The 55,779-nt window shown below is 68.4% G+C and carries 54 protein-coding genes (1 of these 54 only partly in view); 23 read left to right on the top strand and 31 right to left on the bottom strand.

Features of this window, described 5'->3' with window-relative positions:
* Positions 1-205: 205 nt before the first annotated feature.
* Entirely contained in the window at positions 206-1,414 is a 1,209-nt protein-coding gene (locus AC4HOU_RS10285; RefSeq protein ID WP_195020148.1) for an MFS transporter, read from the bottom strand.
* Positions 1,415-1,489: 75 nt separating this feature from the next.
* Between AC4HOU_RS10285 and AC4HOU_RS10280 the strand changes: the two genes are divergently transcribed.
* Positions 1,490-2,452: a TetR/AcrR family transcriptional regulator gene (locus AC4HOU_RS10280; protein ID WP_228815169.1), complete on the top strand. Its 963-nt coding sequence runs from the start codon at positions 1,490-1,492 to the stop codon at positions 2,450-2,452.
* Between the two features lie 104 nt (positions 2,453-2,556).
* Here the strand turns inward: AC4HOU_RS10280 and AC4HOU_RS10275 are convergent, their stop codons facing one another.
* Positions 2,557-4,383, bottom strand: a complete 1,827-nt coding sequence (locus AC4HOU_RS10275; RefSeq protein ID WP_195020150.1) for an acyl-CoA dehydrogenase — start codon at positions 4,381-4,383, stop codon at positions 2,557-2,559.
* Positions 4,384-4,741: 358 nt separating this feature from the next.
* Here AC4HOU_RS10275 and urtA point away from each other — a divergent pair, with 358 nt between their 5' ends.
* The 6 genes from urtA to AC4HOU_RS10245 all read left to right on the top strand — a co-directional run bounded on the left by urtA (position 4,742) and on the right by AC4HOU_RS10245 (position 10,523).
* Positions 4,742-6,034 (top strand): urea ABC transporter substrate-binding protein, encoded by a 1,293-nt coding sequence (gene urtA / locus AC4HOU_RS10270; RefSeq protein WP_195020151.1) that lies wholly within the window; start codon positions 4,742-4,744, stop codon positions 6,032-6,034.
* 278 nt (positions 6,035-6,312) lie between these two features.
* Positions 6,313-7,197, top strand: coding sequence for an urea ABC transporter permease subunit UrtB (gene urtB, locus AC4HOU_RS10265; protein WP_490724422.1), 885 nt, complete (start codon positions 6,313-6,315; stop codon positions 7,195-7,197).
* The gene (gene urtC, locus AC4HOU_RS10260; RefSeq protein WP_194990917.1) at positions 7,194-8,342 is read left to right on the top strand and encodes an urea ABC transporter permease subunit UrtC; all 1,149 of its coding nucleotides are present in this window, start codon (positions 7,194-7,196) and stop codon (positions 8,340-8,342) included. Before urtB ends, urtC begins: the two co-directional genes overlap by 4 nt.
* Positions 8,339-9,151: an urea ABC transporter ATP-binding protein UrtD gene (urtD, locus tag AC4HOU_RS10255; RefSeq protein WP_194990918.1), complete on the top strand. Its 813-nt coding sequence runs from the start codon at positions 8,339-8,341 to the stop codon at positions 9,149-9,151. The genes urtC and urtD overlap by 4 nt, the downstream gene beginning before the upstream one ends.
* Positions 9,135-9,827 (top strand): urea ABC transporter ATP-binding subunit UrtE, encoded by a 693-nt coding sequence (urtE, locus tag AC4HOU_RS10250; protein WP_163810354.1) that lies wholly within the window; start codon positions 9,135-9,137, stop codon positions 9,825-9,827. The genes urtD and urtE overlap by 17 nt, the downstream gene beginning before the upstream one ends.
* 6 nt (positions 9,828-9,833) lie before the next feature.
* Positions 9,834-10,523, top strand: a complete 690-nt coding sequence (locus AC4HOU_RS10245) for a GntR family transcriptional regulator (protein ID WP_195020152.1) — start codon at positions 9,834-9,836, stop codon at positions 10,521-10,523.
* A gap of 158 nt (positions 10,524-10,681) precedes the next feature.
* Here AC4HOU_RS10245 and AC4HOU_RS10240 read toward each other — a convergent pair whose 3' ends face one another.
* Together AC4HOU_RS10240 and AC4HOU_RS10235 are read right to left on the bottom strand one after the other, a co-directional pair.
* The gene (locus AC4HOU_RS10240; RefSeq protein ID WP_195020153.1) at positions 10,682-11,617 is read right to left on the bottom strand and encodes a nuclease-related domain-containing protein; all 936 of its coding nucleotides are present in this window, start codon (positions 11,615-11,617) and stop codon (positions 10,682-10,684) included.
* Between the two features lie 202 nt (positions 11,618-11,819).
* Positions 11,820-12,197 (bottom strand): VOC family protein, encoded by a 378-nt coding sequence (locus tag AC4HOU_RS10235; protein ID WP_195020154.1) that lies wholly within the window; start codon positions 12,195-12,197, stop codon positions 11,820-11,822.
* Positions 12,198-12,301: 104 nt separating this feature from the next.
* On the opposite strand from AC4HOU_RS10235, the gene AC4HOU_RS10230 reads away from it, so the two are divergent.
* Both AC4HOU_RS10230 and AC4HOU_RS10225 read left to right on the top strand, forming a co-directional pair.
* Positions 12,302-13,072: a TetR/AcrR family transcriptional regulator C-terminal domain-containing protein gene (locus AC4HOU_RS10230; protein ID WP_490724421.1), complete on the top strand. Its 771-nt coding sequence runs from the start codon at positions 12,302-12,304 to the stop codon at positions 13,070-13,072.
* Between the two features lie 218 nt (positions 13,073-13,290).
* Positions 13,291-13,515: a hypothetical protein gene (locus AC4HOU_RS10225; protein ID WP_490724420.1), complete on the top strand. Its 225-nt coding sequence runs from the start codon at positions 13,291-13,293 to the stop codon at positions 13,513-13,515.
* 74 nt (positions 13,516-13,589) lie between these two features.
* On the opposite strand, the gene AC4HOU_RS10220 is transcribed toward AC4HOU_RS10225, so the two are convergent.
* From AC4HOU_RS10220 to lpdA, 4 genes are all read right to left on the bottom strand, one after another.
* Entirely contained in the window at positions 13,590-14,141 is a 552-nt protein-coding gene (locus AC4HOU_RS10220; protein WP_490724419.1) for a carboxymuconolactone decarboxylase family protein, read from the bottom strand.
* Between the two features lie 293 nt (positions 14,142-14,434).
* Positions 14,435-15,139, bottom strand: a complete 705-nt coding sequence (locus AC4HOU_RS10215) for a polysaccharide deacetylase family protein (RefSeq protein ID WP_194992549.1) — start codon at positions 15,137-15,139, stop codon at positions 14,435-14,437.
* A gap of 10 nt (positions 15,140-15,149) precedes the next feature.
* A complete protein-coding gene (locus AC4HOU_RS10210; RefSeq protein ID WP_195020158.1) occupies positions 15,150-15,989 on the bottom strand; it encodes a patatin-like phospholipase family protein in 840 nt (279 codons plus the stop codon).
* A gap of 205 nt (positions 15,990-16,194) precedes the next feature.
* Positions 16,195-17,598, bottom strand: coding sequence for a dihydrolipoyl dehydrogenase (gene lpdA / locus AC4HOU_RS10205; RefSeq protein ID WP_163810373.1), 1,404 nt, complete (start codon positions 17,596-17,598; stop codon positions 16,195-16,197).
* A gap of 117 nt (positions 17,599-17,715) precedes the next feature.
* Between lpdA and AC4HOU_RS10200 the strand changes: the two genes are divergently transcribed.
* Entirely contained in the window at positions 17,716-18,969 is a 1,254-nt protein-coding gene (locus AC4HOU_RS10200) for a helix-turn-helix domain-containing protein (RefSeq protein ID WP_490724418.1), read from the top strand.
* 319 nt (positions 18,970-19,288) lie between these two features.
* Positions 19,289-20,347, top strand: a complete 1,059-nt coding sequence (locus AC4HOU_RS10195; RefSeq protein WP_195020159.1) for an NADP-dependent oxidoreductase — start codon at positions 19,289-19,291, stop codon at positions 20,345-20,347.
* A gap of 95 nt (positions 20,348-20,442) precedes the next feature.
* On the opposite strand, the gene AC4HOU_RS10190 is transcribed toward AC4HOU_RS10195, so the two are convergent.
* On the bottom strand, positions 20,443-21,417 hold the full coding sequence (locus AC4HOU_RS10190; protein ID WP_490724417.1) for a dipeptidase: 975 nt from the start codon (positions 21,415-21,417) through the stop codon (positions 20,443-20,445).
* 107 nt (positions 21,418-21,524) lie between these two features.
* Between AC4HOU_RS10190 and AC4HOU_RS10185 the strand changes: the two genes are divergently transcribed.
* Entirely contained in the window at positions 21,525-23,582 is a 2,058-nt protein-coding gene (locus AC4HOU_RS10185) for a prolyl oligopeptidase family serine peptidase (protein ID WP_490724416.1), read from the top strand.
* 17 nt (positions 23,583-23,599) lie between these two features.
* On the opposite strand, the gene AC4HOU_RS10180 is transcribed toward AC4HOU_RS10185, so the two are convergent.
* Positions 23,600-23,857, bottom strand: coding sequence for an SRPBCC family protein (locus AC4HOU_RS10180; protein ID WP_163810381.1), 258 nt, complete (start codon positions 23,855-23,857; stop codon positions 23,600-23,602).
* Between the two features lie 12 nt (positions 23,858-23,869).
* On the opposite strand from AC4HOU_RS10180, the gene AC4HOU_RS10175 reads away from it, so the two are divergent.
* Both AC4HOU_RS10175 and AC4HOU_RS10170 read left to right on the top strand, forming a co-directional pair.
* Complete coding sequence (locus tag AC4HOU_RS10175; RefSeq protein WP_490724415.1) at positions 23,870-24,574, top strand: sigma factor-like helix-turn-helix DNA-binding protein; 705 nt, start codon at positions 23,870-23,872, stop codon at positions 24,572-24,574.
* A 32-nt stretch (positions 24,575-24,606) separates the two neighbouring features.
* Positions 24,607-24,951 (top strand): ArsR/SmtB family transcription factor, encoded by a 345-nt coding sequence (locus AC4HOU_RS10170; RefSeq protein WP_194990540.1) that lies wholly within the window; start codon positions 24,607-24,609, stop codon positions 24,949-24,951.
* On the opposite strand, the gene AC4HOU_RS10165 is transcribed toward AC4HOU_RS10170, so the two are convergent.
* Positions 24,941-26,152: a cytochrome P450 gene (locus AC4HOU_RS10165; RefSeq protein WP_490724414.1), complete on the bottom strand. Its 1,212-nt coding sequence runs from the start codon at positions 26,150-26,152 to the stop codon at positions 24,941-24,943. The genes AC4HOU_RS10170 and AC4HOU_RS10165 overlap by 11 nt on opposite strands.
* The gene (locus AC4HOU_RS10160) at positions 26,149-27,477 is read right to left on the bottom strand and encodes an MFS transporter (RefSeq protein WP_490724413.1); all 1,329 of its coding nucleotides are present in this window, start codon (positions 27,475-27,477) and stop codon (positions 26,149-26,151) included. Before AC4HOU_RS10160 ends, AC4HOU_RS10165 begins: the two co-directional genes overlap by 4 nt.
* Positions 27,478-27,621: 144 nt before the next feature.
* Between AC4HOU_RS10160 and AC4HOU_RS10155 the strand changes: the two genes are divergently transcribed.
* The gene (locus tag AC4HOU_RS10155; protein WP_490724412.1) at positions 27,622-29,043 is read left to right on the top strand and encodes an FAD-dependent monooxygenase; all 1,422 of its coding nucleotides are present in this window, start codon (positions 27,622-27,624) and stop codon (positions 29,041-29,043) included.
* An 8-nt stretch (positions 29,044-29,051) separates the two neighbouring features.
* Here the strand turns inward: AC4HOU_RS10155 and AC4HOU_RS10150 are convergent, their stop codons facing one another.
* Genes AC4HOU_RS10150 through AC4HOU_RS10120 form a run of 7 tightly spaced genes read right to left on the bottom strand, consistent with a single transcriptional unit; the run spans position 29,052 to position 36,792 of the window.
* Positions 29,052-29,717, bottom strand: coding sequence for an HAD family hydrolase (locus AC4HOU_RS10150; protein ID WP_280498490.1), 666 nt, complete (start codon positions 29,715-29,717; stop codon positions 29,052-29,054).
* Positions 29,714-30,715 (bottom strand): AfsA-related hotdog domain-containing protein, encoded by a 1,002-nt coding sequence (locus tag AC4HOU_RS10145; RefSeq protein WP_163810391.1) that lies wholly within the window; start codon positions 30,713-30,715, stop codon positions 29,714-29,716. Before AC4HOU_RS10145 ends, AC4HOU_RS10150 begins: the two co-directional genes overlap by 4 nt.
* Positions 30,716-30,751: 36 nt before the next feature.
* Positions 30,752-32,455: an ABC transporter substrate-binding protein gene (locus AC4HOU_RS10140; RefSeq protein ID WP_490724411.1), complete on the bottom strand. Its 1,704-nt coding sequence runs from the start codon at positions 32,453-32,455 to the stop codon at positions 30,752-30,754.
* Complete coding sequence (locus AC4HOU_RS10135; protein WP_490724410.1) at positions 32,448-34,061, bottom strand: ATP-binding cassette domain-containing protein; 1,614 nt, start codon at positions 34,059-34,061, stop codon at positions 32,448-32,450. Before AC4HOU_RS10135 ends, AC4HOU_RS10140 begins: the two co-directional genes overlap by 8 nt.
* Complete coding sequence (locus tag AC4HOU_RS10130) at positions 34,058-34,909, bottom strand: ABC transporter permease (RefSeq protein WP_490724409.1); 852 nt, start codon at positions 34,907-34,909, stop codon at positions 34,058-34,060. Before AC4HOU_RS10130 ends, AC4HOU_RS10135 begins: the two co-directional genes overlap by 4 nt.
* The gene (locus AC4HOU_RS10125) at positions 34,906-35,853 is read right to left on the bottom strand and encodes an ABC transporter permease (protein WP_163810399.1); all 948 of its coding nucleotides are present in this window, start codon (positions 35,851-35,853) and stop codon (positions 34,906-34,908) included. Before AC4HOU_RS10125 ends, AC4HOU_RS10130 begins: the two co-directional genes overlap by 4 nt.
* 3 nt (positions 35,854-35,856) lie before the next feature.
* Positions 35,857-36,792, bottom strand: a complete 936-nt coding sequence (locus AC4HOU_RS10120; RefSeq protein WP_490724408.1) for a sulfurtransferase — start codon at positions 36,790-36,792, stop codon at positions 35,857-35,859.
* A gap of 184 nt (positions 36,793-36,976) precedes the next feature.
* On the opposite strand from AC4HOU_RS10120, the gene AC4HOU_RS10115 reads away from it, so the two are divergent.
* From AC4HOU_RS10115 to AC4HOU_RS10105, 3 genes are read left to right on the top strand one after another with little or no spacing between them, the layout of a single operon-like run.
* Entirely contained in the window at positions 36,977-37,828 is an 852-nt protein-coding gene (locus AC4HOU_RS10115; protein ID WP_490724407.1) for a sulfurtransferase, read from the top strand.
* A 23-nt stretch (positions 37,829-37,851) separates the two neighbouring features.
* Complete coding sequence (locus tag AC4HOU_RS10110) at positions 37,852-39,156, top strand: NtaA/DmoA family FMN-dependent monooxygenase (RefSeq protein ID WP_490724406.1); 1,305 nt, start codon at positions 37,852-37,854, stop codon at positions 39,154-39,156.
* Positions 39,153-40,121 carry an LLM class flavin-dependent oxidoreductase gene (locus AC4HOU_RS10105; RefSeq protein WP_490724405.1) on the top strand — a complete coding sequence of 323 codons (969 nt, stop codon included), beginning with the start codon at positions 39,153-39,155 and terminating at the stop codon, positions 40,119-40,121. Before AC4HOU_RS10110 ends, AC4HOU_RS10105 begins: the two co-directional genes overlap by 4 nt.
* A gap of 256 nt (positions 40,122-40,377) precedes the next feature.
* Here the strand turns inward: AC4HOU_RS10105 and AC4HOU_RS10100 are convergent, their stop codons facing one another.
* Together AC4HOU_RS10100 and AC4HOU_RS10095 are read right to left on the bottom strand one after the other, a co-directional pair.
* Entirely contained in the window at positions 40,378-41,730 is a 1,353-nt protein-coding gene (locus AC4HOU_RS10100; RefSeq protein ID WP_490724404.1) for an aminotransferase class I/II-fold pyridoxal phosphate-dependent enzyme, read from the bottom strand.
* A gap of 182 nt (positions 41,731-41,912) precedes the next feature.
* Positions 41,913-42,923, bottom strand: a complete 1,011-nt coding sequence (locus AC4HOU_RS10095) for an SMP-30/gluconolactonase/LRE family protein (protein WP_490724403.1) — start codon at positions 42,921-42,923, stop codon at positions 41,913-41,915.
* A 121-nt stretch (positions 42,924-43,044) separates the two neighbouring features.
* Here AC4HOU_RS10095 and AC4HOU_RS10090 point away from each other — a divergent pair, with 121 nt between their 5' ends.
* Entirely contained in the window at positions 43,045-43,512 is a 468-nt protein-coding gene (locus tag AC4HOU_RS10090; protein WP_228815172.1) for a MarR family winged helix-turn-helix transcriptional regulator, read from the top strand.
* Between the two features lie 217 nt (positions 43,513-43,729).
* A complete protein-coding gene (locus tag AC4HOU_RS10085) occupies positions 43,730-44,518 on the top strand; it encodes an HAD-IIA family hydrolase (RefSeq protein WP_490724402.1) in 789 nt (262 codons plus the stop codon).
* 143 nt (positions 44,519-44,661) lie between these two features.
* Here AC4HOU_RS10085 and AC4HOU_RS10080 read toward each other — a convergent pair whose 3' ends face one another.
* The gene (locus AC4HOU_RS10080) at positions 44,662-45,348 is read right to left on the bottom strand and encodes a ZIP family metal transporter (RefSeq protein ID WP_163810413.1); all 687 of its coding nucleotides are present in this window, start codon (positions 45,346-45,348) and stop codon (positions 44,662-44,664) included.
* A 391-nt stretch (positions 45,349-45,739) separates the two neighbouring features.
* Between AC4HOU_RS10080 and AC4HOU_RS10075 the strand changes: the two genes are divergently transcribed.
* Both AC4HOU_RS10075 and AC4HOU_RS10070 read left to right on the top strand, forming a co-directional pair.
* Positions 45,740-46,372 carry a TetR/AcrR family transcriptional regulator gene (locus tag AC4HOU_RS10075; RefSeq protein ID WP_228783132.1) on the top strand — a complete coding sequence of 211 codons (633 nt, stop codon included), beginning with the start codon at positions 45,740-45,742 and terminating at the stop codon, positions 46,370-46,372.
* Positions 46,373-46,404: 32 nt separating this feature from the next.
* The gene (locus tag AC4HOU_RS10070; RefSeq protein WP_194990588.1) at positions 46,405-47,265 is read left to right on the top strand and encodes an alpha/beta fold hydrolase; all 861 of its coding nucleotides are present in this window, start codon (positions 46,405-46,407) and stop codon (positions 47,263-47,265) included.
* Between the two features lie 25 nt (positions 47,266-47,290).
* Here AC4HOU_RS10070 and AC4HOU_RS10065 read toward each other — a convergent pair whose 3' ends face one another.
* From AC4HOU_RS10065 to AC4HOU_RS10025, 9 genes are all read right to left on the bottom strand, one after another.
* Positions 47,291-47,638, bottom strand: a complete 348-nt coding sequence (locus AC4HOU_RS10065; protein WP_490724401.1) for a hypothetical protein — start codon at positions 47,636-47,638, stop codon at positions 47,291-47,293.
* 270 nt (positions 47,639-47,908) lie between these two features.
* Complete coding sequence (groL, locus tag AC4HOU_RS10060) at positions 47,909-49,534, bottom strand: chaperonin GroEL (protein WP_490724400.1); 1,626 nt, start codon at positions 49,532-49,534, stop codon at positions 47,909-47,911.
* A gap of 211 nt (positions 49,535-49,745) precedes the next feature.
* A complete protein-coding gene (locus AC4HOU_RS10055; RefSeq protein WP_104360706.1) occupies positions 49,746-50,045 on the bottom strand; it encodes a DUF222 domain-containing protein in 300 nt (99 codons plus the stop codon).
* A gap of 132 nt (positions 50,046-50,177) precedes the next feature.
* Positions 50,178-50,900, bottom strand: a complete 723-nt coding sequence (locus tag AC4HOU_RS10050) for a Clp protease N-terminal domain-containing protein (protein WP_194990586.1) — start codon at positions 50,898-50,900, stop codon at positions 50,178-50,180.
* 52 nt (positions 50,901-50,952) lie between these two features.
* Positions 50,953-52,041, bottom strand: coding sequence for an NAD(P)/FAD-dependent oxidoreductase (locus AC4HOU_RS10045; protein WP_490724399.1), 1,089 nt, complete (start codon positions 52,039-52,041; stop codon positions 50,953-50,955).
* A gap of 172 nt (positions 52,042-52,213) precedes the next feature.
* Positions 52,214-53,095: an RNA polymerase sigma-70 factor gene (locus AC4HOU_RS10040; protein WP_490724398.1), complete on the bottom strand. Its 882-nt coding sequence runs from the start codon at positions 53,093-53,095 to the stop codon at positions 52,214-52,216.
* Positions 53,096-53,139: 44 nt separating this feature from the next.
* On the bottom strand, positions 53,140-54,051 hold the full coding sequence (locus AC4HOU_RS10035) for a CDP-alcohol phosphatidyltransferase family protein (RefSeq protein ID WP_163810438.1): 912 nt from the start codon (positions 54,049-54,051) through the stop codon (positions 53,140-53,142).
* Positions 54,048-54,773, bottom strand: coding sequence for a phosphatidylserine decarboxylase (locus AC4HOU_RS10030; RefSeq protein ID WP_163810440.1), 726 nt, complete (start codon positions 54,771-54,773; stop codon positions 54,048-54,050). The genes AC4HOU_RS10035 and AC4HOU_RS10030 overlap by 4 nt, the downstream gene beginning before the upstream one ends.
* A gap of 154 nt (positions 54,774-54,927) precedes the next feature.
* Positions 54,928-55,200, bottom strand: a complete 273-nt coding sequence (locus AC4HOU_RS10025) for a GlsB/YeaQ/YmgE family stress response membrane protein (protein WP_163810572.1) — start codon at positions 55,198-55,200, stop codon at positions 54,928-54,930.
* Positions 55,201-55,440: 240 nt separating this feature from the next.
* Here AC4HOU_RS10025 and AC4HOU_RS10020 point away from each other — a divergent pair, with 240 nt between their 5' ends.
* Positions 55,441-55,779: the 5' end (the start) of a beta-ketoacyl-ACP synthase III gene (locus AC4HOU_RS10020; protein ID WP_163810442.1), read on the top strand. 693 nt of this gene lie beyond the right edge of the window; 339 of the gene's 1,032 nt are visible here — the first part of the coding sequence; the start codon lies at positions 55,441-55,443; its stop codon lies beyond the right edge, outside the window.

Genomic DNA, 55,779 nt, shown 5'->3' with positions numbered 1-55,779 from the left:
ACGATTTTCATACGGATGCCAAATCGCGTCCGTGTCGTGTTCATCTAAGATTCCGGCACTTCGGGTAATGGCCGGAGCCCACCGTATGGCCTCCCCCTTTTATCGGTTGACCGAGAGTCACACGGGCCGAGGCGAGGCGCGAGTAGACCGCTGGCTCATGTGACTCTGGCGGCGAACCGGACCAATCGGAGGATGGCGAACCGGATCAATCGGAGGATGGACGGGGGGCCATGAGGGTCAGGATCAAGGCGAGCAGCAGTAGGGCGGCGAGGGTCCAGGACAGTGCGGCGAACCCGTGCGGGGCGGCCGCGGCGGCGACCAGGGGGCCGGTGGTGGCACCGACGTAGAAGCTGAACATGGCCACCGAGGAGGCAGCCGCTCGAGCGTCGCCGCCGAGTTCGCCCGCCGATTGCAGGACGGCGGGGGCGATGACGCCGAGACCGCCGACGAGCACGGCCAGCAGCACCGTCAGCAGGGCTACGCCCGTGCCGGCCAGGGCCGCGGCGATCATGGCGGCCGCGGCGACCAGTACGCCGAGCACGATCTGGGCGTGCCGGGAGAGCCGGGCAAGCGGAATCGCCAGCAACGGCAGGGCCAGCATGACCGGGAGGGCGCCGGCCCGCAGGGCAAGCAGTTCTCCGGATCCGTGGACCAAGCCCGCGATTTCGATGCCGGTGTACACCCCGACCATGACCGCCATGCTCAGGGCGCCCGCGATCAGCATCGGGAGCAGCGCCCGGATGCGCAGCACCGCGGGGATGGCCGCGTAGCTGTGGCGCAGGGGCAGATTCGCGGCGGCGGGGGCGTCGTCGAGCATGACCGAACGCAGCGCGAAGGCGAGCACGGCGAACGCGGCGGCGGAGCCGAGGAACACGGTGCGCCACGGGAACCAGCCGACCACCGCCTGCGACACGATCTGTGCCAATACGGTCGCGGCGAGGAACGAGGTGGCCATCGACATGGTCACCACCGCCCGGTGCCCGGGTGCTATCCGGGTGGCGACATAGGCCATGAGCGCGGGTGGAATCGACCCGACGACCAAACCCTGCACAACCCGAAGCGGGATCTCCACCGACGCACTGAAGGCCAAACCGGTCAAGAGGGTGACCACCGCGGCGGTGAGCATGCCGGTGAACAGCACCCGGCGATGACCGAACCGATCCGACAGCGGCCCGAAGAGCACGAACCCGCCCGCGTAGCCGAACGCGAACGCGCTGATGATCCAGGTCATCACACCCGCTCCGACGTGCCAATCGGATTTCATGGCGCTGAACAGGGGAATCGGTACATACATCTGGCCCGTGGCGAGCAGGGCGGAGAGGACGAAGACCGGGAGGGTCTTGGCGGTCGAAGCGTGCGCGGTGGGCGCCGGGATCGAATCGGGAAGTGCGAGAGGGGCTGTCGGCGATGCCATGCGAGGAAGCGTACGTCCGCGATCGACCATTCGTCAACCAAATAGTTGGTTTAATGGAATGGTAAAGTCTTGCCCATGACGCCCAACACCAAACGCAGCGACGCCACCAGGCAGGCTCTGTTGCGCGCGGCCCGCGACGAGTTCGCCGAATACGGGCTGGCCGGCGCAAGGGTCGACCGCATCGCCGAGGCGGCGGGCGTCAACAAGGAACGCATCTACGGGCTGTTCGGCAGCAAGGACAAGCTCTTCGACGTCATCCTGATCGACAGCCTGCGCGAGTTCATGGAGACCGTGCAGCCGCTGGCCGACACCGAGGTCGGCGATTACGTCGCCAAGCTGTTCGACTACCACCACGACAACCCGAAGCTGTTGCGCCTGATGCTGTGGGAGGCACTGCACCGCGGTGCCGACGCGCACGATATCGACGGTTGGCGCGCCGACTTCTACGAACGCAAATTCGACCGCGCCCAACAGCAATTCGGCGTCGATCAGCAGCGCGCGGGCCTGCTGCTCATCGCCCTGTGCGGAGTGGCGAACTGGGCCAACACTCTTCCGCAGACCGCGCGGCTGCTACTGGGCGACGCCGCCGACGACACCGCGACCATCCGCGCGTTCATGGCCGATTTCGCCCGCGCTGCCCTGCGCTATGACCCGAGCTCGCCGGTCAATGTCTTGACCAGCCCGAGAGAGGGGGCGCAGGCCGGTACCGCCAACGATTCCCGGCCGCCCTCCGCCCCTGAATCAGCCGCAACCGAATCCGGACGCGTGGACTGCACCGCGAATACGCCCGGCGCGAGCTCCCGCGCAGCGGGCCGCACGCAACAGGCGACCGCTGGTCCCCAGGTTTCCGGTTCCGATCCCGTCGACGCGGCAGCCGAACGCCTACGCGCCGCCCAAGCCACCGTCGAAGCCGCGCGCGCCGAGCTGGCGTCGGCCCTGCGCGACGCCCACGCCGCGGGTACCAGCGCCAACCAGCTGGCCCGCCAGGTCTCGGGGACGCTATCGCGGCCCGTCGTCCTCAAACTCCTGGCGGACTAGCGGGCGGCATCCACCGCCGGTTCGAACGCCCGCTGTACGGACCTTCCGGCTACTCGGACGCCCGGCTACTTCGGGCACTGGAGATCCGGATGCCCGGCCCCCGCTCAGAACGCCGCCTCGTCCAGCGCCATGATGTCGGTATCCAGCGCCGCGATCACGTTCTTGACCGAGGTCAGCGTGGGCAGCACGTTCCTGGCGAAGAACGTCGCCACGCCGACCTTTCCGGCGTAGAACGCACGGTCCTTCTCGCTCACCTCACCGGCGAGGGCTGCGGCGGCGATCTCGGCCTGGACCAGCAGGCGCCAGCCGATGAGTAGATCGCCGACGGCCAGCAGGAACCGCACCGAACCGAGCCCGACCTTGTAGATCTCACTCGGCTCCTGCTGCGAAGCCATCAGGTAGCCGGTGAGCGTGGCCGCCATGGTCTGCACATCGGCCAAGGCCGTGCGCAGCCGTTCGCGTTCGGGTTCGAAGCGGCCGCTCTTCGCGTCGAGGAAAGCGTTGATCTGGCCGGTCACATGGCCGATCGCCAAGCCCTTGTCGCGCACGATCTTGCGGAAGAAGAAGTCCTGCGCCTGGATGGCGGTGGTGCCCTCGTAGAGCGAGTCGATCTTCGCGTCGCGGATGTACTGCTCGATCGGGTAATCCTGCAAATAGCCCGATCCGCCCAGGGTCTGCAGCGATTCGGTGAGGTACTGGTAGGCGCGCTCGGAGCCGACGCCCTTGACGATCGGCAGCAGCAGATCGTCGACGCGGTGCGCCAGTTCCTCATCGGCCCCGGAGACCAGCTGCGCCACATCCGCGTTCTGGTGTGCGGCGGTGTAGAGGTACACCGCGCGCAGGCCCTCGGCGTAGGCCTTCTGCATGGCCAGCGAGCGACGCACATCCGGGTGATGGGTGATGGTGACGCGCGGCGCGGTCTTGTCCGTCATCTGGGTCAGGTCCGCACCCTGCACCCGCTCCTTGGCGTAGGCCAGCGCGTTCAGGTACCCGGTCGACAATGTGCCACTGGATTTGACGCCGACCATCATGCGCGCGTTCTCGATCACCTGGAACATCTGCGCGATACCGTCGTGCACCTCGCCGACCAGCCAGCCGACGGCGGGCACCTCGCCGCCGAAGGTGAGTTCGCAGGTGGGCGAGGATTTCAGGCCCATCTTGTGTTCGAGATTGGTGACGAACACGCCGTTGCGCTCGCCGAGTTCCAGCGTCTCCGGGTCGAACAGGAATTTGGGCACGTAGAACAGCGACAGGCCCTTGGTGCCCGGCCCGGCGCCTTCGGGCCGCGCCAGCACCAGATGGAAGACGTTCTCCGCGGTATCGCCGACGTCGCCGCCGGAGATGAACCGCTTCACGCCCTCGATATGCCAGGTGCCGTCCGGCTGCGCGATGGCCTTGGTCCGCCCGGCGCCCACATCGGAGCCCGCATCGGGTTCGGTGAGCACCATGGTGCCCTGCCAGCCCTTCTCGTAGCCGCGAGTCGCCCAGTGTTGCTGCTGTTCGGTGCCGATGTTGTAGAGCACCGCCGCCATCACCGGGCCCATATTGAAGAACGAGGCCGACGGGTTCGCGCAGGTGATCATCTCGTTGACCGCCCACACCAGCGCCGACGGTGCGGGCGTGCCGCCCATGCCCTCGGGCAGACCGAGCCTGCTCCAGTCGGCTTCGCGCACCGTGGTCAGGGTCCGGCGCAGCGCGTCGGGCACGGTGACGGTGTGCTCGGCGGGGACGAACCGCACCGGGTCGCGGTCGGCGGCGGCGAAGGATTCCGCTACCGGGCCCTCGGCGAGGCGTTTGACCTCGGCCAGGATCTCGCGGACGGTGTCGGAATCCAGGTCGCCGTAGGCGCCGGTGTCGAGCAGTTTGTCCAGTCCGAGCACCTCGAACAGGTTGAACTCGATATCGCGCAGGTTCGCCTTGTAATGCCCCACCGCGTCCTCCTCGACTCACCGCCCGCGGTCAGCCGACCGTGAGGGTCTTCCGGCTTGTGACTACTACGAACCGAAGCGTGCCGCACCGCTCACGAGCTACGCAACCGTAAGCACGCGCCGACCTCACCGCCCCGTACTGGACGCTTGTGCGCAAGGTTTCACCTCACGGCAACGCAGGAAACCGACTCGTCATCGAGAGATATTCCGGCGCAACAACTTCTGTCTAACGTTTCGCAGCACGAATACAGGCTCTGTATACAACCCGGTCGACAGCCGTGACCGGGGCGAACGCGCAGGTATTCGGTGCGGAACCCATGCGGTGCCGCCACCACAACTGATGAGTGAGAAGGGTTCGCCCATGTCCGATTCCTCCCGATTCCGCCGACATCGCGGCAGCGTCCGATCCCGGCGTTCGGTCAAGGCCCTCGCGGTACCGACCGCGCTCGCGCTGGCCGGCGTGCTGCTGACCGCCTGCGGCGCCAGGGACGACGCCGCCGCGGACGGCTCGAACGCCGTCTCCTGTGTCGACACCGCCAAGGACACGATCAAGATCGGTTCGCTGCATTCGCTGTCGGGCACGATGGCCATCAGCGAGGTGACCGTTGCCAATTCGACCAAGCTGGCCGTCGACCAGATCAATGCCGCGGGCGGTGTGCTGGGTAAGCGGATCGAGCTGGTCCTCGAAGACGGTGCCTCGGACCCGAAGACCTTCGCCGAGAAGGCGGAAAAGCTCATCAGCTCCGACTGTGTGGCCGCGGTATTCGGCGGTTGGACCTCGTCGAGCCGTAAGGCGATGAAACCCAAGTTCGAAAGCCTGAATTCGCTGCTGTACTACCCCGTTCAGTACGAGGGTCTGGAGGACAGCAAGAACATCTTCTACACCGGCGCGACCACCAATCAGCAGATCGTGCCCGCCCTGGACTATCTGAAGCAGAAGGGCGTGAAATCGCTGTACCTGGTCGGCAGCGACTACGTGTTCCCGCAGACCGCCAACCGTGAGATCAAGGCGTACGCATCGGCCAACGGTATCGAGATCAAGGGTGAGGATTACACCCCGCTCGGCTCCACCGATTTCTCCACGATCATCAACAAGGTGCGCAGCGCCGATGCCGACGCGGTGTTCAACACCCTCAATGGTGATTCCAATGTCGCCTTCTTCCGCGAGTACACCAACGCGGGCCTGACCGCGGCCGATATGCCGGTGGTGTCGGTGTCGATCGCCGAGGAGGAGGTGGCCGGTATCGGCGCGCAGCACATCGCGGGCCAGCTCACCGCCTGGAATTACTACCAGACCGTGGACACCCCGCAGAACAAGGCCTTCGTCGACGCCTACAAGGCCGCCTTCGGCGCCGACAAGCCCACCTCCGATCCGATGGAAGCGGCCTACGCCTCGGTGTACCTGTGGAAGAACACGGTGGAAAAGGCGAATTCCTTCGCGGTGGCCGATATTCAAGCCGCCGCCGACGGCGTGAGTTTCGAAGCACCCGAGGGCCTGGTGACCATCGACGGCAGCAACCACCACATCACCAAGACCGCACGGATCGGCGAAATTCGCGCGGACGGCCTCATCTACACGGTCTGGGATTCCGGGCAGCCCATCGCACCCGACCCCTACCTCGACACCTACCCCTGGGCCGAGGGACTGAAGTAAGCCCGGCTGCCGCGGCGGATGCCGACCGCCGCGGCAGGTTCTGGACGACCGCGGTTCGCGGCCTGGTCCGGCAGCTCACGAGCCGGATGCGACGAAGCATCCCCGCCACGGGTTGCCAGGACCCATGAGGGGGCCGCGAACCACCCGACCAGCATCAGACGCCCCGCCGAGAACAGGACCACAGGGCCGGCCACGCTACGGGCGACCCCGAGGAGCCCGGTTCGCGGCCCGTGGGCCGCGAACACGCCGCGCCAGCGGCAAGAAGATACGGAGTTTGGATGGAAGTCGTTGTAGGCCAGCTCTTCACGGGGTTGAGCCTCGGGTCGATCCTGTTGCTCGCCGCGCTCGGGCTCGCGCTGACCTTCGGTCAGATGGGCGTGATCAATATGGCGCACGGCGAGTTCATCATGGCCGGTTGTTACACCACCTACGTTGTCCAGCAGGTGGTGTCGTCGGCCGGGGTGTCGCTACTGGTGTCGTTGCTGGTCGGATTCCTGGTCGGCGGCGCGTTGGGGGCGGCGCTGGAGATGGGATTGATCCGCTGGATGTATCACCGTCCGCTGGACACGCTGCTGGTCACCTTCGGTGTCGGCCTGGTGTTGCAGCAGCTGGCTCGCGACATCTTCGGGGCGCCGGCCAAGAATGTGCTGGTCCCGGAGTGGTTGAGCGGTGGTGTCACGATCCTGGATGCCGTGGTGCCCAAGACCAGAATCTTCATCCTGGTGCTCGCCGTGGTCGCGGTGACGGCGCTGGCGATCGTGTTGAAGACGACGCCGCTGGGCCGGCGGATCCGGGCGGTGGTGCAGAACCGCGATCTCGCCGAAACCAGCGGTGTTTCTTCACGTTTCACCGATATCAGCACCTTCTTCATCGGTTCCGGGCTGGCCGGTGTCGCTGGTGTGGCGCTCACGTTGATCGGTTCCACAAGCCCCACCATCGGTCAGAGCTATGTGATCGATGCGTTCCTGGTGGTGGTGATCGGCGGGCTCGGCCAGATCAAGGGCACGGTGATCGCCGCGTTCGCGCTCGGGTTGCTCACTTCGTTCATCGAGTATTCGACGACCGCTTCGATCGCCAAGGTGATCGTCTTCGTGATCATCGTGATCTTTTTGCAGGTCCGCCCGCAGGGCCTGTTCACGGTACGGACAAGGAGCCTGGCATGACCACCGCAGCGCGCTGGTTCGCGAATCCCTCGGTCCGCGTGTGGGGCGGATTCGCCCTGGCCGCGATCTTGTTGTTCGCGGTGGCGCCCGCCGTGCTCAGCGATTTCCGGTTGAATCTGCTCGCGAAATTCCTGTGCTTCGCCATCGTGGCCGCAGGCATCGGATTGGCCTGGGGGCGTGGCGGAATGCTCACCCTCGGCCAGGGGGTGTTCTTCGGTCTCGGCGCCTACATCATGGCGATGCATCTGCAGATGGCGGATGCGGCGCGGCTCGGCAACGATGTGCCGGATTTCATGGAGATCTCCGGGATCCGGGAGCTGCCCGCGTATTGGCAGCCGTTCGCGTCGGCGCCGGTGGCGATCATCGCCATTCTCGTACTGCCCGCCCTGGTCGCCGCGGCGCTCGGTTACGGCGTGTTCAAGCGCCGGGTCAAGGGCGCGTACTTCGCCATTCTGAGTCAGGCGCTGGCGGCGGCGCTGGCGATTCTGCTCACCGGTCAGCAGACCATCGGCGGATTCACCGGGCTCTCGGATTTCCGGGCCTTCTTCGGTTTCAAGCTCACCGATCCGGTCAACCGGCAGATGCTGTTCTTCATCGCGGCGGGCACCTTGCTCGCGGTGGTCGCGGTGGTGCGTCAGCTCATGCACAGCCGATACGGGGAGCTGCTGGTGGCGGTGCGCGATCAGGAGGAGCGGGTGCGTTTCCTCGGATACGACCCGGCCAACGTGAAGATCGTCGCGTATGTGGTCGCGGCGTTCTTCGCCGGGATCGCGGGCGCGCTGTTCACGCCGATCGTCGGCATCATCTCACCGGCCGATATCGGGGTCGTGCCGTCGATCGCGTTCTTGATCGGCGTCGCCATCGGCGGCCGCACCACCTTGCTCGGCCCGGTGCTCGGCGCGATCGGGGTGGCGTGGGCGCAGACGGCGCTGTCGGAGCAGTTCCCATCCGGCTGGACCTACCTGCAAGGCGTGCTGTTCATCGTGGTGGTCGGGTTCGTGCCGGCCGGGCTGGCCGGACTGTGGCCGACGCTGCGCCGCGCGATCGCCGAACGCAGACCGAAGCCCAGCGACAGCGCACCACCGGCGCAGCCGGCCGCCGAACCCTTGCCGGTGCGGACCGAAGAGAAGGTGCACACGCGATGAGCGATCACGAACCCAAGCTCGGCGGCAACGCGGGCATGTCGAGCGAATACCTCGAAGTTCGCGGCCTGTCGGTGAGTTTCGACGGCTTCAAGGCCGTCACCGAGGTCGATCTGACGGTGTTGCAGGGCGATCTGCGTTTCCTCATCGGACCCAACGGCGCGGGCAAGACCACCCTGATCGACGCCATCACCGGCCTCACCCCGGCCACCGGCTCGGCGCAGAAATCGGGCGTGGAGCTGCTCGGCAAGAAGGTGCATCAGATCGCGCGGCTCGGCGTCGGGCGCACCTTCCAGACCGCGAGCGTTTTCGAGCAGCTGAGTGTCGTGCAGAATCTCGATATCGCCGCGGGTGCGCGACGTTCCGCGCTCACCCTGCTGCGGCGGCGCAAATCGGTGCTGCCCAGCATCGAGGAGGCGCTCGAGATCACCGGCCTCGGCGCGCTGCGCGATCAGCCCGCCGGTGTGCTCGCGCACGGCCAGAAGCAGTGGCTCGAGATCGGCATGCTGCTGGTGCAGAACGCGTCGGTGCTGCTGCTGGACGAGCCGGTCGCAGGCATGAGCGCCGAGGAGCGTGAGGAGACCGGAAATTTGTTGCGCCGCATCGGCGGCGAACGTGTCGTCGTCGTGGTCGAGCACGATATGGACTTCATGCGTGCCTTCGCCACCTCGGTGACGGTGCTCGCCGGCGGCCGGGTGTTGAGCGAAGGCACCGTGGAACAGGTGCAGGCCGATCCCAAGGTGCAGCAGGTCTACCTCGGCACCGCCGCCGAATCGAACGACGAGGAGAGCGCCGATGCTCGAATTGGCTGATATCCATTCCGGTTACGGCCGGACCGAAGTGATCCACGGCGTCTCCCTGACCGTGCCCGACGACAGCGTCGTCGCCGTCATGGGGCACAACGGCGCGGGCAAGACCACCCTGCTCCGCACCGCCGTCGGCCTGCTGACCTGCAAATCCGGCAGCATCACGTTCAATGGTGAGGTGATCACGTCACTTTCGCCCTCGCGCCGGGTGCGCCGCGGGATCGCCTACGTTCCGCAGGGGCAGCAGAGTTTTCCACAGCTGACCACAGCGGAGAACCTTCAGGTGGTGGCCGACGGCCGCAAGCGCGGCAAGGCGCTGATCGACGAATCGCTCGACCTGTTCCCCGCGCTGCGCGAACTGCTCACCCGCAAGGCCGGGCTGCTGTCGGGCGGCCAACGTCAGCAGCTCGCCATTGCCAGGGCGTTGATCACCGAACCGAAACTGCTCATCCTGGATGAGCCGACCGAGGGCATCCAGCCGTCGGTGGTCGCGGAGATCGAACGCACCATCATCGATCTCACCCGGCGCGGCGGACTGAGTGTGCTGCTGGTCGAACAGCACATCGGCTTCGCCTTGCAGGCGGCCCAGCGCTATTACGTGCTGGAATCGGGCCGGATCACGTCGTCCGGCGAAGGCGGTGCGGGCGCGGAGTCCGTGGTCCGTTCGGCGATGGCGATCTGAGCCGCCGTGACGCGACGGGGGCGGATCCCGCTGAGCGCGCAGGTGTACGAGGCGGTGCGCCGCGATCTGGCGGCCGGCGCGCTGGCCTCGACCGAGCGGCTGGGCGAGGAACGGCTCGCGGATAGTTACGGGGTGTCGCGCACACCCGTGCGCGAGGCGCTCGCCCGGCTGCTCGCCGATGGACTGGTGGAGCGCCGCGCCGACGGGCTGTACCCGTTCCGGCCGCGCCTGGACGAACTCGACCAGCTCTACGAGCTGCGTAATGTGCTGGAATCCAGGGGAATCCAGCGCGCGCTCGGCGAACCGACGCACGACCTCGAGCTGGTCCGTGCCGAACTCGAGCACTGGCGTCGGCTGGCAGCACAACCGCCCGAACCCGGGCCGGCGCTCATCGCCGCCGACGACCAGTTTCACATCGTGCTGCTGCGTTCGGCGGGCAATGCGGCGCTCGCCGACGCCCTGGCCTCGGTGCAGGTGCGGGTGCGTCCGGTGCGGACCATGGATATGCCAACCCCTGACCGCATCGCCACCATGACGGCCGAGCACATCACCATCGCCGAACAGCTACTGGCGGGCGATCCCGCCGCCGCGCTGGAAACGCTGACCTCACATATCGATTCGTCGCGTTCGCATGTGATCGCGCGGGCGAAGGCGGCGCTGCGTCTGACCAAGCTGGCGCAGGTCGTGCGGGACTGACCGGGCGGTGCTCGCGTCGGGCCGCACCGATACAGGTCGTGCGGATCGAGAGTCAACGCTCGTGTCGGCACGGGCAGGTACAGGTCGGTGCGTGCGCGACAGCGTGGCGCACTGCGTATCCCTCACGGTCACGGCCGCGCAGTACCGGCCTGCGGTAGTCAGCAACCGGGCTGAAACGGCCAGCAGGCCACTGGCTCTCGCGGCGATGCGATGCCGCCTGCAGGCACCGCGGGAACCGTAGCCCGGCTCTGCGGCGTGGCGGTGGCACCGGTCGTCGTGGTGGCGGTCGGTTCGACGTCGGGTCCGTCGGTGAGCACCGCCCGCACGATCACGCCGAGCACCACGAGCGTGCCGAGCATGCCCGCGGTGAACACCACCCACGCCGCGGCGGTCTGCCTGCCGCTGTTCTCGGGTTTCGGTTCGCGGCTCGGCGCGGGGCGGGCGGGTACCGGTTTCGGTTTCGGCGCGGCGGCGTCGAACCCTTCGGTGAGCAGATCATCGCGGGTCAGCTGGATGTCGCTGCCGCAGGATCGGATGAGCGCCGAGGCCGCGGCCAGCACGCGATCGGCGGTCCAGGCGCGCGGGCCTGCGGCGAAATTCTCCAGGTAGATCCGGAATTCGGTGGTGTCGGCGGCATTGGCGACCACCACGTCCAAGCCGGGGCGCAGGGTGGTGCGGGCGGGCCGGACCACTGCCCCACGCCACGGCAACAGCACAACGGCGCCGCAGAGATGGCCTGGGTCTTGCAGCGAATGCTCCAGCGCCGCCTTCACCTCGTGCACCGCGTGCTCGAGTTGGTCGGAAACGCTGACGCCCTCGGGTTGTTCGAGGTCGGCGGGCTGGGAGCTGATGGTCCACGGCCCGCCGCCGCCCACCTCGAGAATCCCGCTCTGCCTGCGCCGGAACCCGCGCGCCTCCAGCACGGTGACCCCGCGCGGCGTCCAGACGACGGCGTCGACCTGGCGTTTTCCGCGTTCGGGGCCCACCTGTAGATCGATGAGGGCCAGACCGGTGGTCGGGAGCCTGCGCAGGCATTCGACGAATTCCCGTTCGGGCGCGGACAGTTCCGCGTCCGACTCGATCTTCACCAGCATCGTGCACTACCCCTGACGTGCGTCCCGATCCAGCCTTCGCTCCCGGCGCCGGGCCACGCACACGCAGGGCCGCCGCCCGAGCCGTTCCGCTAGATGATGACGCCCCGCACGAGGGAAATCCACCCGAATGGCGACGACGGGCGCGCGGCGGCACCTCGGCGCGCGGTGTACCCGCAGCTCACCGCGGCCGGGTGCCATTCGGTCAAACCCACTGGACCAGTTGGTAGAGAATGCCGTTGGGGTCGGCCATCTGGAAGTAGCGTTCGCCCCATTCCTCGGTTTCGATCGGTGTGACGATCGGGACGCCTTCGGATCGCAGGCGCGCGTATTCGGTATCGATGTCGTCGACGACGAACACCACGAGCAGGCCTTCGCCCGCGCTGCCCGCGGCACTGGCCGGCTTGAAGCTCTTCAGGCCGGTGCGCAGGTAGATGAGGCTCATGCCCGCGTCGTCCCGGGCGAGCGAGACGAACCCGTCGGCCGACATCTTCTCGGTGAACCCGAGATGATCGGTGACGAACTTCGCCGAGGCCTGCGGGTCGGCGACATTGAGCGAGATGGCGGATTCGGTGATGCGCATACCGGGCTCCTTCTGATGGCGGTTCTCTTTACTAAGTACGCTATACTTTGTAGAGAAATTTCTGATACGCCGCATTGTGATGTGAATCACTCTATGGAGGTGGGATGGCCGGGCCGAAGGAACGCAGTAGCGCGGGAGACCCCGTACGGACCCTCGAGTTGCTGTGGCGGGTGCCCAGCTCGTCCGGGCGCGGGCCCAAGCAGCGCAGCAGTGTCGACGAGGTGGTCGCCGCAGCCATCGAGATCGCCGATGCCGAGGGCATCGGCGCCGTGACGATGCGCGCGGTGGCCGCCCACCTCGGGCTCACCCCGATGGCGACCTACACCTACGTCCCCGGCAAGGCCGAGCTGATCGATCTCATGCTCGACGCCGTCTACCTCGCCATGCCGCGCGCCGACCTCACCGGCCTGCCGTGGCGCGAACGGGTCGCGACCGTCGCCGCGGAGAACCGCGCGATGCTGACCGAGCACCCATGGGTGGCCTACATCCCGACCACCCGCCCGCCGCTCGGCCCGGGCCAAACCGCCAAATACGACCACGAATTGCGCGCCTTCGACGGCCTCGGCCTCGACGACGTCCAGATGGACGCCGCCCTGACCTACCTGCTCGGCTTCGTCACCTCCGTCGCGCGCATCGCGAACGACACCGCCGGCGCCGCCGCCGACACCTCCATGACCGACAGCGAATGGTGGGAACGCGCCGCGCCGCTGCTCGAATCCCTCATCTCCCCAGACCGATACCCGCTCGCCACCCGCATAGGCGCCGCCGCAGGCGCGGCCCACGATGCCGCCTACAGCGCCGATCACGCCTACGAGTTCGGGCTCGCCCGGGTGCTCGACGGACTGGAAAGATTGATCGGCCGCGCCGGCACCTGATCGACAAGCCTTGTGCCACAGCAAGATCGGTGCACATTGCGCGCACCGGCTGCGACAATGTGAATATGCCCGACGTTCGTGCTCATATCAGGAACGGGCGTCCGGTCCGCGCCCATGACCGTCGCCCGTCAGGACGCAGATACCGATCACCGCGTTATCACCACTACCGCGTCAGGCGATCATCGCGGAGCTTCGGCTCCCCGTACGGCACCCGGCCCGTGGCCGCCACCGAACGCGACACCGATATCGACAGCATCTTGGGCATCGGCATCATGTGTGTGTTCTTCGGCCTGATCGCTGGGCTGGTCGCGCTGGTGGTGAGCACTGCCGGGTCGAGCGGAGTCGATGCCGAACGGCAGCCGCCGCCGGTGCCCGTTCCCGCGCCGCCGACGGCTGCGAAACCGCCGCCGCCCCCGTGCTATCCGTTCCAGCCCGCGTGCTGACGTCACCGCTCGGCGAACAGCCACGGTTCGATGCCCGTGACGCTCGCACAGCAGACGCCGCGTCCCGGTCGGTGCTAGTGCTTCATCTCGTCGCGTTGAATGCGCAGCGCGGTGATCGTCGAGGCCAGGCCCTCGTACTGGTTTGTCAGCAGGACGATTTCGATGAGGTGGCGGTCGTCGTAGTAAGTCGCCAGCTGCTCCCAGGCGGCGTCGTCGATGTCACGGGTGGTGACCAATTGGTCGACGGCGATGAGCAGGGCCCGATGCTTTTCGGACCAGCCGGTGGCGTCCGGGCCGGTGCACACCCGGTCCAGGATCTCGGGGGTGACGCCGGCGCGCTTGCCGAGCTTGATGTGATGGTCCATCTCGTAGTCGCAGGAGCGCAGATGCGCGACCCGCAGGATGACGAGTTCGGATTCGTGCCTGGTCAGCTTGCCGCCGGGCATGAGCTTGCCGGAGTAGTGCAGCCAGCCGCGGAACAATCCGCCGGTACGGCCGAGGGTGCTGAACAGATGTGCGTCCGCGGTGCCCGCGGCCCGCGAGAGCACCTGCCAGACCACCCAATTGATCGGTCCCAGCTGACGCAATCGCCCCGGGGACACACGTGGTTGCGACGTCGAAACCATCTGCGCTCGCCTCTTTCACGAAACTCGGTGCACCCGGCCGTGCGACGACCGGACGCGCAGGCCCTGCCCGAGCCTACCCGCGCCTCGGCTGCGGGTGGGGCCCCCGGAGACCACCCACCAGCGTCCGCGGTGCGCGACAGCCCGCGCCCACCGAGTTCCCGAGTTTCCGAGCTGCCGAGCTGCCGAGCTGCCGAGCTGCCGAGCTGCCGAGCTGCCGAGACGATCGGGCCCTCCTCGGCTCCGGGTCCGGCCCCGACATGCAGAGCCGGACCTGCCCTGCGGACAAGGGCCTGCTATCGCCCGAGCAGGTCCGAAACGACGACGAACCGGTACCCGTCGGCCTTCAACGCGGCAGCGATGCCCGGGATCGCGGCCAGGGAATTCGCCCGGTTCCCGAACATGACGTGCAGCAGGATGATCGAGCCGGGTCGCACCTCTGCCACCGTCTGCTCGACGATCCGCTCGGCGCTCGGCGCGCTCCCGGAGTCGGGCTCCACATCCCACATCACCGTGGTCGTGTCGTGGTCGGAGAGATACTTCGGCAGCGTCCACAACTTTTTGCCGTAGGGCGGGCGGAAGGTGATCGGGCCCTGGTATCCGGTCCTGCGGATCTCGGTGTCGGTACGGCCCACCTCGTCGGCGACGGTGCCTGGCGTCACGAACACCATGCGCCGGTGGTTGTAGGTGTGGTTGCCGATCTCGTGACCGGCCGCCGCGATCGCCGCGCCGAACTCCGGATGCACGGCCAGATCACGCCCGTTCAGGTAGAACGTGGCGGGCACCTCGGCCTCGGCCAGCACCTTCAGTACCTCGGGAGTTTTGGTGGTCGGTCCGTCGTCCAGCGTCAGTGCGACCACCTTCTCGTCGGTGTCGACTCGATCGACGATCCGGCCGGCCAACTGGAAGGTCCGCGAGTTCATCAAGTAGTAGCCGCCGACGGCCAGCACAACGACCACCACCAACGTCACCGCCGCGCCGATCAAGACCCGGCGCTTCATCGTCGGCCCGTCATCGGTTCGGCCACACTTCTTTCAGTCGCGCGGCCGCCTCGGCGGCCTGGCGTACGCCGGCCTCGTACGCGGGTTGCAGCGCGGCGGTGCTGAACAGGTCCACTCCGAACGCTTCGATGGCGCCTGCGTCGGGCACGATCGAGATCTCCCGTCCGCAGCCGTGCTCACGGTCGGCGCGGCTGCGCGGATACACGTGTGCCAATGGCTCCATGATCACCACGACGTCGGCCCCGGCGGCCAGATCGGCGTTGATGCTGGAGCGGTAGCCACCGTCGTAGTAGTGGCTGCCGTCGATCGGGATGGGCGGGAAGACACCGGGCACGGCCGTGCTGGCGGCCAGCGCTTGCGGGAGAGTGGCGACGTCGTCGCGGGTCCACGGCCGCAGTTCACCGGTGCCCGCGTCGATGGCGGTGATCACCAGGTCCGCATCCGGCCAGTCCGCGAAGCCGACCAGCGCGCCGATCCGCTCGATATGCTCGGCCGGCTCACCGGTCCTGGCGGCCAGAGCCAGCTCGCCGATCCGCCTGCGCATCTGCCGCGGATCCTGCCCCCGCCGGCCGATGAGGCCGGTGATCTCCATCATGACCGTCGAATCGTATTGCACGGGAGCCGAATCCGACCGTTCGGCGGCCAGCAGCCGCGACAGCTCGCCGTCGCCCGCCAACACCGAGCCGACCACAGCGCCCGCGGAGGTCCCGACAAACCGATCCGCACGCGTCAGATCGATTCCCGCCTCCCGCAACCCGACCCCGAGACCGACCAGCCAGCAGATCCCTACCGGCCCGCCCCCGCCGAGCACCAGCGCGATCCGGTCCTGTTCCGCCGCCACATCAGACATGTAGGCAGGCTAACGAACACGCGCGTGATCCGCTGTGGAACTTCCACCGAGGCGGCCGATCACCGAATGAGGTCGGCAGCATCGACGCATCGACCGACGACCGCGCGGTGAGCCGCAGCGCATTGATCAGGCCCATGAACGCAAGCGACCCGGCGCGGTGCGGGTGGCACCGGCGCCGGGTCGGCAGGGACCGATCGGTTCGCGATCAGAAGTTGATCATGTGCCCCGCGAGGCCGTGGATGGCTTCTTGCAGGGCCTCACTCAACGTCGGGTGGGTGTGCACGTTGCGGGCGAGCTCGTTGACCGTGAGGTCCCACTTCTGGGCCAGGGTCAGCTCCGGCAGCAACTCGGAGACGTCGGGGCCGATGAGGTGGCCGCCGAGCAGTTCACCGTGCGTGGTGTCGGAGATGAGCTTGACGAAACCGGTGGGATCGCCGAGGCCGTGCGCCTTGCCGTTGGCGGTGAACGGGAAGGTCGCGACCTTCACGTCGTAGCCCTCGTCGCGGGCCTGCTGTTCGGTGAGACCGAAGCTGGCGACCTGCGGCTGACAGAAGGTGGCGCGTGGCATCATCCGGTAATCGCCGAGGGGCATGGTCTCCGCACCGCCGATGGTCTCGGCCGCGACCACACCCTGCGCCTCCGCGACATGCGCAAGCTGCAGCTTGGCGGTGACGTCGCCGATGGCGTAGATGTGCGGCACATTGGTGCGCATGTAGTCGTCGATCGCGATGGCGCCGCGATCGGTGAGCGCCACGCCGGTGTTCTCCAGGCCGTAGCCCTCCACCCGCGGCGCGAAGCCGACGGCCTGCAACACCTTGTCGACGGTGACGGTCTCCACCGAGCCGGACTTGTTGTCCTTGATGCTGACGGTGACCTTGGAGCCGTCGTCCTCGATGGACTGCACGGCCGCACCGGTGGTGATGGTGATGCCGAGCTTCTTGTACGCCTTGGTGATCTCCTTGGAGACGTCGGCGTCCTCATTGGGCAGCGCGCGATCGAGGAACTCGACGATGCGCACGTCGACCCCGTAGTTCTTCAGCACGTAGCCGAACTCCATGCCGATCGCGCCCGCGCCGACGATCAGGATGGATCCGGGCAGGTCGCGGGTGAGGATCTGCTCCTCGTAGGTGACGACGTTGGCGCTCAGCGAGGTGCCGGGCAGCAGCTTGGTGACGGTGCCCGTCGCGATGATCACGTTGTCGAAGGTGACGGTGTCGGTGCCGCCGTTGCTCAACGCCACCGAGAGGGTGTTCGGGTCGGTGAAGGTACCGAGACCGTCGTATTCGGTGATCTTGTTCTTCTTCATCAGGAAGTGGACGCCCTTGACCCGGCCGTCGGCGACCTTGCGGCTGCGGTCGAACGCCGCGCCGAAATCGAAGGACGCCTCACCGGAGATACCGAAGGTCTTCGCTTCCTTGGTGAAGATATGAGCCAGCTCCGCGTTGCGCAGCAGCGCCTTGGATGGGATGCAGCCCACGTTCAGGCACACGCCACCCCAGTATTTCTGCTCGACAATCGCTGTTCGCAGGCCGAGTTGAGCGGCACGAATCGCGGCGACGTAACCGCCGGGACCAGCACCGAGAACGACGACATCGTAGTGGGAAGTCACGGCTTCGAGCCTAACGCTGTTGCTGGAAGTTCACTCGCCTATCCCCCGCAATGGTGAGGAGTCGACGGCTACTCGTGAGTAGTTATTCCAGCTGTCGCGGGTGGTTACGGTGGTCCCGTGGTTACCGGGCGATACGGCAGTGCCGGTCTCAGTGCCGCGACGATGTCCGGCGGGGCCGAATCGCGGGCGCGAACGAGACCGCGGGCCGCGAGCACCGCCCGCGCCGAACCGGGCCGATCGGATCGGTTCAGCACCTCGCCGGATACCGGGCGCCTCGGCCGGTCAGACGAGCGAGTGGGCTCGTATGTCGCCCGGAGCGCCGAGGCGGACCACGTCGACGCGCGAGTGCACCGGGGCGCGGCGGCCGACGCCGACACGCTGGGCGGAACCGCCTCCACCCAGCTGATCCGCCTGGTCCGCGACACCGCGCTGCGGGCAGGCATCGCCCCCGAACGCCTCGCGACGATTCATGGCACCTCGGACGACGCACTGCGCGGCGAACTCGACCGGGTACCGATGCGCTCGCTGATCCAGCTGTGGGAGCTGCTCGCTAGCGCCGGGCCGGGTGCCGGGCTCGCCGTCGTCGAGGACGCACCGCTGGGCCGGCTCAGCACCTGGGACTATCTGATCACCACTGGCGCGACTCTCGCCGATTCGCTCACCGCGGCCCAGCCGTACCACCAGCTCGTCACCGCCGCGACCGAAGGTTTCGATCTGCACCATGCTGGTGAGCTGACCGTCGGCTACCGCACCGGGGCGGGCGATCCGGCGGTGGCCTCGGTCGTCAACGAGTACGTGCTCGGCTACTACCTGCGGCGGGCCCGCGAAGGTCTCGGCAGGAACGTCGCCCCGGCCCGGATCACCTTCAGCCATCCGGCTCCGCGCGAGCACCGGATGCTCACCGAAGCGTTCGGCACCAGCCGCATCGAGTTCGACGCGCCCGCCGACACCATCACCTTCGCCGAAGCCGACGCCCTCGCCCCGCTGGTCCGCGCCGATCCCGCTCTCGCGGAGCTGCTGCGCAGTCACGCGGATCTGGTGCTCGCCGCCGCGCGTCCGGTCGCGGGACCGCTGGACGAATTTCGTAACGCCCTCGCCGCTGCCATCGACGCGGGCGCTCCCACCCTCGCGGAGGTCGCGGCCCGGGTGGCGATGAGCCCCCGCAGCCTGCAACGACGTCTCGCCGACCACGGCACCACCTGGCGTCATGAGCTCGATCGGGTGCGATATCGCCGCGCCGAGGAGCTCCTGAGCGCCGGATCGACGACCGCCACCGTGGCTGCCCGCCTCGGCTTCACCGACGATCGCGCACTGCGCAAAGCGTTTCGGCGCTGGAGCGGAGCCGCGCCAGGAACTGTTCGGCGCCGCTGAGATTCAGCCCGCGCAGCCGGCACCGGAGCCCGACCAGTCGGCTGCCGACGGGGCCGGCGGCGGGCATCGGGGCGCCCGGGCAGGCACTCACCGCGACGACCGGACCGGCGTGTTCGGTACTGCCGTGCCGCACTCTGCCCGCCGGTAGCGCCGCGTCCGGCGGCGACGAGTCCCACTGCGGCTGGGCTGCGACTGGCTTCGTCGGCGGGCGGCGCGTCCGGACCGGTTCGTGGCATGCGCGGACCTGGGATGCGTCCCGGAACCGCCATACCTTCGTCGTATCCGGACGGACAGTCCGCGAAGCGAGAGAGGCACAACGATGCAGATCACCACCGGACAGCAGATTGCGGCCAACGAGCAAGCTCACTCGCCCGCCCCCACCACCACCCGCGAAATCCGTTTGGCCGCACGTCCTTCCGGTGCGCCGACCGCGGCCGACTTCGATCTCGTCACCACGCCGATCCCCGACCTCGCCGACGGCCAGATCCTGGTCCGCAACACCTGGATGTCGGTCGACCCGTACATGCGCGGCCGCATGGACGACAAGCCTTCCTACATTCCGCCGTTCCAGGTGGGTGCGGCGCTGGAGGGTTCGGCGCTGGGTGAGGTGATCGCGTCCCGGTTCGCCGGAATTCCGGTCGGCGCCACCGTCACCCACTTCGCGGGCTGGCGCGAGCACGCGGTGATCGACGGCGACACCGCCACCGTCATCGACCCGTCGCTCGCCGAACCACACCACTATCTCGGCGCTCTCGGCACCACCGGCCTCACCGCCTACGCGGCGCTGACCGACGTGGCTCCGGTCCGCCCGGGCGACACGGTGTTCATCTCGGCGGCGGCGGGAGCGGTCGGCAGCGTGGCCGGGCAGATCGCGCGCGAGCTCGGCGCGAGCCGGGTGATCGGTTCGGCGGGTGGCCCGGCCAAAACCGAATTGCTGACAACGGAATTCGGCTTCGACGCCGCCATCGACCACCGCGCCGGCGACCTCGCCGGCCAGTTGGCGCAGGCCGCGCCCGAGGGCATCGACGTCTACCTCGACAGCGTCGGCGGCGAACACCTCCGCGTCGCCGTCGAAGCGATGCGTCCGCACGGCCGGATCGCCCTGGTCGGCGCCATCAGCGGCTACAACGGCGACTCCACCCAGCGGGGACCGGACCTGTTCCTGGCCGCCACCAGGGAAATCACCCTGCGCGGCATGCTGGTGAACAGCTACTTCCCGATCTTCGGCGAATACATCGCCAAGGCCGCCGGATGGCTCGCCGACGGCACCCTGCGCACCCGGCACACCGTGTACGAAGGTCTCGACCAGGCCCCCGCCGCCTTCCTCGGTGTCCTCACCGGCGCGAACTCGGGCAAGATGCTGGTCCGCCTCGGATGAGACGCGGACTGCTCGCCGTCAGGGATGGGGCTCGTCATCGCCCCGCCCCTGGCCGCCCGCAGCGCCGCCGGCGAGCGTGGTCGATGCGTCGACCGTCAGTCGACCCAGACCTGCTCAGCGACCCGGCGGAAGTTCCCGCCGAACACCGCGGCTCGGTCGGCTTCGCTGAATCCGCGCTCGGCGAGCACGTTGTCCAGTCCTGGCACCTCGGCAAGGCCCAGCAGGTCTTCGGGTGGGGTCCATTGCAGGGGGCCCCACTTGGTGTACGCATCGGAGAAGGCGCCGGGATTGGTGCGGATCTCGTGGTTGAAGTCCTCGGCGTCGAACGAGTAGTCGGAACCGATGCCGATGTGGTCGATGCCGACCAGTTCCGCGCCGTATTCGATGTGGTCGGCCATCGCCAGCACCCGTTCGGCACGTTCGTGCTCGCCATTGCGGCCGAGGAAGATGCCGACGCCGTTGATCCCGATCACGCCGCCGGTGGCCGCGCAGGCCCTGGCCTGATCGTCGGTGATATTGCGCGGATGCTCCCAGACCGCGTCGAAGTTGGCGTGGCTGTAGATCATCGGGGCCTCGGTGAGTTCGGCCAGGTCCAAGCCGGTGCGGCGGGAGCAGTGCGCACCGTCGACGAACACGCCCGCCTCGTTCAACGCGCGCACCAGGTCGCGGCCGTAGCCGGTGAGCCCGGTGTCCTCGGCATCGAGGCAGCCGCAGCCTGCGGCGTTCCCGTGATTGTAGGTGGGCAGCAGCGAGCGGACGCCCAGATCGCGGAAGCGGGCGACGTTGTCCAGGTCACCGTCGAGCGGGGCCGCGTCCTCGAGGTCGAAGGCGAGTGCGATGGTGTTCGGGTCGCCGATCTCGGAAACCTTCGTGACCAGCCGGAACCGCCCGTCGGCGTGGGCGTCGGCGCGAAATTTCTGCAGTAGGGCGAGGGTGTCGGCGCTCGACTGCGGCGAATAGCCGACGTTCACCGACAGGTACGACCCCAGCGGGTAGCGCGCCAGCTCGCTGACGTCGGCGGTCGGTAGCAGCGGCAGGCAGCTGTGCTGCTCCCACAGAAACGGCGGCACGGCAACCTCCTGGATAGTTCAGTATCCGAGCAGCTCATCCTATGTCTCGCCGCCGGCGGCCGAGGGTAGCCGCGTGGCGGTCGTCACCGCTGGGCAACAATGTGAGGATGAGCGGCGTTGACGAGGAAGTGACTGATCCGTATCTCTGGCTCGAAGAGGTGACCGGCGAGGCCGCCCTCGACTTCGCCCGCTCGCATAACGACGTCGTGGTCGAGCGCTTCGCCTCCGCCGACCGGTTCACCGAGTTGCAGCGCCGCATCCTGGACATGCTCGACACCGACACCAAGATCGCCTACCCGGGCCGTCGCGGGCAGTGGCTGTACAACTACTGGCGCGACGCCGAACATCCGCGCGGACTGTGGCGGCGCACCACCTTCGACGAGTACGCCACCGACAACCCGGACTGGGATGTGCTGATCGACCTCGACGCCGTCGCCGCCGAGGAGGACGAGAACTGGGTGTGGGGCGGTGCGGGCGTGCTGCGACCTTCGCAGAGCCGCGCGCTCATCTCGCTCTCTCGCGGCGGCGCCGATGCGAAGGTGGTACGCGAATTCGATCTGGAGACCAGGAAGTTCATCGCTCCGGAGGATGGCGGGTTCTTCCTGCCCGAGGCGAAATCGCAGATCAGCTGGATCGACATCGACGCGGTGTACGTCGGCACCGATTTCGAGCCCGGTTCGCTCACCGATTCCGGGTATCCGCGCATCGCCAAGCGCTGGCGTCGCGGCACCCCGCTCGCGGCGGCGGAGACGGTGTTCGAGGGCGAGGCCGCCGATGTGGCGGTGTCCGCAGGCTACGACCGGACGCCCGGCTACGAGCGTCACTACATCGGGCGCGCCATCGACTTCTTCAACGAAGAGGTGTACCTGCTCGAGGCCAACGGCACCTGGCGTCAACTGGAGACACCGCTGGATGCCAGTGAATCCTGGTACAAGGACTGGTTGCTGGTGCGGTTGAAATCGCCATGGGAGGTCGGGTCGACCACCTACCCCGCCGGCGCGCTGATCGTCACGAACTTCGACGATTTCCTTTCCGGTGGACGCGATTTCGAGGTGCTCTTCGAACCCGACGCCCACACCGCCTTGCACGGCTACGGCTGGACCGAGAACCATCTACTGCTGGTCACACTCGAGGATGTGCAGACCAAGCTGTACGTCCTCACTCCCGGCGCGGACGGCTGGCGCCGCGAACCGCTCGCCGACACTCCGCCGATGTCGACCACCGGCGTGCTGAACCTCGACCCGCTCGAGGGTGGTGACGAATTCATGCTCACCACAAGCGGATTCACCACCCCCGCCACGCTGCTCGCCGGTTCCGTCGGCGGCGAGACCACCCGCCTCAAACAGGAACCCGGCTTCTTCGACACCGACGGCATCGAGACCGAACAATTCTTCGCCCGCTCCGATGACGGAACCATGGTGCCGTACTTCGTCATCCGCCACCGTGACCACAAGGACTCGCCACAGCCGACGGTGATGTCCGGGTACGGCGGCTTCGAGGTATCCCGCACCCCCGCCTACAGCGGCGCCTCCGGCATGGGCTGGCTCGAACGCGGCGGCACCTGGGTGATGACCAATATCCGCGGCGGCGGCGAATACGGTCCCGAATGGCACACCTCGGTGCAGAAAGCCAACCGGCACAAGGTGTACGAGGACTTCTCGTCCATCGCCCGCGACCTGGTGGCCCGCGGCATCACCACCCCTGAACAGCTCGGCGCCGTCGGCGGCTCGAACGGCGGCCTGCTCATGGGCGTCATGCTCACCCGCTACCCGGAACTGTTCGGCGGCATCGTCTGCCAGGTCCCGCTGCTGGACATGAAGCGCTACCACCGCCTGCTGGCCGGCGCCTCCTGGATGGCCGAATACGGCGACCCCGACAACCCCGAGGAATGGGAGTACATCAGCAAGTACTCCCCCTACCAGAACGTCCGCGCCGACAAGCAGTACCCACCCATCCTGCTCACCACCTCCACCCGCGACGACCGCGTCCACCCCGGCCACGCCCGCAAAATGGCGGCGCTGCTCGAACAACTGGGCCACCAGGTCTGGTACCACGAAAACATCGAAGGCGGCCACGGCGGCGCCGCCGACAACAAACAATCCGCGTTCCAAGCGGCGCTGATCTACGAATTCTTCACCCAGATGCTGGTGGAGAAGCGGGGGTAGGAGTTCGACGCCTTGGCCTACGCCGAGGGGCCTTCACCACGCTCGAGCAGTTCTTTCAACCGCTGATGGCTGGCCGGTGCGCCCTTGGCCGCCACGCGCCGAACCATTGGCACCAGGGCGGTGGCCGCCCCGCGGCCGTCGAAGTCGAGGGTGAAGGTCACCCGGCAGCCGTGGTCACCGCGCGGCTCGACGGTAATCGTCGCGGCCGGGCGGATCGCACCGTCGACCCCATGCGCGGCCCAGAAAGTGGATGGCTGACCACTGTGGTCGGCCATATCTGCTTGGACATGCTGCGCACCCGGACCTCGCGCCGAGAGGAGCCATTCGACCAGCGCCTACCCGAACCGGTCATCACCCGGGCGGGCGTAGACCCGGAGCAGGAGGCGGTGCTCGCGGATGCGGTGGGGCTCGCGATGCTCATCGTCCTCGGTACGCTCGCGCCGGCCGAGCGGGTCGCGTTCCTGCTACACGACATGTTCCAGATGCCGTTCGACGAGATCGCCCCGATCGTCGGCCGAACCGAGGCGGCGGCGAGACAGCTTGCCAGTCGTGCCCGTCGACGAGTCCGGGCCGCACCGATGCCCGATCCCGACCTCGGTCGACAGCGTCGGGTGGTCGACGCCTTCCTCGCCGCGGCGAGAGCCGGTGACCTGGACGCCCTTGTCGCGACTCTGGACCCCGATGTCGTCGTGCGTGCCGAAATCGGCGGCGGTGTGGTCAGGCACCTCCGAGGCGCATCGGAAATCGCCGAGCAGGCAATCGCGTTCGCGTCGCGCGCGGAGAACGCCCACCCGGCACTCGTCAACGGTGCTGCCGGTCTGGTCGCGGCGAGTCACGGTCAGCCGCTCGCCGTACTGGCCTTCACCGTCGCCGGAGGCACGATCGCCGAGCTGGACATTTTCGCCGACCGTGAACGCCTGAGCCGCCTGGACCCGGCATTTTTCGGCGACGAGCGGGCATCCGGCACCCACGACCAAAGGTACTATGGCTGACATAGCTATGGCACCCATCGAAGGAGTGGATCGTGGCCGATGCGGATGGGCATCCTGATCTCGAGGAGTTCGATCTGTCCACGGTGCTGGCCGCGCTCGCGGATGACAATCGGCGCAGCGTGATCGCGCAGTTGTATGCCGAGCCGGAGGGGACCGAGCAGTTCTGCAGTGTGTTCGGGATGCCGTGGGCGCCGTCGACGCGGACCCACCATTTCCGGGTGCTGCGCAAGGCCGGGTTGATCTGGCAGCGGGATGTGGGCAACGGCCGGATGACGAAGTTGCGGCGCGACGATATGGAGCGGGTGTTCCCCGGGCTGCTCGAGGCGATTCTCGCCGCCGACCGGCGTCGTCATCCGGCCGCGCCGGCTACCAGGTGACGGGCAGGGAGACCGGCCGGTGCACGAGCACCCCGGTTTCCCACTGAATGGTGTTCTCCGGCACCGCGAGTTCCAGGGTTGGCAGTTCGGCGACCAGGCGGCGCAGCACTTCGGTGATCTCCATCCGCGCCATCGCCGCACCCATGCAGTGATGCATACCGTAGCCGAACTGTAGGTGGCGCTTGCCATTACGTGCGGGATCGATCACTGCCGGATCGGGATACACATCCGGGTCACGGTTGGCGGCATGCGCGTCGGCGTAGACGATCTCACCGGGGTACAGCACGCCTGCGCCGAGCTGGATCTCGCGCGTGCTCACCCGGGGAAACGTCGAGATCCGACCGAGCGGAAGCAGTCGCAAGAACTCCTCCACGGCAGTGGGGATGTCGTCGGGATGATCCACCAGGTACCGCCACAACTCCGGTCGCGCCAGGGCCACATAGGCGATCTTGGTGATCACCGACAGGATGTTCTGATCCCCGCCGACCACCGAGCCGAGCAGAATCGCCGCGTATTCGGCATCGGTAACCGGCGGCGATACCGAATCGCGTGCGGCGAGCAGGTCGAGGATCAGGCCGGGCCGCAGGTCGCGGCGCCGCGCCACCAGGTCCTCGATGTAGTGGTAGAGCGTCCAGAAATCGGCGAGCAGCTTGTCCACATCGGTGTCGTGGGCCAGCTGCATCTCCCGCGACAGATGCCGGAAGTGGGCGATATCGGCGGTGGGGATGCCGAGGTAGTCCACATTGACGCCGATGGTCACCGGATCGAGCAGCGCACCCACGAGGTCGGCCGAACCGCGTTCACGCTGGGCCCGCAGCTCGGCGAGCGCATCGTCGAGCACCCGGTGCACGGCAGGCACCCGCCGGGCCATGGTGGCCGCACTGTAGGCCGAGGCCACGAAGCCCTTGAGCCGCCCGTGGCCGGGATGGTCCAGGTTGAGCAACATCTCGGTGGGCATGATCGTCGGCAGGAAGGTGGGACCGTCGTCCACATTGGTTTCCGCCCGCGCGAAGCTGACATCGGTCAGCACCGCGTGCACGTCGCGATAGGAGGTGAGGTGCGCGGCGGTATGCCCGCTGGGCAGCGTGACCTGCGGTAGTCCTCCGCGCGAATGCTCGGGCAGCGGTTCGATCATGGTGGGCGGGGCGATACCGGCGAGACCGTCGAGATCGACCCGGACCGCGTCGAGTGCGTGGGTCATGAGGTGACTCCTTCTGGGCTGGAACCGAATTCCCGGTTCTCGGTGGTTCGTGCACGACCGCGCACCGCGACGATGAGGAGGGTGAGCACGACGAGCAGGGCGATGAGAACGCCGACTGTGGTGGTGAAGGCCGTCCGGTAGACGTCGGGGTGGCCGAACTGGCCCGCCGCGGTGTCATGGGCGGCCGCTCCGCTGAGCTGCGTGCCGACGACCGCGGCCAGCACGATGGCGTAGCCGGCCACGAAGACCGCCTCGCTGCCGATGCGGAAGAAGTTCAGCAGCCCGGCCGCGGTACCACCGCGTTCGGCGGGAACCACCGACAACGCGTGTCCGTCGACCAGGCCGATCGGCAGACCGAAGCCGAGGCCGAGCAGCACCATCGGGACGATGATCCACGCGACCGAGCGGTCCTGGGACAGCGTGAGCACACCGGCGTTGCCGAGGATCAGCGCGCCGAGGCTGAGGTAGACGACCTTGCCGATGGTCAGCGCCGGGAAGCGGGTGATCAGCTGCCCGACTGCCACCGGGGCGACGAAAACCGGGATGGTCATCGCCAGCATGAGCAGCCCGGAGGTGCCGGCCGACAGGTCGGTGATACCGCTCAGGGCCGAGGGCAGATAGGTGAGCAGGGTGACGAAACCGATCGAACCGGCCACCGGCACCAGGCACATCGCCAGGAACTCCCGATTGCGCAGCAGGCCGAGATCGAGGATCGGACCGTGTTCGGCGGCAGCGGGTTTCGCCGCGGGCAGCAGCCGCGTGCCGATTCCGGCGGCGGCCAGGATCAGCGCGTGCACCACGAACACACCGCGCCAGTCCACCAGTGAGATCAGCAGGCCGGAGATGGTCGGGCCGAGGGCGAGGCCGAGGCCGTTCACCGTGCCGAAGACGGCGAAGGCCTTGGTCCGGGCCGGGCCCTCGTATGCGGCGGACAGCAGGGCGGTGGAACCGGTGAGGATGGCCGCGGCTCCGACACCGGCGAGCACCCGGGCCAGGTCGAGCACCAGCAGATTCGGCGCGGCGACGCTGCCGACGCTGCCCGCGACCACCAGCGCGGCACCGAGGCCGAAGGTGCGGCGATGCCCGATCCGGTCGCTGACCGCTCCCCACAGCAGCGTGGTGAGCGCGAACGCGATATTGAATCCGTTGACAACCCATTGCAGCGCAGTGGGATTCGAGCCCAGATCTTCGGAGATGAGTGGCAGTGCGATCGCGGTGCCCGCGATCGCCATCGGTGTGACGAACTGAGCGGCGAGCACCACGGGCAGCGTCGCCCGGCTCGGTGTCGCGCTCGGTACTTCGGATTCGGTGGTGACTGTCGACATGAATACCCCTGGGGCGGTGGATGGACTGGACGCGGAGTCGGCGACTACCCGGCCGATAGATACTATGATGCTAGTAGCTACGATCCTTCTAGTACAACCGCAACCGCGCACCGGCCCGCGACCACCCCGCCCCAGGAGAATGTGATGACCACGGCGCCCCGGCCCGACCACAGCAGCACCGATGCCCTCATCGACACCGATGTCCTGGTGGTCGGCGGCGGCCCGGTGGGCATGCTGGTCGCCGCAGAACTGGCCTTGCAGCAGATCCGGACCGTCGTCGTGGAAACCCGCACCGAACTCGATGTGCGCCCGCGCGCGGGTACGGTGCACGCGCGGTCGCTGTCGCTGCTGGCCCGTCGCGGTTATCTCCCCGGTGTCCGGCCCGAGGACATCCGCCGCGATCCGCACGGCGTGCGCCGGACGCGATTCCAATTCGCCGCCCAGCCGGTGCTCGCCCTCAGCGCGCCGAGTGTGGAACCGGCGCCGATCGCGGGGATCCCGCAGGCTCGGCTGGAGGCCGCGTTCGAGGAACGCGCCAGGGAACTCGGTGCGCGAATTCTGCGCGGCCACACCGTCACCGGGCTGACGGAAACCGCCGAAGCGGTGCGCGCCGATGTTCTCGACCTCGCCGGCGACCGCACCCTGCGGATTCGCGCGGCCTATGCCGTCGGCGCCGACGGCGCCCGCAGCCTCGTCGCGCGGACCGGCAATTTTCCCGCCACGACGTACCCGGCGAGCATGAATGCCATTGCCGGGCTTGCCGTCGCCGCAGCGCCGGAACAGATTCCGCCCGGCTGGAATCCGACGTCCACCGGCTGGACCATGCACAACCCGAACCCGTACGGCCAGGCCCGAATCATCGCGATGGATTTCAGCGGTCCACTCGAGCACCGCCCGGAACCGACCGTCGAGGAGTACCGCGACCGTCTCGGTCACGTGCTCGGCACTCCACCGGAACTGGCCGAGATCAGCCACCTGACCCGGTTCAGCGACCACGGCCGCTTCCGCACCCGCCTGCGCGAGGGACGCCTGCTGCTGGCAGGCGATGCCGCGCACAGTCACTATCCGCTGGGCGGCCAGGGCCTCAATACCGGCATGCAGGACGCGTTCGCGCTGGGCTGGCGGCTGGCCAGGGTCATCACCGGAGGCGACCCGCCCGCGATCCTGGACGACTACTCGCGCGAACGCGTGGCCGTCGCCTCGGCGGTGGTGGGCAATACCGTGCTGCAATCGCGGATGATGAACCCGCACTCCCCGCAACTGCGCGATGCCGTGCTGGCCGTGCTCGCGGTTCCGGTGATCCATGATGCCGTCGCCCAGCTCATCAGCGGGCAGTTCCAGTCCGGTTTCCAGCACGATCTGGTGCTGACCGAGGCCGATGGCCGCGAGCGCACCCTGGTGGAGTTGCTGCGCGCGGGCCGATTCGTGGCGATCCGGCCCGACGAGCACACACCGGTGCCGGACGCACCGGCCGATGCCCTGGTGGTGACCGGCAAGGTAACCCCGGACCAGACGTGGACCTCGGCCCTGATCCGGCCCGACGGTTACCTTGCCGCCACCTTGTGAGGCAATGGTCAGCCGGGCCATCGGTCGAGGACCTCACGCACCTCGGCGATGGCCTGCCCGGCATCACGGAACCGCACCGCCGTCCAGCCCGACGCCCGTGCGGCGGCACAATTCTCGGCCAGATCGTCGATCAGGACGCATTGCTCCGGTGCGACGCCCGCGGCCTCGGCCGCGATGGCGAAGATCTGCGCATCGGGTTTGCGGAACCCCACCTTGCAGGAATCGACGAGCGCACTGAGCACGTCATCGAGGTCGATCATGCTGCGCCAGTGCGGTTCCCATTCGACAACGTTGTTGCTCAGCACTCCCACCGGAGTTCCGCTGTCGGCCAGTTCGATGACGAAATCGCGCACCGCCGGGTTCACCTGGTGCCCGGCGAACCACTGCCGGCCGAAATCCGCTTCGCTGCGCGAGAGGTCGAGATCGGGTTCCTTGGCCCGGATCGCGGCATGCAGCTTGCGCACCCAGGCCCGCTCGTCGAGCAGGGCCAATTCGATCGGCGCCAGCGGCGGCAGCCCGTATTGGGCGCCGACTTCGGCGATCGCGTACTTGAACAGGTCCACCGGAATGCCCGTCACCTGCTCGTACCGCAGGAACAGCTCATCCAGCGGTGGGGAGAGCACGCCACCGAAATCGAACCAGACGAACGGCCCCGACGTGATCGGCCCGCTCACTGGACCATGGTCCAGACGTCGGCCGGGCGGAAGCGCAGTTCCACCGCACCGGCGGCGATCACATCATCGCCCTGGACCAGACTCACCTGAGCCCGCGCACCGCCGGCGTCACCGGGCACCGCGGCTACGGTGGCCTTGGCGACCGTATCGCGTTCGAACTCACCGAATTTGGTGAACTCGATATCCAGCCGATGCATCACCATGCGGCTGGTGTCCAATCCGAGTACGGCGTTCGCGGCGGCCATCGCGATCTGGCGGGCGGCCTCGAACTGCAACATGCCGGGCACATGATCGAGGGCGTGATCGAACAGCGAGGGGTGGTTGGTGTCGATGATCGTCAGCGCCGACAGCTCCAGCCCGGCCAGCACCGGGTTGGCGAGGATGGCATTGCGCGGATTGTGCCTGCCCACCGAGCCCGGCCGCATCCGCGCGACCGGCAGCTGCTCCGGAATCGTGTGCTGCGGCGGCAGGCCGAGCGATTCGCGCCCGCGCACCCGGATCCGGTTCCACACCGGCGCGGGCATCCATTGATAGACCATCACCTCCCTGGCGGCTTCGTGGCCCTCGATCTCGGCCACCATCTCCAGCGACAGGCCGATGATCTGATCGTCCCGGCGCTTCTCGCCGACCACCCGCGCCTCGATGACGCAATGTCCGGGGCAGTTGCCGATGCGCAGGGTGTCCGGATCGGCGATGGCGAAATCGGCGGAGCCGAAGATGAACTTCTCCGAACGATCCACCCCGAGAAAGGTGTGCGCGTAGTAGATGGCGACCTGCCGGAACACCTCGATCAGCAGCAGCGGATCGTAGGTGGTGGAGGTGCCGCGATGATCGCTGAAATATGAGTGGTTGCGGGGTAATTGGGCGGCGAAGACAGCTCCGCCCGGCACCGGCTGGGCGTCGGTGAGGAACACCTCGGCGATGGATTCCCGGTGCACGATGCCGCGCGGGATATTGCGGTCGAAGGTCAGGGTCGGGGTCTGCGTTGCTGCGGTCATGATCGAGCCTTCCAGGAGGGAGTGGCGGCGGTCTGGTCAGCGGACGGCGATGTCGTATGCCCAGGCGTTGACGCTGTTGCGAGGCGGGTCGAACAGCGAGGTCACGTTGTGCACGGCGGAGGTGGCGGCGACGCTGTTGCGGTCGGTGTAGAGCGGGATCGCGACGGCGTTGTCGAGCAGGTGGGCGGTGATCTGATCGAACAGCTGCTTGCGCTGCTGCCGGTCGGTCGCCTTGGTTGCGTCGATGAGCCAGCGGTCCACCTGCGGATCGGCGAGTTTGGAGCCGGCGACGATGGAGCCGATGGTGATGCCGTCGATCTGGCCGTATTTCAGGTCCGGCGAGGTGGATCCGTAGGCGCGGTTGAATTGCAGCGATAGATCCAGCCCGCCCACCTGGCGTGGGAAGGCCTCGTACTGGTTGCGCGCGAGCAGGTCGTAGACCTGGGCGTTCTCCACGAACTGCAAGTCGACCCGGATGCCGAGGTTCTGGCGCAGTTCGGCCTGCCAGGCCTTCAGGAAATCGTCTTCGGGATAGGTCGGCACGGTCGCGAGCAGCCGGATCGCCAGCTGTCGGCCGGTGCTGTCGGTGCGATAGCCGTCGGCGTCGCTGCCGGTCCAGCCGGCTTCGTCGAGCAGGGCGCGCGCGGCGGGAAGATCTGCGGTGCCGCGGTTTTCGTACTTGGCGTCGTAGTAGGCGCTGTCCGGCGAGATCAGGCTCCAGGCCCGGCGCTGGGAGCCCTTGGTGAGGCTGTCGACCACCGCGGCGATATCGACGCCCTTGGCGATGGCCCGGCGAACCCGCACATCGGTGGTCGGCCCATTGGTGAGATTGAGCATGATGACCGTGGGCGAGGCCGCCGAGCCGATCTGCTCGTACTGGAACCCGTCGATGCCGTCGAAGAGCCCGATATCGGTGGCCTTGACGGTGCCGATCGCGTCGACCTCACCGCTGCGCAGCAGACCGGCCCTGGTGGACGCCTCCGGGATGTACTTGACCACCAGCTCGTCCAGGTAGGCGGCGCCCTGATGCGTGGCGGTGGCCGGGCCCCAGCGGTAGTCGGGGTTCTTCCGGAACCTGATCTCCTGGCCCTGCACCGCCTTGTCCAAGATGAACGGCCCGGATCCGACGAGACCGGCGCCGCTGGTGAGGGCCTGCTTATCGCCGGTGAGCGTGCTCGGCGCGACGATGGCGCCGCTGAGCCCGGCCAGGGTGGACAGGAAATCCGCTCGCGGCGTGCTCAGCGTGATCCGCACCTTGTAGGGGTCGAGCACATCGACGGCGCTGACGCTCGAATACTGCAACAGCCCGAGCACCGTCCACGACGGCGACTGCGGATCGCGCAGCAGATCGATATTCGCCTTGACCGCGTTCGCGTCGAATTTCTCGCCGTTGTGGAAGGTCACGTCCTGGCGCAGGGTGAACTCGTAGACGGTGCCGTCGGGTGAGATGGTCCATTCGGTGGCCAGCCAAGGGTGGAATTGCTCTTCGCGGTCCTCGGCGATCAGGCTGTCGTAGCTGTTGCGCAGCACCTGCGAGGCGTCGAACGCCGCGCCGAAGTGGGGGTTGAGGCCGCGTTCGGGATAGTTCGGCAGGGCGATGGTGAAGGTGCCGCCCGCCTGCGGCGGCGAGGTCGGGCCGCCACCGCCGCTGCCCGGTTCCGGGTCGGAGGCGCAGCCGGCCACCGCCAAGGCCAGGGTGGCGAGCAGTAGCAGGAAGGGTCGAGTGATGCGGTTACGCACGCGAATAGCTTTCTGTGGTGGCCCGCGCGGGCAGGCGCGGAACGGATTCGAGCAGGGCACGGGTGTAGGGCGCCGTCGGTGCGGTGAAAACGTCGTCGGCCGAACCGGATTCGACGATCTCCCCGTCGTGCAGGACCAGCACGCGATGACAGATCTGCCGGACGACGGCCAGATCGTGGGAGATGAAGACGACCGCGACGTGACGTTCGCGCGCGAGTTCGGCGATCAGCGCGAGGATCTGGGCCTGGACCGAGATATCGAGCGCCGACACCGGTTCGTCGCACACCACCAGCCGCGGCTGCGCGCCGAGCGCCCTGGCGATATTGACCCGCTGCCGTTGTCCACCGGACAGCTCGCGGGGATGGCGATCGATCACCTCGGCGGGCAAATGCACCGCGTCCAGCAGCCGCCGCACCTCGGCCGCGGCGCGTTCGCCACGACCGGACCGCACGGCGACGCTTTCGGCGATGATGTCGCCGACCCGATAGCGCGGGTCGAACGAGCCCACCGAATCCTGCGCCACCAGCCCGATCTCGCCGGGACGGCGGGTGGCTCGGGTCAACGGCGCGTCACCGAAACGCATCGCACCGCTGTCGGGTTCGACGAGACCGGTGATCATCTTCGCCACCGTGGTTTTCCCGGAACCGGATTCGCCGACCACCCCGAGCACCTCGCCTGCCTGCACCTCGAATGAGATGCCGGTGGCGGCCGGGACCGAACGCCCACGCACCCGATACGACTTGCCGAGCCCGTGCGCTTGGAAGATCGGCGGCCCGGCCGGGGGCGGCGCGCCCGCGCTGCCCTGCGGCACCGCGGCCAGCAGCTGCCTGGTGTACGCGTGCGCGGGCGCTTCGATCACCTGCCGGGCCGGGCCGGACTCCACGATCCGGCCCGCTTTCATCACCAGGATCCGGTCCGCCACCGCGGCGACCACCGCCAGATCATGGCTGACCAGGATCATCGACCGGCCGCCCGCGACCTGGCGGACCAGCAGGTCGAGCACCTGCGCCTGCACCGTCACATCGAGCGCGGTGGTCGGTTCGTCGGCGATGAGGATATCCGGATCGCCGGCCAGCGCCGCGGCGATCAGTGCGCGCTGACGCTGACCACCCGACAGCTGAAAGGAATGCTGCCGCTTGCGAATCGCGGGATCGGCGATGCCGACCGAGGTCAGCAGTTCCTCGATGCGACGGTCGCGTTCGGCACGCGGGAGTGCCGGTAGGGATTCACCGATCTCGGCGGCGATCGTGCGCAGCGGGTCGAGGGCGACGAGGGCGTCCTGGAGGATCAGGCCGATCCGGGTGCCGCGGATCCGGCGCCACTGCCGCTCGGTCAGCTCCTGCGCCGAGGTGCCGAACAGGTCGAACCGGTCGGCCCGCACCCGCGCGCCGTCGCCCGCCAGGCCGACCAGGCTGCGGGTGGTCACCGATTTGCCGGAGCCCGATTCGCCGACGATGGCCAGGATCTCCCCGCGCCGCAGCTCGAAGTCGATTCCGTCGACGACATCGCCGGCGCGGCCCGCGAATCCGATGCGCAGATTCCGCACCCGCAGCACGGTCTCGGCCTCGGTGTCCGCGGATGATTCGGCGGTGGCCGTGAGCGTCATGGGTGTGCCCTCCGTTCGAAGCGGTGACCGGCGTAGCGGCCGAGCACGGTGGTCGCCAGCACGACCACCGTGATGGCGGCGCCCGGGAAGGCCACCGACCACCAGGCGATCCGCAGATCGCCGTGGCCCTCGGCGAGCATCGAGCCCCATTCCGGTTCCGGTGGTTGCGGCCCGAAGCCGAGGAAGCTCAGGGCCGCCGCGCCGAGAATGCTGGTGCCGAGCCCGAGCGTGACCACCACCGGAAGCGAACGCAGGGCGTTGGGCAGGATGTGGCGCACCACGATCCGGGTGCGCGACCGGGTGAACAGGCCCGCCTGTGCGACGTATTCGCTGCCGCGCACGGCCCGCGTCTCCGCCCGCATCACCCGCGCGAAGCGCGGTGCGGCCGCGATACCGATGGCGAGAATGAGATTCGGCGTGCCGGTGCCGGTGAAGGTGATGAGCACCAGAGCGAGCAGGATCTCCGGGAAGGCGCCGAGCAGATCGAAGGTGCGCGAGGCGATCGCGTCGACGATGCGGTTGCCGATCCCGGCGATCAGGCCGAGCGTCACCCCGATCAGTACCGCGAGTGCGGTCGCCGATACGCCGATCGTCAGCGACAGCCTGGCCCCGTGCACCACCCGGGTGAACACGTCGCGGCCGAGCTGATCGGTGCCGAACAGATGGGCGGCCGATGGCGGTTGGTGCGCGGCGAGCAGATCGGTCTGCAGGGGGTCTCCCGGCCCGAGCACGCCGGGCGCGAGCGCGGCCAGCGCCGCGAGCGCCAGCACCGCTGCCGCTGCCCATACGGCTGCCGGATGCGCGGGCAGCGCGGTAAAGCGCTGGCGTGCTGCGACTTTCGTGGTCATGGCGTGGCCTCCCGAAGTCGCGGATCGATCCAGAGGTAGGCGATGTCGACAAGCACCGTCACGGTCAGGTAGATCGCCGCGGTCAGCAGCGCGACACCGAGCACCACCGGGACATCGGAGTAGGTGACCGCCTCCACGGTTGCGCGGCCGATGCCCGCGCGGCCGAAGACTTCCTCGATCACGACCGTCCCGGTGAGCAGCCCACTGACCGCCCAGCCGGCCAGCGTCGCCGCGGGAATCAGCGAATGCCGTAGCCCGTGCCGCAACCGCAGCCGGGTGGTGCTGATCCCGCGCGAGCGTGCGGTGAGCGCGAACGGCTGCTCCAGCGCGCGCTCGATCCCCTCGCGCATCACCTGTGCGAGCACGGCGGCGATCGGCAGCGCCAGCGTGACCGCGGGCAGGATCAGCCGCTGGAACTCGTTTCCCGCCGTCACCGGCAGCACCTTCAGGGTGAAGGCGAAAATCCAGATCAGGATGAGCCCCATCCAGAACGGCGGCGCCGAGGCGAGCACGACCTCCGCTGTGCCGAGTGCGCGGCTGAACACATCGCGCCGCCCGGCGGTCAGCACGGCCAGCAGCGGCGCCAGCACCACCGCGATGAGCAGGGCGAATCCGGCGAGCTGCGCGCTGGTGCCGAGCTGTTCGCCGAACAGGATGTCGGTCACCGGTTCGCCGCGCACATAGGAGTAGCCGAGGTCACCGTGCAGCAGCCGATCCAGATGCCGCACGTACTGCACGCCGATCGGTTGATCCAGACCCCAGTCCTGTTCGATCCGCGCCCGCTGGGTGGGATCGCTCGACTCACCCATGATCGCGGTGACCGGATCACCCGGTGCGATGTGCACGGCGAGGAAGGCCAGGGTGACCGCGGCCCACATCATCGCGACCGCGGACAGCACGACGCCGACGATGCGGCCGAGCACGACGTGACGATGCGCAGTCATCGCTCAGACCTCGATGGGCGCGCCGACCAGGCTGCCCCATTCGGTCCAGGACCCGTCGTACACGCGCACCCGCCGATCACCGAGCAGCTCCTCGAAGATCAACCACCCGAGCGCGGCCCGATGCGAGAGCCGGCAGTAGGCGATGATCTCGGTGGCCGCGTCGATGCCCAGTGCGGCGACCCGCGCCCGGATCTCGGCCACCGGCCGCAACAACCCCTGCTCATCGAGCAGATCCTGCACCGGAAGACTCGACGCACCCGGAATATGCCCACCACGCTCGGCCCCGTGATCGATCGGCTCGGTGACGGGCGCCACCCGCGCGCCCGAATATTCTTCCGGCGAGCGCAGATCCACGATCGCGGTCGGCAAAGCGATCGCGGCGAGGACGTCCTCACGGCCGGCGACGAGTTCGTCAGTACGCGGAGCCACCAAGGGAAGTGGCGGTGCCGAGGGGGCGCGCGATGGGTCCGCAGGTGACACGGGCGCGGACGGTTCAGCCGCGGGCGGTATGGCCTCAGGCGGTTCAGCCGCAGACGGTCGCGAAGGTACCGGCGCACGACCGTCTCCGCGCCAGGCCGGCAGTCCTCCGTCGAGGTAGCGCAGGTCTCCGCCGACGCCGACGGCCGCCGCCACCCAGAGGGCGTAGGCGGCGAATTGGGTGGGTTCGCCGGCGAAGATCACCGTGGATTCCGCATCCGCGCCGAGGGCGTGCAGCCGGGCGGCCAGTTCGTGCGGTGCGGCGAACTCGCGGCGCGTGCGGTGCCACAGCAGGTCTTTCCAATACACCGTGCGCGCACCGGGAACGCTCGGCGCACCACCTGCTTCGCCGAGGGTGCTGCCCGGTGCCGCACCGGGCGTATTGGTCACCTCGATGACGACGACGCCCGGATCGGTCAGCCGGGAGCGCAACCATTCCGCGTCGACGACACGGCTCGTCACGACACTTCCCACCGCAGACCTCCCGCTCGTACCACCGGCTCCGTTGAGCTCGGTGGCGAAAACATAAGAGGCCCGCCACGCTGCCGGGAACACAAAAAGTCAGGCAGACTCCAATTATGTGTTCCCTGATTCGGGATACATATCCTCGGCAGCGCGTTGCCTCCCGATCGCCGAAAGGGGCCCGATGTCCGGCCACCGTGCTGCCCACCTCATTTCCGCAGGTCGGCTGCGTACCGATCCGCCGAAGCGGCTGGTGCTGCTCGACGTCCGGGCGGGTGCGGGCGGCCCCGGCTGCGCGCGACGCCATCTGCCGGGCGCACGATTCGTCGACGTCGACGCCGATCTCGCGGGCAGCGCGACCCCGTACTCCGGCGCCCGTCCGCTCCCGGAACCGGCGGATCTCACCGCGGCGTTGCAGCGCTGGGGCATTCACGCCGACAGCACGGTGGTGGTCTACGACGATGCCGGTTCGGTACCAGCTGCCCGGGCCTGGTGGGTGCTGCGGTGGGCGGGGCTGCCGGATGTGCGCGTGCTCGATGGTGGGTTACCGGCGTGGCTCGCCGCGGGCGGTCCCGTCGTGTCGGGCGAGGGCTCGGAGCCACGCGAAAAGGGCACGGCCACAGCACAACCCGGTGGGCTGCCCGTCATCGAAACCGCCGCTGTCGCCACGCTGCCGGAACGCGGAGTGCTGCTCGATGCCCGCCCGCAGTCGCACTATCGCGGCGCCGGCGAATTCGGCGGCCATATCCCCGGAGCCGTCAGCGCGCCGGTGTTCGACGATTTCGATCAGCACGGACTGCTCCGCGACGAGCAGACGCTGCGGGCCCGCTATCGCTCGCTCGGACTCACCGATGCGACCGCGGCCGCGTCCTACTGCGGTAGCGCGATGGCCGCCGCGCTCCAGGTTTTCGTGCTCGCCACCCTCGGCCACGAGATCGCCCTGTACCCGGGATCGCTATCGCAGTGGACCGCTGATCCCGCCCGTCTGGTCGTCGGCAGCGCGGTCGTCACGCCGGACCCGGTTCCCGCCCTCTGATCCGCTACCAGCCAGGAGATTCCATGGCAGACCAGCCCCGTCACGTCATCCTGAACGCCAATCTGATTCCGGGTGGCACCATCGGCAGCCCATGGCGGCGGGCCGAGGAACCCGCGGCGCATTTCGTCGGCATCGAGCATTACCTGGACGTCGCGCGCACCGCCGAACGCGGCCTGCTCGACGCCGTCTTCCTCGCCGACTCCCCCGATATCCAGGCCAAGGACTGGACCGCGCCGAGCCGGCTGCTCGACCCGTTCATCGCGCAATCGGTGATCGCCGCGCGCACCGAGCGCATCGGCCAGATCATCACCGCGACCACCTCCTACAACGACCCCTACAACCTGGCCCGCGCCTTCGCGGCGCTGTCGGCGGTCTCCGGCGGCCGGGTTGGCTGGAATTTCGTCGTCACCGGCGGCGATGCGGCGGCCCGCAACTACTCGCTGGATCAGGCGCTGCCGAAATCCGAGCGGTACGCGCGCGCCGCCGAGTTCCTCGATGTGGTGCTCGCACTCTGGGATTCGGTGCCCGCCGATGCCATCGCGGGCGACAAGGCGACCGGGCGCTATCTCGATCCTGCGGTGGTGCGCCCGATCGGCCACGATGGCAAGTTCTTCCGGGTGGCCGGCCCGTTGAAGGCGCCGCCGCTGACCCACGGCCGTCCGGTGCTGATCCAGGCCGGCGCCTCCACACATGGCGTGGAACTGGGGGCGACGACCGCCGACGCGGTGTACTCCGCGCACGTCGATCCGGCCTCGGCCGCTGCCCGCCGCACCGAACTGCGGCGGCTGGCCGCGCATGCCGGACGCGATCCCGACAGCGTGAAGCTGCTGCCCGGTCTGATCGTGGTGCTCGCCGATTCCGAGGCCGCCGCCCGGCAGCGGGAACGCGAACTGATCGACCTCATCCCCGACGAGGTCCAGCTGGTCAACCTGGCCGACCGGCTCGGCATCGCACCCACCGACCTCGATCTGGACGCGCCGTTCCCGTGGGACAAGATCCCCGCCGAGCACACCGACGCCGGTTCCCGTGGCCAGCGCGCTGTGCTGCTCGAATACGTCCGCGCCAGCGGAGCCGACACCCGCGGCGCCGCTCGGCTGCTGGCGTCGGGCAGCGTGCACGCGAAGGTGGTCGGCGGGCCGGAGCAGGTGGCCGACTTCATCACCGACTGGTTCCGCGGCGGCGCCTGCGACGGTTTCAATGTGATGATCGATGAATTGCCCGGTGGGCTGGCCGATTTCGTCGACCATGTGGTCCCGCTACTGCAACGGCGTGGCATCTTCCGCACCGAATACGCGACCACCACCCTGAGAGGGCATTACGGGCTGTGAGCGCGCCGTCATTGTTCGTCCAGCTGCGCAGCGGCCCGCCCGCCGCCGAGGTGTATCGGCACACCATCGATATCGCGGTGCGCGCCGAGCAGCTCGGATATCGCACCATCTGGTTCGCCACCCGCCATTTCCGGGCCCATCACGCGGCGCTGCCCTCGGTGTTCCCGTTTCTCACCGCCGTGGCCCAGCACACCGCGACGATCCGGCTCGGTGCCGGCGTCGTCAGCATCCCGTTCGAGCATCCGGTCCGGCTGGCGGAGGATGCCGTGGTCACCGATGCGCTCAGCGGCGGACGGCTCGAGCTCGGCGTCGGCAAGGGGCTCGGGTTCGGGCTTTCGGCCAGCAGCTGGGCCGGATTCGGCGTTCCCGACAGCGAACGGGAGTCGATCTACGCCGAGCGGCTCACCGCTGTGCACCGCATCCTGGACGACGGCCTGGTCACCGACGAGGTCGCGCTGTATCCGCCGCCGGGAACACTGCGATCGCGCATGTGGCAGTCCACCGGGAATATCGACACCGCGCGCCGCGCCGGTGCCGCCGGTGACGGCCTGCTGCCGCACGGCAATTCCCAGGCACGGGCGGGCGGCAGCGTCACCGAACTGGTCGACGCCTACCTGGAGCAGTGCCGCGGCACCCCGCGTATCGGTTCGAGCGTCGCGGTACTGCCGGGCGCGAGCGAACACGATTCGCTGGACCTGCTCGACACCGATATCGCGCTGAGTCCCGCCTTCTATCCCGAATTGTCCGGCGAATCCGAACGGCGCCGGTACCTGACGGACAATCGGATCCACATCGGATCCGCCGCGCAGATCGTGGACGAGTTGCGCGCCGATCCGGGCCGGGCAGCCGCGACCGAGGTGCTGTTCTATGTTCCGCTCGCGGTGGGCCATCCTCGGTACGGGGAATGCCTGCACCGGATCAGCACCGAGATCGCGCCGCGACTGACCACGTTGCCGATCCGATAGTACGAAAACCCCTCGGCGACGCGCTGCGACATCCGGTCGCGCCCGCTCGCCCGGCATCATTGGCAAACACGTTTTGCCCCAGCGAATTCGGCCCCATGAAGCGTTCACAGTGGCCCAGCACCGGGCTTGTGCCGCCCGGTCCATTGCGCGCCAGCGGCGCGGCGTGTGGTGCGGCCAGCGGCAACGGGCGGCGCGGAGGGCGTTGCGCGTGGTGGGCGGCGGACGGCGCACCCTCCACCCGAGAGAGCGATTCCGTTCAGTCCAAGAACTCGCGCAGGGTTGCGCCCGCCGCATCGGCCAGCAGACCGGCGAGTTCGGCAAGGGCGGCTGGATCATCGGGAAGCTGGGGCACCGCGACCCGGACCGTCCCCGGCCGCTGCGGCGCGACATGGGATTTCGCGCCCGAGCCCACGATCACCCCGTGCCTGGCCAGGCCCAGCAGTGCGCTCTGTTCATCGGCCACCTCGACCCACACGACCAGGCTGTTCACTCCGGATCGTGCGGTGACGCCACGCTCCCGCAGGGCCGCGAGCAGCCCGGAGCGCCGCGCCGCATACCGATCGCGGGCGGTCTCGATCAGTGCGGCGGTGGACCGGTCGGCGATCAGATGCGCCAAGGCATCCTGCAAGATCCGGCTGTTGGCCGCGATACCGTGCACCCGGCCGCGGATGGCTCGTTCGACAAGTTCCGCACTACCACCGATGACGCAGGTGCGGATATCCATCCCGTACGCCTTGCAGTAGCTGCGCACCCGGACGCTGCGCTCGGGGAAGAAGCCGCCGAGCGACGGAGCCTGCGCGTAGGCCAGCGGCCCGACCGCATCGTCCTCCACGATCCACGGCACCGTTTCGGCGGCGCGCAACACCTCGGCCAGTTCGGCGGCGCGGGCCTCCGACAGCGCTCCGCGCGCGGCATAGGCGCCCTCCGGTTGCAGCACCACCACCGACGGCGACCGGCGCAGCACCGCAGCCAATGCGTCCGGCAGGGCGCCGAATTCATCGGATTCGATGCCGGCCACTTCGTAGCCGACGTCGGCCAGGGTGTCGAGGAAGCCCGGCATCACCGGCTCCTCCACCGCGACCAGCGAACCCGTGTGCGCGGCGGCATGAACGGCGAGGAAAAGCCCCTCCGAACCCCCGCCCGCGGCGACGAATGCTTCGGCGGGGAAGGGCCAGCCGTCGATGACCGCGTCACGCAACCGATCGGTGATGTACTCGCGCCCCGGCCGGTTGAGCCGCTCGGTGTGCAGCCCGGCCAGCATCGCGGGCGCCAGATCCGGTTGCAGGTCGTAATCGGGGCTGCCGGTGAGCAGGTCACGATCGGCGAGCGTGCGCCCGGCCGGCGCCCGATCCATCGCGGCCACCACCGTCCCGCCGCGCCGATTGGTGGCGATGAGACCTTCCTTGCGCAGCTCACCCCACGCGGCCACGACCGTGCGCGTGCTCAATCCGCAATGCTGCGCGAGCTCCCGGATGGTGGGCAACCGCATCCCCGCCTCGAGCGAGCCGTCCCGGATCAACCGGGCGGTGACCGCCCGCACCGACTCCGAGGTATGCGACGCATTGGCCTCCAACGCCCGCACCAGCAGCGCCGACCCCGAATCCGTCACCGGTACTCCACTCGTCGCATGACAACAGTATGACGAATATATGTGTTCAGTTGGCGATTTTTGTTCCCGGCTGATGGATATATGTGCACGGTGCGCGGATCGCGCGGCCACCGTCGGATGGGACTGGTGACGCCGAGCCGCGGATCCGCCCGAACGGACGCGACGCGTCCGGCGGTGCGAGCTCAGATCCCGGTTACCGACAGAATGCGGAACGGGGTAGCAGGAGTACCGGGACCGAGCGGGCCGCCCTTGTCGAATTGCGATGCGACGACGAGGGTTCGGTCGTCGATATGCACCAGCGTCGTCGGGACCGCGAGGGTCGGATCGGACAGTTCGGCCTCGCGTTTCGCGCCGGTGCCGTCCGCGGTGATGGTCCAGCGGACGACGGTGTTCTTCATGTTCTGGGCTACCCGCAGCGTCGTGCCATCCAACTCGAGGCCGTCGCCCATCGACACCTCACCGCCGTTCAGATCGACTTTGCCGATAGCGCCTCCGGCGTCGCTGCCGAGGTCCACCCGGTAGAGATCGCCACCGGCCGAATCGACGACGAGCAGCAAGCTGCCCGCGGCATCGGCGGTGAGGCCGTTGAGGGTGTAGGCCTCGGGACCGTGCGGTTCGATCACCGGGTTCAGGTCGAAGCCAACGGTCAGTTCACCCCGGCCGCCACCAGCGATGACGCGGTTCAGGTCCGCCGGGCTGACGCGGTAGAGGACGGCGCGTTTGCTGTCGGTCAGGTAGGCGGTGCCGTCGGCGGTGATCGCGATGTCGTTGACGAAGCGCTCGCCGCTGCCGGGCACGTCGAGCCGGGCGAGCAGGGCGCGCGAGGCGATGTCGTACACGCTCACCCCGGCCGTCGAGTCGGTCACCCAGAGCCGCCCGGCCGAGTCTACGCGCAGCCCGTTCGCGGTGACGCGGCCGTCGGTGCCGCTGGGCAGGAAGACGTCGGCCCGTTCGGCCCCGGCCGCGGCGCGGTAGATCGTGCCGTCGGCGAAGGAGCCGACGTAGATGTCGCCGTTGCGCTCGTCGACCGCGATGCCCTCCGGGTAGACGCGATCGCCGGGCAGTTCGAAGGCGGTCTCGATACGCGGTGCGGGTTCCGCCGATTCCGCGGTACCGCCGCATCCGGCGAGGGTGAGAGTGGCGGTTGCCGCGAATACCGCCGCCGACCAGCGGCGAGGCGATGCGTGAGACATGGTGTGGACCCCTTTGCAGACAGCTTATTCGTAGCCAAACCGATCGGCGTGCACGAATGTAGATTAGGGTTCTAATGCTCGTCAAGACTCTAATGATGGGAAGGCTGGTTACGATGCCCGTATGACGTCCATGCCCGCCGACGAACGCATCGGTTCGTATGTCAAACGCGCCGAGCAGGCGTTGAACGCGGCCAAGAACGCCGCGCTGAAGCCGGCGGGCGTCACCGTTGCGCAGTACGCGGCCCTGCTCTACCTGGCCGAGAACCCCGGCATCTCCGCCGCCGCACTGGCCCGGCTGTGCGGTGTGACGCCGCCGACGATGAACACGGTGCTCACCAACCTCGTCGACCGCGGCCTGATCGAGCGCACCCCGCACGCCTGGCACAAGAACGTCCTCGAAACCCGGCTCACCGAGGCGGGTGAGGCGGTCATGCGCGACGCGGACGTCCGCGCCGTCGCCGTGGAGCGGGCCGTCGCGGCCGGATTCACCGCCGGGGAACGCCAGACCCTGATCGATCTGCTCACCCGTTGCGCGGACCTCTTCGACGCCACCCGGGGCGAGGCGCCCGCCGCACAAGAGCGGCACTAGCCCTAACAGGTGCGGCCGATGCCGTCGTCGAGCTGCTCTGGACCGGCGCGACGATCTTGCCGTGCAGGCCGTGCGGATCGCCGAGCCGGGCGGGCGAAGGTCGATCGGGCGAGAGCCGGGCGGGCGCGCTCGAACCCCCTCCGCTCCCGCATCTTTCGACCCGATCATGCTGCCGACACGCCCCCGCGCGCCCCGGCGGCCGGTCTACAGTGACGCTATGGCCGAGCCGAATCGGACAGCCGGCGTGCTCTACGACATCGACGGCGTGCTGGTGACTTCCTGGCGCGCCCTGCCCGGTGCACCCGATGCCGTGCGGCGCCTGGCCGAGCAGGGTCTGCGCCGCGCCTTCCTGACCAACACCACCTCGCGCACCCAGGCCGAGATCGCCGAACGGCTGTGCGCGGCGGGCATCGAGGTCTCCGCCGACGAGATCGTCACCGCGGCCCGCATGACCGTCGAATATCTGCGCCGCAACCACCCCGGCGCCCGCACCTGGGTGCTCAATCACGGCGAAATCGACGCCGACCTGGCCGGCCTGCGGCTCGACGACACCGACCCCGAGGTCGTCGTCCTCGGTGGCGCAGGCCCCGAATTCAGCCACCGCGCGCTCAGTCGCGTCGTCGAATTGATGCTCGACGGGGTACCGGTCGTCGCCATGCAGGGCGGCATGACCTGGGCCACCGACGACGGCCTGCGCATCGACACCGGCACCTACCTGCCCGGCCTCGAAGCCGCGGGCAACGCCACCGTCACCGTCATCGGGAAGCCGTCGGCCACCGGATTCCGCACCTGCGCCGCGACCATGGACCTGACACCTGAGCAGGTCGTGATGATCGGCGACGACCTGCACTCGGACGTGCTGGCCGCCCAAGATGTCGGCATGACCGGAGTCCTGGTGCGCACCGGCAAGTTCCGCACCGCCGTACTGGAAGCGTCGCCACGCCAACCGGATCACGTCATCGATTCGATAGCAGACCTACCCGCCCTCCTCGCGACCCCGAACTGACCCGCCGGCTCCCGATTCGAGCTGTCATCCGCTGAGCGCGAGGTCGTCATCGGGCTCGCAGCGTAGGCTGTGGCATTTCGGTACGGGTGAAAGCTGCGTGAGGTAGTCGGAACTTTGCGTAAGGCCACCGCCTTCGGCGGGCGCTAGCCGAGGACGAAAGCTACGAGGAAACCTGCGGCCGTGGCGATCCCGACCCACCATCCACCTTCGCGGTACGCCTCTGGCATGAGCGAATCCGCGAGGACGGCGATCGTCGCACCGCCCGCGAACGCTTGCACAGTGCTGATCTGCGTCCCGGAAAGGTTGTCGGAGAGCACGTTTCCCAGCACAGTGACCACGACCAGCACCACGCCGGTGATGGTCCATAATGCCAGTGCGCGCCCGGGCGCGAAGCCGTGCCGGTCGCGCATCAGCGCCGAACCGCCGATCGCCTCTGGCACATTCCCCACCGCCACCGCGACCAGCAGCACCACGCCCCCGCCGCCGGACAGCGAGACGCCGAGCGCGGTGTTCTCCGGAACGCCGTCGAGCACCGTGCCGAGCATCAATGCCCAGCCGATCGCGGTGGGGCCGAGCCGCTGTTCGATGAAGCGGTTCGCGACCACGTAGACCGTCGCGCCCGCGAACAGTGCGATACCGGCGATCCACGCACCCGCTTCGACGAACGCGGGCTCGAACAGTTCATTGGTCACCGCGGCGATCATGGTGCCCGCGCCGAAGGCCATCAGCGAGGCGAGCAACGGCTTCGGCAACGACCACCGCAGACCGATAACGGCGCCGAGTACCAACGGCACTGCCGTGCCCAATCCGTAGAGCAGTGCGGTCCCCATTCGGCCACGGTAGGTCAATGGGCGGTACCGCCTCTGTTTCCGCGCCGAAGCCTTCTAAATAATTCTAGAAATTCCCTTCAAAATCGCCCGTGCCGCCGTAGCTCTCGGTATCGTCCGATTCGGCAAACAGCCAGTGACACTGGCCAGATAATCCCAGATCGGAGTTCGTGTTTGACAGGTGTTCCATCCGACGTGCTCGGATAGTCGCTCGCATGCCGTCGGCGATGGGGAAGGCCGGTGAGTGTCGAACATCTCGCCTGCCCCGGCGCCACGAGCGAATAACGAGCCGACGCAGACTTGCCAACTCGGCCGACGCGCGGTCGGCCGTCAGTTGCGGCGAAGGGCCCGATCCATGACGAGGGGATCGGGCCCTTCGGTATTGTCTGCCCCAATGTCACAGGATGCGAATACGGGACGAATGTATGCCGGGCAACCCGTAGAGGACCGGCAGCGCCAGCGGCGTGCGCGTTTTCTGGAATCCGGTCTGACCGTTTTCGCGCGCGACGGATACGCCAACAGTTCGGTCGGCGCCATTTGCAAGGATGCGGGGCTGTCGTCGCGGCAGTTCTACGAGGAGTTCACCGGCCGCGAATCCTTGCTGATCGAGCTGTACGAGCAGATCCATCGGGAATCGCGCGCCGCGGTCGAGGCGGCGCTGGCGGAGCGGTCCGAAGCCAGCGCGGTGGAGAGCATCGACGCCGCGGTCCGCGCGTACGTGGAATCCATCGGCACCGATCCGCGCAAGGCCAGAGTGGCACTGGTCGAGGTGGTCGGCGCCGGACCGAAGGTGGAGAAGCTGCGGCTCGAGCTGCGCCGCATGTGGGGTTCGCTGCTCGCGGGCGCGGCCGAGGACGCCGCCATGCACGGCGAGATCCCGCCCGGCGACTACGAGATGCGGATGCTGGCCATCATCGGCGCGGTCAACTATGTGGTCGACGAATGGAGCGGCTCGGAACCGCGCCGCCCCCTCGACGACGTGATCCGCGTGCTCAGCCGGGTCATCATGGGTGCCGTCGGAGCGTGATCGAGGCCGGGTACTCCGCGTAGCCTTGGCGCGTGGAGACCGTACCGATCCAGATGCCCGACGGCAGCACCGTCCCGGTGCGGCTGCTGTCGGCCTCGGGTGCCCATCGTCATCCGGTGACGCCGGACGTGCCGCGCCCGGTCGTGGTGCTGGTGCCGGGCCTCGGCGTCCCCGGCGAGTACTACGGATACTTCGCCCGGCTGCTGTCCGAGCGCGGCTTCGACGTGGCGATCACCGAGCTACGCGGCAACGGCGCCAGCACCCCCAAACCCGACTCGTCGAGCACCTACGGCTACCACGAACTGGTCTCGGTGGATTTCCCCGCCATGTTCGAGGTGGTGCGCGACCGCTTCCCGGACAGCACGCCCTACCTGCTCGGCCACAGCATGGGCGGCCAGCTCGGCGTCATGTACGCGGCCCGCATCCGGGGCCGCCTCGGCGGGCTCATCCTGATCGCCTCCGGCACCCCCTACTACCGCGGCTACCGTGGGCTCACCGGGCCCGGCATGCTGGTCGGCACCGCCGCCGTCTCGCTGACGGCCAACCTGGCCGGCTTCTGGCCCGGTGACCGCTTCGGCCCCAACGGCTTCGGCCGCCAATCCAAAGTCCTGATCTCCGACTGGGCGCGCCTGGCCCGCACCGGCCGCTTCGTCCCCGTCGGCGCCGACATCGACTACGAGGAACGCATCGCCCGCCTCAAACTCCCGGTCCTGTCCATCACCATGACCGGCGACGACCTCACCCCCGAACCCTCCGCCCGCCACCTGCTCGAGAAGCTACCCAACGCCGACATCACCACCTGGCACGAGACGCGGCCGCTCGGGCACAACGGGTGGATCACCGATCCGGACAGCACCATTGATCGGATCGAGAAATGGTTGCGGGACAGGTGATTCGGGCTCGGGGCCGCCGGTTTCCCTACTCGGACACCGGATCTTCGGTCCGCGCACGCGCCTTCAGCACAACGCCGTGGCTCACCAGCCCCAATAGCGCCGCACCGACGACGACCTTGACGCCGTCGAGGGCATTGTTGGCCTGTTTCGTTCGGGCGTGACTGGTCCCCCACCGGCCTGTCTCATCCGGATTACACAGTTGGTCGGGCGATATCACGTAGCCGCTGATCTCGGTGAAGCTCCACCTGCGGCACACCACGTCCGAATCGAGCCACCCCGCCACTCCCCACGCGATCAATGCGCCGGTCAGCAGGAACCACGTCAGATAAGCCCACGCGTTCTCCCGCAACGTTTGCCACATGCGTCCGGCCATCCCAGCAATGTACCGACCTCCACTCGCCATGACGACGCCCACGGCACTTCCTGAGCCGGGTCGCCGAGCTCGCCATGACCGCCTGGGCCCCGTTGCGCCTCGGAGCGGTTCACGCCCCGCCGAATTCCACGATGCACCCTAGGTCATCCGAATGAAGGAGCCGGCCGGCCGCATGAGGGTTACGGGGGTACTGCGGCAGGAACGCCGAAGGCCGGCCCACCTGGTGGTGGACCGGCCTTCGGTTCGAGATGTATTGCCGGGAGGCAGTACTCAGAAGTCCATGCCGCCCATGCCGCCGGTGGGATCGGCGGGAGCGGCCGAGGCCTTCTCCGGCTTGTCGGCGACGACGGCCTCGGTGGTCAGGAACAGGGCCGCGATGGAGGCCGCGTTCTGCAGGGCCGAGCGGGTGACCTTGACCGGATCGGCGACGCCGGCGGCCAGCAGGTCCTCGTACTCGTTGGTCTGGGCGTTGAGGCCCTGACCGGCGGGCAGGTTGGAAACCTTCTCGGCGACCACGCCGGGCTCGAGGCCGGCGTTGAAGGCGATCTGCTTCAGCGGAGCCGACAGCGCGACACGCACGATGTTCGCGCCGGTCGCCTCGTCACCCTCGAGCTTCAGATCGTCCAGAGCCGGAGCCGACTGCAGCAGGGCCACGCCACCACCGGCGACGATGCCCTCTTCGACGGCAGCCTTCGCGTTGCGGACGGCGTCCTCGATGCGGTGCTTGCGCTCCTTGAGCTCGACCTCGGTCGCGGCACCGGCCTTGATGACCGCAACACCGCCGGCCAGCTTGGCCAGGCGCTCCTGCAGCTTCTCGCGGTCGTAGTCCGAATCCGAGTTCTCGATCTCGGTGCGGATCTGCGCGACGCGGCCCTTGATGGCCTCGGCGTCGCCCGCGCCCTCGACGATGGTGGTCTCGTCCTTGGTGACGACGACCTTGCGCGCCTGGCCGAGCAGCTCGATGCCCGCGGTCTCCAGCGAGAGGCCGACCTCTTCGCTGATGACCTCGCCACCGGTGAGGATGGCGATGTCGGCGAGCTGGGCCTTGCGGCGGTCACCGAAGCCCGGGGCCTTGACGGCAACGGACTTGAAGGTGCCGCGGATCTTGTTCACGACCAGGGTCGACAGGGCCTCGCCCTCGACGTCCTCGGCGATGATCAGCAGCGGCTTGCCGGCCTGGATGACCTTCTCCAGCAGCGGCAGCAGGTCCTTGACGGTGGAAACCTTCGAGCCGACCAGCAGGATGTACGGATCCTCGAGGACCGCTTCCTGACGCTCCGGGTCGGTGACGAAGTAACCCGAGATGTAGCCCTTGTCGAAGCGCATACCCTCGGTGAGCTCCAGCTGGAGGCCGAAGGTGTTGCTCTCCTCGACGGTGATGACGCCTTCCTTGCCGACCTTGTCCATGGCCTCGGCGATCAGCTCACCGATGGACGGGTCGCCGGCCGAGATACCGGCGGTAGCGGCGATCTGCTCCTTGGTCTCGACCTCCTTGGCGGTGTCGAGCAGCCTGGCGGTGACGGCCTCGACGGCCTTCTCGATGCCGCGCTTGAGACCCAGCGGGTTCGCGCCGGCCGCGACGTTGCGCAGGCCCTCGCGCACCAGCGCCTGGGCCAGCACGGTGGCGGTGGTGGTGCCGTCGCCCGCGACGTCGTCGGTCTTCTTGGCGACTTCCTTGACCAGCTCGGCGCCGATCTTCTCGTACGGGTCCTCCAGCTCGATCTCCTTGGCGATGGACACACCATCGTTGGTGATCGTGGGGGCGCCCCACTTCTTCTCCAGCACGACGTTGCGACCCTTCGGGCCCAGCGTCACCTTGACCGCGTCGGCGAGGCTGTTCAGGCCCCGCTCGAGGCCGCGACGGGCCTCTTCGTCGTACGCAATTGTCTTGGCCATTGCGGTGAGATCCTCCAAGTAATGAGGCTGACACACAGGATGACCGCATTGTCGGGCCACCCTATTTACGCTGGCCAGGCTCGGTGCCCGCGACGGACGACCAGGGGTGTCTTGGATACCCGATCTCACCGTCCCGACCTGGCACTCACGGGTAGAGAGTGCCAAGCCCTTTTTAGCACTCGCCCGTGACGAGTGCAAGGTCGGGCCCGGGCTAGCCCTGCAAACGATCGGTCACTCGCAACGCCAGCGCGAGGAACGCATCGGCGCGCCGCTCCTCCGGCGAGCGCGGCTCACCCTCGTCCACGGTGACGAGTTCGGCGTCGTTGATCAGCAGTTCGGCCTCCACCCGCATGATGGCCCGAATGAACGGCGGCGCCACCTCGGGCGGCAGGTCGCCGTTGACGATGTAACTGCCGTCATCGAGAGATTCGGTCGAGACATACGACAGCGCGCGCAACAGATCGTCGCGCCGTTCCCCCGCGATCAGGTCGGAGTTCTCATCATCCGCCATTGCTATAGGTTACCGGCAGTGCCGGCGGCGGGGCGGCCGCACGTCCAGCTGCCACCCCGCCGCGACCTTCCGGCAATCATCCGGTGATGCCGGCTCGCCGATCGGCCGCGGCGAGGCGAGCGCGGCCGGGATTCAGGATTTGTTGTTCTCGATGAGACCGGCGAGCAGTTCGACCAGATGCGCCTCCGCAGTCGATTTGTCGATGCCGATACCGGACAGCACGCCGGTACCGTTCTCCTGCTCGAGCAGGGCGAGCAGGAGATGTTCGGTGCCGATGTAGTTGTGGCCGAGCCGCAGCGCCTCGCGGAAGGTCAGTTCGAGCACCTTTTTCGCCTCGGGGTCGAACGGCACCAGCGGGGGCACCTCACCGCCACCTGGCGGCAGGGCAGCCGTGGCAGCCTCACGCACCGACTCGACCGTGGCGCCCTGGGTGAGCAATTCCTTGGCCGCGAGGCCGTCGGGTTCGGACAGCAGCGCGAGCACCAGATGCGGTGGCGCGATCTGCGTGTTACCGGCCGTGCGGGCCGCCTCCTGAGCCGCCATGACCACATTCCTGGCGCGTGGCGTGAAGCGAGCGAAGCCGGCTTCGGGGTCCATGGCACCCGCGTCACCGGGTGCTTTGGGCACGAACCGCTTCTGCGCGGCCTGTTTGGTGACGCCCATGCTCGCGCCGATATCGGTCCACGAGGCGCCGGAGCGGCGGGCCTGGTCGACGAAGTGGCCGATCAGGTGATCGGCCAGTTCGCCGAGGTGTCCGGCGGCGACCATGGCATCGGCCAATTGATCGAGGACGTTGTCGGGGCGGGCCTTTTTGATGCCTTCGATGAGGTCGTCGAGCTTGAGCGAAGAAGTCATGCGTCAACCATAGGTTGACGACCCAGTGTCGTCAACCATTGGTTGACGATTGCTACTTCGCGCCTGCCCCGGCGGCCGCGAAGCGCACGATCGTCTCCTTGACCCGCGCCGCGGTGCGCCCGGTCAGCACCATTCGTCCAGGTGCGTCGTCGGCGCGCACGAACTGGATGACGCCGTCATGACGCCCGAGGCTCAGGCACTGGAGGTAGTAGCGGAACTTCAGCTCGCCCGGTTCCCGGCCGCGCAGGCGAGCGGTGATCGCCGCGGCGGCGTAGGAGCCGGTCGGCAGCGCGGTCGCGCAGGCCATCCGCAGCTCACGATCACCGGGACCGGCGACCACAGCACTGTCGCCGGCAGCGTAGATGTTCGGATGCGAGACCGAACGCAAGGTGGCGTCGGTGCGGATCCGGCCGTGCGCGTCCACCGCGAGACCTGCCCGCGCGGCCAGCTGCGGCACACCGAAACCGGTGGTCCACACGGTGGCACGGGATTGCAGCGAGGTCCCATCGGCCAGCCGCACCGCGTCCGCACACACCTCGATGACCTTCGCCGCCGCGTGAATCCGGACACCGAGCCCTTCCAGCACCCGGCGGATATGCGTCTGCGCCCGCGGTGACAACCACGCACCCGGTTCCGTTGCGCTGACCAGCTCCACGCGGACGTCACTGCGGGATTCGGCGAGTTCGGCGGCCACTTCGATGCCGGTCGCGCCGGCGCCGACCACGACGATCGGGCCGTCCGCGGGGATGCGGGCCGCCGCTTCCGGCGTCGCCACCGAATAGGCGTATTCGGCCACGCCCGGCACCCCGGCGTCGTCGGCGACGCTGCCGAGCGCGTAGACCAGCGTGTCGTAGCCGAGCGGTTCGCGATCGGCGAATCGCAGCAGCGCGCGCTCGGCGTCGAGCTCGGTCACCCGGGCGTGCACGAAGCCGATACCCCTGGGTTCCAAGAGTTCTCGCAGTTCCCACGCCCGGGTCTGCTGGCCGGCGAAGCGCTGGTGCAGCCGCACGCGCTCGACGAAATGTGTTCGGGCATCGACCACGGTGACGTCGGCGCCGGGCGTCTTCTTCGCGAACCGGCGCGCAGCCGCCAAGCCCGCGTATCCGGCGCCGAGGACAACGATCCGATGCTGTGCGCTCATGGTGGGCTCCTCAGGGAGTGGGGACGGTGACACCACTCAGACCGGATGGCCCGCCGATCCCTGACAGCTCGCGGAAGTGAGGCCGGTCACACTGCTCGGGCGGTGCCGAATCAGCCTGGCCCGGAGGGCCTACGTGGTGACGCTCCGCTACCGCCTCCGGCCCTCGACCGGTTCAGGCGGCGGTGCGGCCGAAGTAGGCGAGCTTGCCCGGCGCGACCACCAGTCGCAGCGCCGTCACCACCTCGCCGTCGGAATCGGCGGTACAGACCGCGAGGGGCGCGCCGCCGGCCCAGGCGCAGACCGCGGGCAGCCCGTTCACCTCGACGATCTCGATCGTCACACCCGGCACCACCCAGCCGAAGAGCTTGGTGAGGTACACCGCGACCTTCGACGCACCGACCACCGGCCGCCGGGCCACACCCACCATGCCGTTACCGTCGGCCACCGAGACCACGTCGGCGGCGAGCATCTGCTCCAGTGCGGCGATTTCGCCGTTGCGGGCGGCGGCGAAGAACCGCTCCATCAGCGCACGCGCCTGCTCGGCTGGAATATCGAAGCGCGCCTTGCCATCCCGCACTCGTCGGCCCGCGCGATGGAAGATCTGCTGCGCATTGGTTTCGGTGAGCTCGAGCATTCCGGCGATCTCACGATGCGAATATCCGAAGGCCTCGCGCAGCACGAACACCGCGCGTTCGACCGGAGTGAGCCGTTCCAGCGCGGTGAGCAGCGCCAACGACACCAGCTCGCGTTCCTGCGCCGATTCCAGCGGGCCGAGCTCCCCCGCACCGGTCGGCACCGGCTCGGGCAGCCACGGCCCGACATACCTCTCCCGCCGTGCCCGCGCCGAATCCAGCCAGCTGCGACACAGATTCACCACGACCGTGGTCAACCAGGCCTGCGCCGAACGGATCTCGCCGCGATCGGCGGCTTCCCAGCGCAGGTAGGTCTCCTGCACGGCGTCCTCGGCTTCGGCCGCCGAGCCGAGCATCCGGTAGGCCAGCGAGAACAAGCGCGGACGCTCGGCTTCGAAATCCGCCAGCCCCTGTGCGTCCATCCGCCACCTCCCGCGCCGTCAGCGGTGACGATACCCGCGGCCGCTCAGCTCTCGACGCCGTTGTGTTCGCGCTTACCACCCGGACGGCGCAGCCGCAGCCGCGACGAACCGCGCATCGCCGGGCGACGGATGGCGGGCCGCCGGATCGCCGGACGCCGCCGCTGTGCCCGCCGCTGCGCCCGCCGTTCGGCCGGTTTGTGCTCCCAGGTCTCCGGCCGGGCCGCGACCCAGCGCTGCGAATACCAGGCGAACGGTATATGCCCCAGGTACAGCACGATCAGCACCAGCAGCAGCACGATCGGATAGGTGACCAGCGCGGCCGCGGCCGCCGCCACCAGCACCAGCAGCCCGGCGGCGGCCTGCGGCGCCACCGACACCGACTTCATCGCCAGGGTCGGGATGGTGCTCACCGCAAGCAGGGCGGCGAACACCACCCACGCCGAGACCATGCCGAAGCCGACCCACCAGCCGTCGCCGAACTGCACATACAGCGCGACCGGGGCCAGGGCGATGAGCGCGGCGGCGGGGGCCGGGACGCCGACGAAATACTCGCGCGCCCAGTCCGGGCGGGTGTCGTCGTCCATCAGCGTGTTGAACCGGGCCAGCCGCAGCACGATGCTCACCGCGAACAGCAGGGCGATGATCCAGCCGGTGCTGTTGTCGCTGAGCAGCCCGATGTAGAGCACGAGAGCGGGCGCGACACCGAAGGAGATGGCGTCGGAGAGCGAATCCAGCTCGGCGCCGATCTTGGTGGTGGCGGCCAGCATCCGCGCGAGCCGCCCGTCGAGGGTGTCCAGGACGGCCGCCGCGCCGATCATGGCGAGCGAGACCCCGAATTCACCGTCGAGCGCGAACTTCACCGCGGACAGTCCGGAGCACAGCGCCATGATGGTGACCATGCTCGGCAGCAGCCGGATCGACCGGCGCCGCCGTCCGGCAGTGCCCGGCTCCATCATGACCCTGCGGTCGGCAATACGGCCAGCACGGTCTCGGCACCGATGGTGCGCTGACCGACGTCGACGAGCAGTTCGGTGCCCGCCGGGAAGTAGGTGTCGACCCGGGAACCGAAACGGATCAGGCCGTAGGTGTCGCCGATGGTGAGCACGTCACCGGGCTTGGCATCGCAGACGATGCGGCGGGCCAGCAGGCCCGCGATCTGCACGACCACGATCTGGGCGCCGGACGGGGTGTCGATGACCATGCTGTTGCGCTCGTTCACCGAGCTGGCCTCGGGCAGGTCGGCCGAGCGGAACTGGCCGGCCTGATGCAGCACGGTGCGCACGGTCCCGGAGACGGGCACCCGCTGCACGTGGACATCGAGAACGGACAGGAAGATGCTGACGCGGGGCAGGGGCTGATCACCGAGGCCGAGCTCGGCGGGCGGCACCGCGGTGTCGACCAGCGCGATCTCGCCGTCGGCGGGTGCGACGACGGCGCCGGCCCGGTTGGGCGGCACCCGGTGCGGATGCCGGAAGAACGTGGCGCAGGCCGCGGCCGCCGCCAACCCGCCGCGGCGCACCCAGCGACGTTTGCCGCCGAGCACCGCGACGGCCAGTGGTGCCGCGACGAACGGCAGACCGGCCGGGTGCAACGGCGGGATCGCATGGCGCACCAGATCGGCGACGTGGCCGAGGCCGGTGCGTTCGGGCGTGCCGGGCGGGGTGGGACGGCGTGCCACAGGCTCCTCTTTCGTGCTCGGTGCAAGACGAACGCGCCGTTCGAGGCCCGTCACGGCGACGGTCTCGATGCCCGTCGACGGATGAAAGCGGTCGTCGAACAGGTTCGGCGCAAGCGTTCACACCTTACGGGAACCGCGCCCGTGGCACCCGGTGTCAGTGCGCTGAGCGGCGCCCGGTGAACAGTTTCACCAGGTAGAGCAGGATGACCGCACCGGCGAGGCAGGTGAAGAAGCTGAAGAACCAGCCGGCGCTCTCCACATCGACCCCGAACAGTGCCAGGACGAATCCGCCGAGCAGGCCGCCGATCACGCCCACCACGATATTGAGCAGAATGCCCTGTTGAGCATCGGTTTTCATGATTTTGCTGGCGATCCAGCCCGCGAGCCCCCCGATGATGATCCACGCGATGATCCCGATTCCGAGCATGGTGTCCTCGAATCTGTGGTTGGGCACGCCGCCGGTTTGCGGCGTGTGCCTGGGATATACCCGGGTCATTGTGAGAATACGCACTCGCGTGTACCCCGGGTAGCGCTAATATGAGGGAGCCTCATGTCTACGAGTTCGCGTAGTACCAGCTGATTCGTAGCTATCGACCAGTGAGGATCCACATCGATATTCGGGGACACCCCGGCGGCGCCGACGCCGCAGGTACATAGGAGACGCACCATGGCTGCTCGTTTCGCCCAGACCACTGGCGCAGAGCACACGGCGATCCTCGGGCTCGGCGTCTATCGCCCCGCCCGTGTGGTCACGAACGACGAGGTAGCGGGCCCGATCGACTCGAGCGACGAATGGATCAGGACGAGGTCCGGCATTCGCACCCGGCGCTTCGCCGACGATTCCGAAACCATCCAGAGCATGAGCGTCGCGGCCGCGCGCGGGGCGCTGGAATCGGCGGGAGTCGCCGCCGACCAGGTCGATTGCGTCATCGTCGCCACCTCGACCCATCTGCTGCTCACCCCTGCCGCGGCGCCGCAGATCGCCACCGAGCTCGGCATGAACGGT

The organism is Nocardia sp. JCM 38205, from assembly GCF_058222935.1.
The sequence above is the reverse complement of the archived record's forward strand: the minus strand, read 5'-3'. Positions and strand labels throughout refer to the sequence as shown.

What these genes read in the sequence shown, in the direction of transcription:
- urtB (WP_490724422.1), top strand. Translation starts at nt 6,313, where the DNA reads ATGGAAGTCGTTGTAGGCCAGCTCTTCACGGGGTTGAGCCTCGGGTCG.
- AC4HOU_RS10130 (WP_490724409.1), bottom strand. Translation starts at nt 34,909, where the DNA reads ATGACCACGAAAGTCGCAGCACGCCAGCGCTTTACCGCGCTGCCCGCG.
- AC4HOU_RS10045 (WP_490724399.1), bottom strand. Translation starts at nt 52,041, where the DNA reads ATGAGCGCACAGCATCGGATCGTTGTCCTCGGCGCCGGATACGCGGGC.
- AC4HOU_RS10230 (WP_490724421.1), top strand. Translation starts at nt 12,302, where the DNA reads ATGGCCGGGCCGAAGGAACGCAGTAGCGCGGGAGACCCCGTACGGACC.
- AC4HOU_RS10125 (WP_163810399.1), bottom strand. Translation starts at nt 35,853, where the DNA reads ATGACTGCGCATCGTCACGTCGTGCTCGGCCGCATCGTCGGCGTCGTG.
- AC4HOU_RS10095 (WP_490724403.1), bottom strand. Translation starts at nt 42,923, where the DNA reads ATGTCTCACGCATCGCCTCGCCGCTGGTCGGCGGCGGTATTCGCGGCA.
- AC4HOU_RS10135 (WP_490724410.1), bottom strand. Translation starts at nt 34,061, where the DNA reads ATGACGCTCACGGCCACCGCCGAATCATCCGCGGACACCGAGGCCGAG.
- groL (WP_490724400.1), bottom strand. Translation starts at nt 49,534, where the DNA reads ATGGCCAAGACAATTGCGTACGACGAAGAGGCCCGTCGCGGCCTCGAG.
- urtC (WP_194990917.1), top strand. Translation starts at nt 7,194, where the DNA reads ATGACCACCGCAGCGCGCTGGTTCGCGAATCCCTCGGTCCGCGTGTGG.
- AC4HOU_RS10065 (WP_490724401.1), bottom strand. Translation starts at nt 47,638, where the DNA reads ATGGCCGGACGCATGTGGCAAACGTTGCGGGAGAACGCGTGGGCTTAT.
- AC4HOU_RS10160 (WP_490724413.1), bottom strand. Translation starts at nt 27,477, where the DNA reads ATGTCGACAGTCACCACCGAATCCGAAGTACCGAGCGCGACACCGAGC.
- AC4HOU_RS10185 (WP_490724416.1), top strand. Translation starts at nt 21,525, where the DNA reads ATGAGCGGCGTTGACGAGGAAGTGACTGATCCGTATCTCTGGCTCGAA.
- AC4HOU_RS10155 (WP_490724412.1), top strand. Translation starts at nt 27,622, where the DNA reads ATGACCACGGCGCCCCGGCCCGACCACAGCAGCACCGATGCCCTCATC.
- AC4HOU_RS10145 (WP_163810391.1), bottom strand. Translation starts at nt 30,715, where the DNA reads ATGACCGCAGCAACGCAGACCCCGACCCTGACCTTCGACCGCAATATC.
- AC4HOU_RS10085 (WP_490724402.1), top strand. Translation starts at nt 43,730, where the DNA reads ATGGCCGAGCCGAATCGGACAGCCGGCGTGCTCTACGACATCGACGGC.
- AC4HOU_RS10215 (WP_194992549.1), bottom strand. Translation starts at nt 15,139, where the DNA reads ATGAAGCGCCGGGTCTTGATCGGCGCGGCGGTGACGTTGGTGGTGGTC.
- AC4HOU_RS10115 (WP_490724407.1), top strand. Translation starts at nt 36,977, where the DNA reads ATGTCCGGCCACCGTGCTGCCCACCTCATTTCCGCAGGTCGGCTGCGT.
- AC4HOU_RS10090 (WP_228815172.1), top strand. Translation starts at nt 43,045, where the DNA reads ATGACGTCCATGCCCGCCGACGAACGCATCGGTTCGTATGTCAAACGC.
- AC4HOU_RS10025 (WP_163810572.1), bottom strand. Translation starts at nt 55,200, where the DNA reads ATGCTCGGAATCGGGATCATCGCGTGGATCATCATCGGGGGGCTCGCG.
- AC4HOU_RS10040 (WP_490724398.1), bottom strand. Translation starts at nt 53,095, where the DNA reads ATGGACGCACAGGGGCTGGCGGATTTCGAAGCCGAGCGTCCGCGCTTG.
- AC4HOU_RS10235 (WP_195020154.1), bottom strand. Translation starts at nt 12,197, where the DNA reads ATGCGCATCACCGAATCCGCCATCTCGCTCAATGTCGCCGACCCGCAG.
- AC4HOU_RS10110 (WP_490724406.1), top strand. Translation starts at nt 37,852, where the DNA reads ATGGCAGACCAGCCCCGTCACGTCATCCTGAACGCCAATCTGATTCCG.
- AC4HOU_RS10220 (WP_490724419.1), bottom strand. Translation starts at nt 14,141, where the DNA reads ATGGTTTCGACGTCGCAACCACGTGTGTCCCCGGGGCGATTGCGTCAG.
- AC4HOU_RS10055 (WP_104360706.1), bottom strand. Translation starts at nt 50,045, where the DNA reads ATGGCGGATGATGAGAACTCCGACCTGATCGCGGGGGAACGGCGCGAC.
- urtD (WP_194990918.1), top strand. Translation starts at nt 8,339, where the DNA reads ATGAGCGATCACGAACCCAAGCTCGGCGGCAACGCGGGCATGTCGAGC.
- AC4HOU_RS10195 (WP_195020159.1), top strand. Translation starts at nt 19,289, where the DNA reads ATGCAGATCACCACCGGACAGCAGATTGCGGCCAACGAGCAAGCTCAC.
- AC4HOU_RS10280 (WP_228815169.1), top strand. Translation starts at nt 1,490, where the DNA reads ATGACGCCCAACACCAAACGCAGCGACGCCACCAGGCAGGCTCTGTTG.
- AC4HOU_RS10175 (WP_490724415.1), top strand. Translation starts at nt 23,870, where the DNA reads ATGCTGCGCACCCGGACCTCGCGCCGAGAGGAGCCATTCGACCAGCGC.
- AC4HOU_RS10165 (WP_490724414.1), bottom strand. Translation starts at nt 26,152, where the DNA reads ATGACCCACGCACTCGACGCGGTCCGGGTCGATCTCGACGGTCTCGCC.
- AC4HOU_RS10285 (WP_195020148.1), bottom strand. Translation starts at nt 1,414, where the DNA reads ATGGCATCGCCGACAGCCCCTCTCGCACTTCCCGATTCGATCCCGGCG.
- AC4HOU_RS10210 (WP_195020158.1), bottom strand. Translation starts at nt 15,989, where the DNA reads ATGTCTGATGTGGCGGCGGAACAGGACCGGATCGCGCTGGTGCTCGGC.
- AC4HOU_RS10035 (WP_163810438.1), bottom strand. Translation starts at nt 54,051, where the DNA reads ATGATGGAGCCGGGCACTGCCGGACGGCGGCGCCGGTCGATCCGGCTG.
- AC4HOU_RS10080 (WP_163810413.1), bottom strand. Translation starts at nt 45,348, where the DNA reads ATGGGGACCGCACTGCTCTACGGATTGGGCACGGCAGTGCCGTTGGTA.
- AC4HOU_RS10050 (WP_194990586.1), bottom strand. Translation starts at nt 50,900, where the DNA reads ATGACTTCTTCGCTCAAGCTCGACGACCTCATCGAAGGCATCAAAAAG.
- AC4HOU_RS10240 (WP_195020153.1), bottom strand. Translation starts at nt 11,617, where the DNA reads ATGCTGGTGAAGATCGAGTCGGACGCGGAACTGTCCGCGCCCGAACGG.
- AC4HOU_RS10075 (WP_228783132.1), top strand. Translation starts at nt 45,740, where the DNA reads ATGTCACAGGATGCGAATACGGGACGAATGTATGCCGGGCAACCCGTA.
- urtA (WP_195020151.1), top strand. Translation starts at nt 4,742, where the DNA reads ATGTCCGATTCCTCCCGATTCCGCCGACATCGCGGCAGCGTCCGATCC.
- urtE (WP_163810354.1), top strand. Translation starts at nt 9,135, where the DNA reads ATGCTCGAATTGGCTGATATCCATTCCGGTTACGGCCGGACCGAAGTG.
- AC4HOU_RS10180 (WP_163810381.1), bottom strand. Translation starts at nt 23,857, where the DNA reads ATGGCCGACCACAGTGGTCAGCCATCCACTTTCTGGGCCGCGCATGGG.